Origin of the sequence: Actinomadura alba, assembly GCF_014323705.1 — a bacterium.
In the GTDB taxonomy this organism is placed as follows: Bacteria; Actinomycetota; Actinomycetes; order Streptosporangiales; family Streptosporangiaceae; genus Actinomadura_C; species Actinomadura_C alba.
The window spans coordinates 170,100-227,770 of record NZ_JABVEC010000011.1; the positions used below are offsets into that span (position 1 = coordinate 170,100).

49 protein-coding genes, 2 tRNA genes and 1 pseudogene (1 of these 52 only partly in view) are annotated in these 57,671 nt (G+C 70.3%); 23 read left to right on the plus strand and 29 right to left on the minus strand.

Annotation, left to right across the window (positions count from 1 at the left end; translation table 11 throughout):
- Window positions 1-103: 103 nt before the first annotated feature.
- From HKK74_RS16835 to HKK74_RS16845, 3 genes are all read left to right on the plus strand, one after another.
- On the plus strand, window positions 104-1,114 hold the full coding sequence (locus HKK74_RS16835) for an SGNH/GDSL hydrolase family protein (protein WP_187244161.1): 1,011 nt from the start codon (window positions 104-106) through the stop codon (window positions 1,112-1,114).
- 153 nt (window positions 1,115-1,267) lie between these two features.
- Complete coding sequence (locus HKK74_RS16840) at window positions 1,268-2,488, plus strand: acetyl-CoA C-acetyltransferase (protein WP_187244162.1); 1,221 nt, start codon at window positions 1,268-1,270, stop codon at window positions 2,486-2,488.
- Window positions 2,489-2,649: 161 nt separating this feature from the next.
- Window positions 2,650-2,877 carry a DUF4287 domain-containing protein gene (locus HKK74_RS16845; RefSeq protein WP_187244163.1) on the plus strand — a complete coding sequence of 76 codons (228 nt, stop codon included), beginning with the start codon at window positions 2,650-2,652 and terminating at the stop codon, window positions 2,875-2,877.
- Between the two features lie 113 nt (window positions 2,878-2,990).
- On the opposite strand, the gene HKK74_RS16850 is transcribed toward HKK74_RS16845, so the two are convergent.
- The 11 genes from HKK74_RS16850 to eno all read right to left on the minus strand — a co-directional run bounded on the left by HKK74_RS16850 (window position 2,991) and on the right by eno (window position 13,044).
- Window positions 2,991-3,773, minus strand: coding sequence for a Bax inhibitor-1/YccA family protein (locus HKK74_RS16850; protein WP_187244164.1), 783 nt, complete (start codon window positions 3,771-3,773; stop codon window positions 2,991-2,993).
- A 95-nt stretch (window positions 3,774-3,868) separates the two neighbouring features.
- A tRNA-Leu gene (locus HKK74_RS16855) sits at window positions 3,869-3,942 on the minus strand.
- Window positions 3,943-4,220: 278 nt separating this feature from the next.
- On the minus strand, window positions 4,221-5,906 hold the full coding sequence (locus tag HKK74_RS41440) for a class I SAM-dependent methyltransferase (RefSeq protein WP_312881544.1): 1,686 nt from the start codon (window positions 5,904-5,906) through the stop codon (window positions 4,221-4,223).
- A 395-nt stretch (window positions 5,907-6,301) separates the two neighbouring features.
- Entirely contained in the window at window positions 6,302-7,126 is an 825-nt protein-coding gene (locus HKK74_RS16865; RefSeq protein WP_425544355.1) for a uracil-DNA glycosylase, read from the minus strand.
- A gap of 82 nt (window positions 7,127-7,208) precedes the next feature.
- Complete coding sequence (locus HKK74_RS16870) at window positions 7,209-8,216, minus strand: HAAS signaling domain-containing protein (RefSeq protein WP_187244166.1); 1,008 nt, start codon at window positions 8,214-8,216, stop codon at window positions 7,209-7,211.
- The gene (locus HKK74_RS16875) at window positions 8,213-8,542 is read right to left on the minus strand and encodes a PadR family transcriptional regulator (protein WP_187244167.1); all 330 of its coding nucleotides are present in this window, start codon (window positions 8,540-8,542) and stop codon (window positions 8,213-8,215) included. The genes HKK74_RS16870 and HKK74_RS16875 overlap by 4 nt, the downstream gene beginning before the upstream one ends.
- Before the next feature lie 126 nt (window positions 8,543-8,668).
- The gene (locus tag HKK74_RS16880; RefSeq protein ID WP_187244168.1) at window positions 8,669-9,472 is read right to left on the minus strand and encodes a WecB/TagA/CpsF family glycosyltransferase; all 804 of its coding nucleotides are present in this window, start codon (window positions 9,470-9,472) and stop codon (window positions 8,669-8,671) included.
- Between the two features lie 208 nt (window positions 9,473-9,680).
- On the minus strand, window positions 9,681-10,646 hold the full coding sequence (locus HKK74_RS16885; RefSeq protein WP_312881555.1) for a Ppx/GppA phosphatase family protein: 966 nt from the start codon (window positions 10,644-10,646) through the stop codon (window positions 9,681-9,683).
- A gap of 44 nt (window positions 10,647-10,690) precedes the next feature.
- Window positions 10,691-11,263 (minus strand): DUF501 domain-containing protein, encoded by a 573-nt coding sequence (locus tag HKK74_RS16890; RefSeq protein ID WP_187244170.1) that lies wholly within the window; start codon window positions 11,261-11,263, stop codon window positions 10,691-10,693.
- 53 nt (window positions 11,264-11,316) lie between these two features.
- A complete protein-coding gene (locus HKK74_RS16895; RefSeq protein WP_187244171.1) occupies window positions 11,317-11,751 on the minus strand; it encodes an FtsB family cell division protein in 435 nt (144 codons plus the stop codon).
- Between the two features lie 9 nt (window positions 11,752-11,760).
- Window positions 11,761-13,044, minus strand: a complete 1,284-nt coding sequence (gene eno, locus HKK74_RS16900; protein ID WP_187244172.1) for a phosphopyruvate hydratase — start codon at window positions 13,042-13,044, stop codon at window positions 11,761-11,763.
- A gap of 212 nt (window positions 13,045-13,256) precedes the next feature.
- Here eno and HKK74_RS16905 point away from each other — a divergent pair, with 212 nt between their 5' ends.
- Genes HKK74_RS16905 through HKK74_RS16915 form a run of 3 tightly spaced genes read left to right on the plus strand, consistent with a single transcriptional unit; the run spans window position 13,257 to window position 16,016 of the window.
- Window positions 13,257-14,306, plus strand: a complete 1,050-nt coding sequence (locus HKK74_RS16905; RefSeq protein ID WP_246491643.1) for an ABC transporter substrate-binding protein — start codon at window positions 13,257-13,259, stop codon at window positions 14,304-14,306.
- Entirely contained in the window at window positions 14,303-15,124 is an 822-nt protein-coding gene (locus HKK74_RS16910) for an ABC transporter ATP-binding protein (RefSeq protein WP_187244174.1), read from the plus strand. Before HKK74_RS16905 ends, HKK74_RS16910 begins: the two co-directional genes overlap by 4 nt.
- Window positions 15,114-16,016, plus strand: coding sequence for an ABC transporter permease (locus tag HKK74_RS16915; RefSeq protein ID WP_376771534.1), 903 nt, complete (start codon window positions 15,114-15,116; stop codon window positions 16,014-16,016). The genes HKK74_RS16910 and HKK74_RS16915 overlap by 11 nt, the downstream gene beginning before the upstream one ends.
- Window positions 16,017-16,111: 95 nt before the next feature.
- On the opposite strand, the gene HKK74_RS16920 is transcribed toward HKK74_RS16915, so the two are convergent.
- From HKK74_RS16920 to mfd, 4 genes are read right to left on the minus strand one after another with little or no spacing between them, the layout of a single operon-like run.
- Window positions 16,112-18,469 carry a penicillin-binding protein gene (locus tag HKK74_RS16920; protein WP_187244175.1) on the minus strand — a complete coding sequence of 786 codons (2,358 nt, stop codon included), beginning with the start codon at window positions 18,467-18,469 and terminating at the stop codon, window positions 16,112-16,114.
- Between the two features lie 33 nt (window positions 18,470-18,502).
- Entirely contained in the window at window positions 18,503-19,465 is a 963-nt protein-coding gene (locus HKK74_RS16925) for a nucleoside triphosphate pyrophosphohydrolase (RefSeq protein WP_187244176.1), read from the minus strand.
- Window positions 19,466-19,467: 2 nt separating this feature from the next.
- A complete protein-coding gene (locus HKK74_RS16930; RefSeq protein ID WP_187244177.1) occupies window positions 19,468-20,139 on the minus strand; it encodes a SurA N-terminal domain-containing protein in 672 nt (223 codons plus the stop codon).
- 58 nt (window positions 20,140-20,197) lie between these two features.
- Window positions 20,198-23,740 (minus strand): transcription-repair coupling factor, encoded by a 3,543-nt coding sequence (mfd, locus tag HKK74_RS16935; protein ID WP_187244178.1) that lies wholly within the window; start codon window positions 23,738-23,740, stop codon window positions 20,198-20,200.
- A 324-nt stretch (window positions 23,741-24,064) separates the two neighbouring features.
- Between mfd and HKK74_RS16940 the strand changes: the two genes are divergently transcribed.
- Window positions 24,065-24,880, plus strand: a complete 816-nt coding sequence (locus HKK74_RS16940; protein WP_312881547.1) for a class I SAM-dependent methyltransferase — start codon at window positions 24,065-24,067, stop codon at window positions 24,878-24,880.
- 123 nt (window positions 24,881-25,003) lie between these two features.
- The gene (gene cysC, locus HKK74_RS16945; RefSeq protein ID WP_187244179.1) at window positions 25,004-26,614 is read left to right on the plus strand and encodes an adenylyl-sulfate kinase; all 1,611 of its coding nucleotides are present in this window, start codon (window positions 25,004-25,006) and stop codon (window positions 26,612-26,614) included.
- A gap of 62 nt (window positions 26,615-26,676) precedes the next feature.
- Here cysC and HKK74_RS41445 read toward each other — a convergent pair.
- Window positions 26,677-27,600: pseudogene (locus HKK74_RS41445) on the minus strand (phosphatase PAP2 family protein); the annotation flags it as partial.
- Here HKK74_RS41445 and HKK74_RS16950 point away from each other — a divergent pair.
- The 10 genes from HKK74_RS16950 to HKK74_RS16995 all read left to right on the plus strand — a co-directional run bounded on the left by HKK74_RS16950 (window position 27,584) and on the right by HKK74_RS16995 (window position 41,121).
- Complete coding sequence (locus HKK74_RS16950; RefSeq protein ID WP_187244180.1) at window positions 27,584-28,852, plus strand: hypothetical protein; 1,269 nt, start codon at window positions 27,584-27,586, stop codon at window positions 28,850-28,852. The pseudogene HKK74_RS41445 and the gene HKK74_RS16950 overlap by 17 nt on opposite strands.
- A gap of 108 nt (window positions 28,853-28,960) precedes the next feature.
- Window positions 28,961-30,118 (plus strand): glycoside hydrolase family 26 protein, encoded by a 1,158-nt coding sequence (locus HKK74_RS16955; RefSeq protein ID WP_187244181.1) that lies wholly within the window; start codon window positions 28,961-28,963, stop codon window positions 30,116-30,118.
- Window positions 30,119-30,278: 160 nt separating this feature from the next.
- Window positions 30,279-31,676 carry a hypothetical protein gene (locus HKK74_RS16960; protein WP_312881548.1) on the plus strand — a complete coding sequence of 466 codons (1,398 nt, stop codon included), beginning with the start codon at window positions 30,279-30,281 and terminating at the stop codon, window positions 31,674-31,676.
- Complete coding sequence (locus HKK74_RS16965) at window positions 31,673-32,863, plus strand: phosphotransferase (protein WP_187244182.1); 1,191 nt, start codon at window positions 31,673-31,675, stop codon at window positions 32,861-32,863. The genes HKK74_RS16960 and HKK74_RS16965 overlap by 4 nt, the downstream gene beginning before the upstream one ends.
- The gene (locus HKK74_RS16970) at window positions 32,860-33,729 is read left to right on the plus strand and encodes a sulfotransferase domain-containing protein (protein WP_187244183.1); all 870 of its coding nucleotides are present in this window, start codon (window positions 32,860-32,862) and stop codon (window positions 33,727-33,729) included. Before HKK74_RS16965 ends, HKK74_RS16970 begins: the two co-directional genes overlap by 4 nt.
- Window positions 33,730-33,736: 7 nt before the next feature.
- Window positions 33,737-35,215 (plus strand): GumC domain-containing protein, encoded by a 1,479-nt coding sequence (locus HKK74_RS16975; RefSeq protein WP_187244184.1) that lies wholly within the window; start codon window positions 33,737-33,739, stop codon window positions 35,213-35,215.
- Window positions 35,216-35,317: 102 nt separating this feature from the next.
- Window positions 35,318-37,033, plus strand: a complete 1,716-nt coding sequence (locus HKK74_RS16980) for a tyrosine-protein kinase domain-containing protein (protein ID WP_187244185.1) — start codon at window positions 35,318-35,320, stop codon at window positions 37,031-37,033.
- Between the two features lie 42 nt (window positions 37,034-37,075).
- Window positions 37,076-38,659, plus strand: a complete 1,584-nt coding sequence (locus HKK74_RS16985; RefSeq protein WP_246491645.1) for an oligosaccharide flippase family protein — start codon at window positions 37,076-37,078, stop codon at window positions 38,657-38,659.
- Window positions 38,643-39,959, plus strand: a complete 1,317-nt coding sequence (locus HKK74_RS16990; RefSeq protein WP_187244187.1) for a class I SAM-dependent methyltransferase — start codon at window positions 38,643-38,645, stop codon at window positions 39,957-39,959. Before HKK74_RS16985 ends, HKK74_RS16990 begins: the two co-directional genes overlap by 17 nt.
- 13 nt (window positions 39,960-39,972) lie before the next feature.
- A complete protein-coding gene (locus HKK74_RS16995) occupies window positions 39,973-41,121 on the plus strand; it encodes a glycoside hydrolase family 26 protein (protein ID WP_187244188.1) in 1,149 nt (382 codons plus the stop codon).
- Here the strand turns inward: HKK74_RS16995 and HKK74_RS17000 are convergent.
- From HKK74_RS17000 to HKK74_RS17050, 11 genes are all read right to left on the minus strand, one after another.
- Window positions 41,118-42,116: a glycosyl hydrolase gene (locus tag HKK74_RS17000; RefSeq protein WP_312881549.1), complete on the minus strand. Its 999-nt coding sequence runs from the start codon at window positions 42,114-42,116 to the stop codon at window positions 41,118-41,120. The genes HKK74_RS16995 and HKK74_RS17000 overlap by 4 nt on opposite strands.
- Window positions 42,117-42,133: 17 nt before the next feature.
- Entirely contained in the window at window positions 42,134-43,069 is a 936-nt protein-coding gene (locus HKK74_RS17005; protein ID WP_187244189.1) for a glycosyltransferase family 2 protein, read from the minus strand.
- 25 nt (window positions 43,070-43,094) lie between these two features.
- Complete coding sequence (locus tag HKK74_RS17010; protein ID WP_187244190.1) at window positions 43,095-44,366, minus strand: sulfate adenylyltransferase subunit 1; 1,272 nt, start codon at window positions 44,364-44,366, stop codon at window positions 43,095-43,097.
- A 2-nt stretch (window positions 44,367-44,368) separates the two neighbouring features.
- Window positions 44,369-45,280, minus strand: a complete 912-nt coding sequence (cysD, locus tag HKK74_RS17015) for a sulfate adenylyltransferase subunit CysD (RefSeq protein ID WP_187244191.1) — start codon at window positions 45,278-45,280, stop codon at window positions 44,369-44,371.
- Between the two features lie 85 nt (window positions 45,281-45,365).
- On the minus strand, window positions 45,366-46,241 hold the full coding sequence (locus HKK74_RS17020) for a 3'(2'),5'-bisphosphate nucleotidase CysQ (protein WP_187244192.1): 876 nt from the start codon (window positions 46,239-46,241) through the stop codon (window positions 45,366-45,368).
- A 145-nt stretch (window positions 46,242-46,386) separates the two neighbouring features.
- Window positions 46,387-47,862, minus strand: a complete 1,476-nt coding sequence (locus tag HKK74_RS17025) for a sugar transferase (RefSeq protein WP_187244193.1) — start codon at window positions 47,860-47,862, stop codon at window positions 46,387-46,389.
- A gap of 218 nt (window positions 47,863-48,080) precedes the next feature.
- On the minus strand, window positions 48,081-48,677 hold the full coding sequence (gene pth, locus HKK74_RS17030; protein ID WP_187244194.1) for an aminoacyl-tRNA hydrolase: 597 nt from the start codon (window positions 48,675-48,677) through the stop codon (window positions 48,081-48,083).
- A 145-nt stretch (window positions 48,678-48,822) separates the two neighbouring features.
- Entirely contained in the window at window positions 48,823-49,449 is a 627-nt protein-coding gene (locus tag HKK74_RS17035; RefSeq protein ID WP_187244195.1) for a 50S ribosomal protein L25/general stress protein Ctc, read from the minus strand.
- A 185-nt stretch (window positions 49,450-49,634) separates the two neighbouring features.
- Complete coding sequence (locus HKK74_RS17040) at window positions 49,635-50,612, minus strand: ribose-phosphate diphosphokinase (protein ID WP_187244196.1); 978 nt, start codon at window positions 50,610-50,612, stop codon at window positions 49,635-49,637.
- Window positions 50,613-50,637: 25 nt separating this feature from the next.
- Window positions 50,638-52,071, minus strand: coding sequence for a bifunctional UDP-N-acetylglucosamine diphosphorylase/glucosamine-1-phosphate N-acetyltransferase GlmU (glmU, locus tag HKK74_RS17045; protein ID WP_187244197.1), 1,434 nt, complete (start codon window positions 52,069-52,071; stop codon window positions 50,638-50,640).
- 207 nt (window positions 52,072-52,278) lie between these two features.
- A tRNA-Gln gene (locus HKK74_RS17050) sits at window positions 52,279-52,351 on the minus strand.
- Window positions 52,352-52,685: 334 nt separating this feature from the next.
- Between HKK74_RS17050 and HKK74_RS17055 the strand changes: the two genes are divergently transcribed.
- The 4 genes from HKK74_RS17055 (at window position 52,686) to HKK74_RS17070 (ending at window position 55,434) form a co-directional block, all read left to right on the plus strand.
- On the plus strand, window positions 52,686-53,642 hold the full coding sequence (locus HKK74_RS17055) for an acyl-CoA desaturase (RefSeq protein WP_187244198.1): 957 nt from the start codon (window positions 52,686-52,688) through the stop codon (window positions 53,640-53,642).
- A 185-nt stretch (window positions 53,643-53,827) separates the two neighbouring features.
- Complete coding sequence (locus HKK74_RS17060; RefSeq protein ID WP_187244199.1) at window positions 53,828-54,565, plus strand: TetR/AcrR family transcriptional regulator; 738 nt, start codon at window positions 53,828-53,830, stop codon at window positions 54,563-54,565.
- A gap of 69 nt (window positions 54,566-54,634) precedes the next feature.
- Window positions 54,635-55,114: a hypothetical protein gene (locus HKK74_RS17065; RefSeq protein WP_187244200.1), complete on the plus strand. Its 480-nt coding sequence runs from the start codon at window positions 54,635-54,637 to the stop codon at window positions 55,112-55,114.
- On the plus strand, window positions 55,111-55,434 hold the full coding sequence (locus HKK74_RS17070) for a hypothetical protein (protein ID WP_187244201.1): 324 nt from the start codon (window positions 55,111-55,113) through the stop codon (window positions 55,432-55,434). The genes HKK74_RS17065 and HKK74_RS17070 overlap by 4 nt, the downstream gene beginning before the upstream one ends.
- Window positions 55,435-55,583: 149 nt before the next feature.
- Here the strand turns inward: HKK74_RS17070 and HKK74_RS17075 are convergent, their stop codons facing one another.
- Window positions 55,584-56,381, minus strand: coding sequence for a trans-aconitate 2-methyltransferase (locus HKK74_RS17075; RefSeq protein WP_187244202.1), 798 nt, complete (start codon window positions 56,379-56,381; stop codon window positions 55,584-55,586).
- 74 nt (window positions 56,382-56,455) lie between these two features.
- Between HKK74_RS17075 and HKK74_RS17080 the strand changes: the two genes are divergently transcribed.
- Complete coding sequence (locus tag HKK74_RS17080; RefSeq protein ID WP_187244203.1) at window positions 56,456-56,968, plus strand: MarR family winged helix-turn-helix transcriptional regulator; 513 nt, start codon at window positions 56,456-56,458, stop codon at window positions 56,966-56,968.
- A gap of 29 nt (window positions 56,969-56,997) precedes the next feature.
- On the opposite strand, the gene HKK74_RS17085 is transcribed toward HKK74_RS17080, so the two are convergent.
- Window positions 56,998-57,671: the 3' end of an ABC-F family ATP-binding cassette domain-containing protein gene (locus HKK74_RS17085; protein ID WP_187244204.1), read on the minus strand. 1,144 nt of this gene lie beyond the right edge of the window; 674 of the gene's 1,818 nt are visible here — the last part of the coding sequence; its start codon lies off the right edge, out of view — the gene reads right to left on this strand; the stop codon is at window positions 56,998-57,000.

Consider the following 57,671-nt stretch of genomic DNA (forward strand, 5'->3'; position numbering starts at 1 on the left):
ATTGGACGGCCGGTTCTGTGGTGACCATATGTGATCCTGTGAGTGCTGCCACCGTCAGGGGCGGCGAGAACACCCCGGGGAGTGAGCGGCCGGTGATGAACCGTTGATACGCGCGCTGACGGCTCGTCGCATCGCGACGGCCGCGGCCTACGGAGGCGGCGGGCTCACCGCACTGGGCGGGTTGACCTTCGGGCTACTGGTGATCGAGGCGAAGCTGGCCAGAAGGATCATTCAGGCGACCCCCAACGGGGACCCGCCGGTCGCCGACCGGGTCTACGGCGCGTCGCTGCCGGGTTCCCCCGTCTCCTTCGTCATGATGGGCGATTCCACCGCCGCCGGCCTCGGCGTGCTCGACCCGGGCGAGACACCGGCGGCGCTGCTGGCCACCGGGCTGTCCGCGATCGCCGTGCGGCCCGTCCTGCTGACCACCGTCGCCAGATCAGGGTCACGATCCGAGGCCCTGCCCGACCAGATCGCCGACGCGCTGCGAGCCGCTCCCGACATCGTCGTGATCATGATCGGGGCCAACGACGTCACCGCCCGTGTCTCGCCCGCCGAGTCCGTACGCCATCTGGACGACGCGGTCCGACGACTGCGCGACGAGGGCTGCGAGGTGGTCGTCGGCACCTGCCCCGACCTGGGCTCGGTCAAACCTGTGATGCAACCCCTGCGTTGGGTGGCACAGCGGGCCAGCAGGCAGCTCGCGGCCGCGCAGACCATCGCCGTCGTCGAGCGCGGCGGCCGGTCGGTCTCGCTCGGTGACCTCCTGGGCGGCGAGTTCGCGGCCGACCCGCTCGAGATGTTCAGCGCGGACCGCTACCACCCGTCCGCCAGGGGATACGCCGCGGCCGCGGCGGCGCTCCTGCCCTCGATGGCAGCGGCGCTTGAGCTGGAGCCGGAGGCAGAGACACTGCCGGACGTCCGGCGCGGCGAGGGAGTTCTGCCGGTCTACCTCGCCGCCGCCGAGGCCGCCGAAGAGCCCGGCACCGAGGTCTCGGCCACCCGCGTCGCCGGCCGGGAACGCGGCCCGAGGGGCCGGTGGGCCACGCTGCTGAGACGCCGTCAGCTCGCCCAGCGGACGGGGCCGGAGGACACCGCACCGGCGGCCCCGTGAACCGCCGGACCCGCGCTCTGCAGAAGGTCCGGCCGCGGGCATGGCGGACCCGGCGTGTACGGGAGGCGCGTCACCGGTTAGGTTGCAGATGTACCCACGGGTAACCCAGCCGAGACGACCCGTGGTGCCCAGCCGAGACAAGGAGACCACCCCATGGCCGAGGCCGTCATTGTCGCCACCGCCCGATCACCCATCGGACGCGCGTTCAAGGGATCGCTGAAGGAACTGCGTCCCGACGACATCACCGTCCAGATGGTCCGGGCTGCGCTGGCCAAGGTCCCGCAGCTCGACCCGGCCGACATCGACGACCTGCTGCTCGGCTGCGGCCTCCCCGGTGGCGAGCAGGGCTTCAACATGGCCCGGGTGGTCGCCGTGCTGCTCGGCTACGACAACGTGCCCGGCGCCACGATCACCCGCTACTGCTCGTCGTCTCTGCAGACCACCCGGATGGCCTTCCACGCGATCAAGGCAGGCGAGGCCGACATCATCATCTCGGCCGGCGTCGAGATGGTGAGCCGCTTCGTCAAGGGCAGCAGCGACTCGGGCCAGGACACCCAGAACCCGCTCTTCGCCGACGCCACCGCGCGTACAGCCAAGGTGGCCGAGGGAGGCGCGGACGTCTGGCACGACCCGCGTGGGGACGGGGAGATCCCGGACGTCTACATCGCCATGGGCCAGACCGCGGAGAACGTCGCGGCACTGCGCGGCGTGAGCCGGCAGGCGCAGGACGAGTTCGGCGTCCGGTCGCAGAACCTCGCCGAGAAGGCCCTGGCCAACGGATTCTGGGAGCGGGACATCACCCCGGTCGAGCTGCCCGACGGCTCGACCGTCGCCAAGGACGACGGCCCCCGGGCGGGCACGACGCTCGAGAAGGTGGCGGAGCTGAAGCCGGTGTTCCGCCCGGACGGCACCGTGACCGCCGGTAACTGCTGTCCCCTCAACGACGGCGCTGCCGCTCTTGTGATCATGAGCGACACCAAGGCCGCCGAGCTGGGCATCACGCCACTGGCCCGGGTGGTCTCCACCGGCGTGTCGGCGCTGTCGCCGGAGATCATGGGCCTGGGCCCGGTGGAGGCCTCCCGCAAGGCGCTCGCCAAGGCGGGCATGACCATCGGTGACATCGACCTGGTCGAGATCAATGAGGCGTTCGCCGCTCAGGTCCTGCCCTCGGCCGACGAGCTGGGCGTGGACATCGACCGGCTGAACGTCAACGGCGGCGCCATCGCGGTGGGGCACCCGTTCGGCATGACCGGCGCGCGCATCTCCACGACGCTGATCAACAGCCTGCGTTTCCACGACAAGCAGTTCGGTCTCGAGACCATGTGCGTCGGCGGCGGGCAGGGAATGGCCATGGTCGTGGAGCGCCTCAGCTGACCCAGCGGACGACCTTGTACAGGGGACGAATCGCCGGGTAATGGGTGTGCCCGGTCATAGATGATCTACTCAACGTGACAGAGAGGTCCCCCTTGGGGGCTTGTCTCATCCCACGACCTGTTGCAGAGTCAGCAGAAAGGTACAGCGACCTGGAGGTGCCGATGTCTTTGAACCACTCACCGGAGACGCATAGGAACCTGATCGCACGCATCCCATCAGTCACAGGACGTGACATCACCGAGTGGTTCACCGCCATCGAGAACGGACCCGCCTTCCTCCGCTGTGACGAGCGGTCGAACTGGCTCGCCGACGAGCACGGCATCTCCCACGGCTACGCGACGGCCCTGGTGCGCGAGCACGAGCGGCAGCGCCGTCAGCGCCACTACTGACTTCGCTCTCGGCCCCGACGTCGAGACGCCCTGCACCCGCCGAGGCGGGCGCAGGGCGTCCGTGTTCGTCCGGGGCGTCCGTGTGTCGGGACGCCGGTTCGGTGTGTCGGGCGTCAGTCCCGGCCGGAGAAGTACGACAGGAAGCGCAGCATCTCGAGGTAGATCCACACGAGGCTGAGCGTGAGCCCGAAGGCGCAGTACCAGGCGAACTTCTCCGGAGCGCGGGCGGCGACGCCCTTCTCGACCGCGTCGAAGTCGAGCAGCAGGAAGAAGCAGCCGACGAGGATCGCGACGATGCTGAAGACGTAGGCGATGGGGTTGCCCGGGTCGCGGATGCCGATGCCCTCATCGGCGCCGAAGACCTGGAACAGCAGGTTGACCAGCATCAGCCCGACCAGCGCGAAGCCGGCCGCGATGACGTACCGGGTGAACTTCGGCGTCACCCGGATGATTTTGAAGGCGTGCACGGCCAGCATCGCCCCGAAGGCGAGCGCTGTGCCGATGATCGCCTGGAAGACCACTCCGTTGTAAAGATCGTTGTAGGCGTGGCTGACGATCCCGACGGAGACGCCGTACGCGGCCGCGAAGCCCAGCGCGAGCGGGGCGTTCGCCTTGTTGCCGAATGTCATGATCGCCCAGAACACGATGCCCACGAGCAGTGAGCCGATGGCGACGATCGGCGGCGGGTTCAGCGCCCACGCCACCGCCCCGGCGATCACAAGGGTGCCGAGCATCAGGAAACCGCGAACGACGACGTCGTCCACGGTCATGGGCCGACCGGTCGGTGGCGCGTACGCCGGCGCGTTGTACATGTCCTGCAGTTGCTGCGGGCTCGGGGCCGGTCCCTGCCGCCCGAACGCACCACGCCCGGAGAAGGCGGGGTTCCTGCTCTCCATCACTGCCTCCACGCTTCTGGCTCTCTGACCAGTCTAGACGCCCGACGGGCCCCTTTCGTTCCCCTGTCGCGTGACGGCTGTGCATCGAATTGGCGTGCCCCCGGTCGGACTCGAACCGACACCTTTGGCCCTTTTAGGGGGCCTGCCTCTGCCGTTGGGCTACGGGGGCGCGGCAATCATACCGTTGATACACGAATAGCAAGGCCTCCGGAAAACGAACAGCATTCCATTCTGTATTGGCCGAGCCGGACGGAAACCGCCTCGCCGGGTCAGACCGTTATTCTGCTGAAAACTGGTGAAAACAGGCGAGTTGCTCTGACTAAGCCGCAGGTGGCACCCATGATCACATACCCACGCCCTCGCACCGCCAGCCGTGACGGGCTATTTTTGACCAATGCCCGAAACTAATCTTACGAAAACCGAAACCCGGGTTAGGTAAACAGCGCTTCAACGCCTGTAGACGGCCCTGTGTTCGACCATGGTTTCACCGGCACGCCCTTCACGATCACGGCGTACGGCGTAGATCTCATGAACGCCGATGCGGCCGCTCTCACAGGCCAGCGCCGAGGCGGCCAGATAGAGCAGCCACACCCGGGCCCTGCCGGGAGTGGCCAGCGCACCGCACTCGGCCCAGTGCCGCTGGAGATTCGCGGCCCATGCCCGAAATGTCCGGGCATGGTGCTCTCTGAGCGCGCTGATGCCGCGGATCTCCAATCCGCCCTCTTCGAGCGCCGTGACGATCTCACCCAGCGGCCGCAGTTCGGCGTTCTCGGGGAACATGTAACTGGTGGTGAAGGTCCTGCGCACCGGGTGCGGACCGGGTCGGCGCACCATCTGCTGGACGAGCAGCCGGCCGCCGGGCGCGAGAAGCTCGTAGAGCCGGGGAACGATGGAGCCGGAGTTCAGCAGGTCGGCCTGCTCGGTCCCGGCCAGACCCGCGATGGCGTCGTACTGCCCGTCTCCCACGGCGTGGAGGTCCCCGACCCGGACGTCGACCCGGTCGGCCAGCCCGGCTTGCGACGCCCGCTGCCTGAGATGTTCCGCCTGCCGCTGCGACTGGGCCAGTGTGACGACCCGTACGCCGTGCTCCGCCGCCGCGTACAGGCTGAACGATCCCCACCCACGGCTCAGGTCGAACAACCGCGCTCCCGGCGCCAGGCCCAGCCGCGCCGCCATCGCGGCGTGCGCGAGCCCCTGGGCGTGGTCGAGATCCACCGCGTCGTCCCAGAGCGCACAGCCATAGGCCATGGTGGGCCCGAGCATTCGCTCGAAGAAAACCGGGTCCACCGCGAGAGGGCCGTCGGCGACCTGCCCGCGGCGGCCGACGGGGAACTCCTCCGGCGGGGCCTTGGGTTCGGGCCCCACCGCCCCGAGCATCACCGCCGACCGCACGATCTCACGCTTGTCGTCGCTGCTCAGCCGGATCGGCTGGTCACCGATGCGCATGACCCGCTGTACGGCCCCAAGGGCGGCGAAGACGTCGCCCTCGATATCGAGATCTCCCGCGATATACGCCCGTACCAGGCCGATCTCACCCGGTTTCCACAACAGCCGGCGAAGGGCGCGGCGGTGCCGGATCACGAAGGTGGGGGCGGTGGCCGGGCCGATCACGCTGCCGTCCCAGGCGCGTACCCGGATGGGCAGTTCGCTCCCCCGGGCGTCCTCCGTACCGAGCAGGATCCGGACCAGCAATGGGGCCAGCCGGGAGGCAGCGCCGTCCTGCATTCGGCTTCCTCCCTCCGCCGGCTGGTCCGGACGCCTCCCCGCCGCCGGCTCGAACTCCTGCCGCGGACGCTGCAACGCGCCCAGCGACACGGTCTCCCGGCGGAACGGCAACGCGAGGGTCCAGTCGGCCGCCACGCGGATCTTTCGGTTGAGCGTGGGCATCCGAGACAGATGGTAAGTGCGGTGGAGTAGCCATGCGAAAGGCCCCTTGAGCCTGACGCCGTAGATCTGCGCCACGCCCTGATGCAGGCCCAGGCCGGCGACCGACCCCGCGTACGCGTGCTTGTACGAGCTCATCGGCTTTCCGTGCAGGTCAGCGACCAGGTTGTCGGCCAAGCGCTTGGCCTGGCGGACGGCGTGCTGGGCGTTCGGCGCGCACGGGGAGCCCGGTTTCGTGAGATCGGGCACACGTTGTCACCGGCGGCGAAGGCCTCCGTCACGCCCTCGACGGTGAGCTCCACGGTGGTCTTGATCCGGTTCTTCATGTCGAGCGGTCGTGACCCATGCCCGAGCCGGTACCCGGGTGAGGCCTTTCGACCCGGCGTCCAGCGCGCGATGGCGGGGCCGATTCCGCGAATACCGCCGCTTTCCAGCGAACTCCAGCGAACTCCGGCGTGCGGCGGAGCATCACACCAGATGCGCGAATCCGCTGAGGTGGGCGCGGGCGAGCGCGCCGGGGTCCCTCGGGATCACGGCGAGCCCCGGCATGGGGACCGGCAGGGGCGGGCGCGGGCAGGGCCGGACGGGGGCGCCAAGCGGGACGTACCGCTTGGCCAAGGCCCTGCCCCGCAGCCGAACGCGGATCAGGCCGGCAGCGAGCGGTCTCGTGCGCGGGTGAAGACCGCGTCGAGCATCGCCTCGGTGACCCGGCCGGTGAAGGTGTTCTGCTGACTGGGGTGATAGCAACCCAGCAGGAGCACGCCGCCCGTGGGCGAGGTCAGTTCCACCTCGGCGCCGTGGCCGAACGCGGGTCGCGGCCGGGGCAGATCGAACCCGGCCTCTTTCAGGGCCGGCCAGATGCCCTGCCACGCGAAGCCGCCGAGTGCCACGATCACCCGGACGTCGCGCGCCGTCTCGGCGATCTCTCTGGTCAGCCAGGGCAGGCAGGTCGCGCGTTCGACCGGCGTCGGCTTGTTGTCCGGTGGCGCGCAGCGGACGGTGGCGAGCATGCGGGCGCCGAGCAGCCGCTGGCCGTCGCCCGCGTGGGTGCTCAGCGGGCTCGCGGCCAGCCCGGTCCGGTACAGGGAGGCGAAGAGCCAGTCGCCGGAGCGGTCGCCGGTGAAGATCCGGCCGGTACGGTTTCCGCCGTGGGCCGCGGGCGCCAGGCCGACGATCAGGATGCGCGGAGCCTCATCGCCCCATCCCGCGATCGGGCGGCCCCAGTAGGTCTCGTCGGCGAAGGCCCTGCGGCGTTCGACCGCGACCTTCTCCCGCCATTCGACGAGGCGCGGGCAGGCCCGGCAGACCGACTGCCGGGCGCACAGCTCGCCCAGTGCCGGAGCGCCGGCCGCCAGAGCCCGTACCTCGTCGGGCGTATGTGCCACCGGTGTGCCGGCCGACGCCGGGTCACCCGGCCACCCCGTGCCCGGCGGCACGTACGGCGCGTTGACGGGCTGCACGTTCGTCACGGACCTCGCCTTCCCTCGATCACGGTGCCCGATGATCGGCGACGCGGATGCGGGCCAGGGCGACCGCATGTCAACGATAGGGTCAGCCGCTCGTGCTCGGGCCGGGTGAAGCCGTCTCGCCGGGGGACTCGGTGCCGGAGGCCGGCGTGGTCGGGCGGGGTCCGCCGGACGGGAGCGGCTCTGGAGTGTTGGTCGACGGTACGCACGAGGGGTCGAGTGCGGCCGTGGGGTCCCCGTCCGGGAACGGGTCGCCCTCACCGAGGGGGCGCAGCGGTAGCGGGTAGGAGTTGGCGATCGGTGGGGGTCCGTCGCAAGGCCGCGCTCTCTTCAGCTCGAAACCGTTCGCCTCGTACGGTATCTGCAGCGGGTACCCGTTCTGGTCGTACAGCAGGACGCCTGTGAGAGGCCTGCCCTCCTTGGAGTAAGGCTGGATGTTCGAGATCCCGCTCAGGCGGTCATCGCCGCCCACCTGGGTCACCACGACCTGTGGGCCGGCCTGAGGTCGGGGGTCCGGCCCGGAGACGAGCGGCCAGCTCAGCACGGCGCCGACCGCCACCATGTTCAACACCCCCACACCGGCGCGCAAGGGCTTCGACAGTCCGCGATCGCGGCCTCGCACCCCGAGTACGACCGAGCCGACGGCCAGCGCCAGCAAGATCACATAGTCTTCCGACTCCCACGGGTCGCGAACCGGCTGAGTGAGAGCCCTCCAGCCCAACAGCAGGAGGAAGGCGCGGGCGAGCCACCAGGCCGGCCGCAGCTCCCGCAGGTGATCCCATCCGGCCCGGTAGCCCTTGTTGTTCTCCACCATGTGCGTCAGGCGCGCCCTCAGCCGCCGCAGGGAATGCCGGGCCGTTCCGCGCTCGGCTCGGGTCGAGCCGGCCGCCCCGTAAGCCGCCCGCAGCTCCGCCGCATACGACTCGGGCACGCCGAGCCGGGCGACGAGCGGCTCCGTGGACTCGGCCGCGACCTCGGTCAGGTGCTCTTCCAGATCTTCGAGCAGCTCGTCGCGGTCCGGCTCCGGTACGTCGGCGAGAGCTCCGCGCACCGCCGCGGCGTAATCCTCGATCTCTTGGGCTCGGCTGTTCATCGCTTCTCCACGTCGTCGAGCATGTCGTTCATGGTCTGAGCGAAGGTGCCCCAGGTCTTGGCCGACCGCGCGAGCATGGTGCGGCCGGAGTCGTTGAGGCCGTAGTACTTACGGTGTGGGCCCTCCTCCGAGGGCACGACGTACGAGTTCAGTGCCCCGGCTTTGAAGAGACGGCGCAACGTGCCGTACACCGAGGCGTCGCCGACGTCTTCTAGCCCGGCCTCGCGCAGCCGCCGCACGACGTCATAGCCGTAGCTGTCACTCCGGTCCAGGACCGCCAGCACGGCGAGGTCGAGCACTCCCTTGAGGAGCTGTGTCGTGTCCATGACAGGTACCTCTCCCTATGCGATACACAGTACTACGCAATGCGCAGTACCGCGCAAGAGGTAACAGACGCCCCGAACGAACCGCGGATTCTTCGCCGCCGGTGCCCTGGTCCGGGTCGAACGCCGTCAGCGGTCTCGCGCGTCGTGCCTTCGTCTGCCGCGCCTGACGCGGTGCCGGAGCACGAGGGAGAGGTAGGCGCCGAGCTCGATCGTGTAACGGCGCCACAGCCGGCGCGGCTCCCGGTAGAGACGGTAGAGCCAGCCGATCCGGAGTCTGAGGACCCAGCCCGGGTACCACTCCCGGCGCTCGGCGAGATGCTCGAAGTACGCGCCGCACGTGATGATCACCGGTACCTCGAGCCGGTCCCGATTCTCCGTGACGAAGATCTGCTGCAACGGCGTGCCCAGACCCACGTGCAGGATGTCCGGCTTCGCCTCGTTGATCTCGTCGACGAGGCGGTCGACGTCGGCCGGCGCGATTCGGCCGGACTCGTCCGCCCAGTGCCCGTGCTGGGTACCGGCGATCCGCAGCCCGGGGTACCAGTTCACGAGGTTCTCCGCCGCCGCGTCGGCCGTTCCTGGCGCGTTGCCGAACAGGAAGACCCGCCAGCCCTTCTCGGCCGGCATCCCGAAGAAGTCGTCGGTGAGGTCGTCGTTGGCCATCCGGGCCGGCAGCGGCGTGCCGAAGATCTTGGCCGCGAGCACCACGCCCCAGCCGTCGGCGAGGTTCAGATCGAAGGCGTTCATCAGTTCCCGCAGCGGGGCGTCGTGCTGTGCCGCCATCACGTAGTTGGGGTTGGCGAAGGTGACGGTGAGCTGCCGGCGGCTGAGGACCGCCTCCTCGAGGAAGTCGCGCAGCATGCGGACGTCGGCCTTGCTGACCCCCACCCCCAGCACGTCCACGATCTCGTGCGGCCAGCCCTTGTCCATATGATCCCTCGCCTGTGAGCCTCGCCCCTGCGGACGCCGTCGGCCCGACGGAGCCTATCGAGAGCCGGGTCGCGGTGGCGGCGATGCCGGGAACTCACCGGCGCGGAGCGCGTCACCGGTTCACGGTCGTCGCCCGCCCGTCCGAAGTCAGGCCATCCGTCCGAGGTCAGACCGTCCGTCCCTGAGATCAGACCGCCCGTCCCTGAGATCAGACCAGCGACCAGGCGATCCCATCAAGGATGTCGTGCTCGCTGACGACGACCGCGCCGAAACCGTACTCCCGCATGATCCGGTCGAGGATCAGCGCGCCCGCGCCGATGACGTCGACCCGGCCGGGATGCATGACGCCGATGGCGGCGCGCTCGTCGTGGGTCGAGCGCAGCAGCCGGCGGGTGACCTCGTGCACCTGCGCCGCGGTGATCCGGGACAGATGGATGCGGGCGGGGTCGTACTCGGGCAGGTCGAGCGCCATCCCGGCGACGGTGGTGACCGAGCCGGCCAGCCCGACGAGCGTGCGGGCCTGATCGACCGGGACGACCTCGCGCACGGCGGCCAGTTGGGCGTCGATGTCGGCCACCGCGTCGGCGACCTGTTCGGGCGTGGGCGCACCCTGCGGGCCGATGGCGGCCGGATCGGTCCCGCGCCGCTCGGGGTCGCCGTCGCGCAGATGGCGCTCGGTCATCCGGACGCAGCCGATGTCGATCGATCGCGCCGCCTCGACCGACGAGGTGCCGAGGACGAACTCGGTGGACCCACCGCCGATGTCGACGACCAGGTACGGGCGTGCCGGGCGCAGCTCCACGAGGTCGCGGGTGGCCCCGACGAACGACAGCTGCGCCTCTTCGTCGCCGCTGATCACCTCGGGCACGACCCCGAAGATCTCGACGACCCCGTTGACGAACTCGGCCTGGTTCCGCGCGTCACGGGTCGCGCTGGTGGCCACGACCCGCACCTTCTCGGCCCCGTGGGCATCGATCAGCTTGGCGTAGCCGCGCATGGCCGCGAACGTGCGCTCCAGCGCCTCGGGCGCGAGCATTCCGGTCCGGTCGACGCCCTGGCCCAGCCGGACGATCTCCATCCGGCGCTCGATGTCGGTGAGCCGCCCGTCACCGATGTCGGCGAGCAGCAGGCGCACCGAGTTGGTGCCGCAGTCGATCGCGGCTACACGCGTCACGTTCTCGGCCCGCTGCGCCGCGTCGGGGCGCGCCACCGGCTCGGTCACTGGTCCTCCCGGGCAGCACGATTCTTGACAGCGGGCATGACAGTTCGCAAGCCTTGATCGTAGACGACGTCGCCGCCGCCCGCGCATGGACCGTTCCGCCACCATTCGGGCAGCGCATCGAGCGCCTCCCTGCCGAACGGATTGCTCCCCGGCACCGCCAGCTCGTGCGCTACGAGTGCGTGCAGGCACTTCACCCGCTCGGGCATGCCGCCGGCGCTCTGCGTGCCCGCGGCCAGTGGCTCGACGCCCTCGTGCCGGGCCACCTCGTCGCGCCGGCGCAGATAGTCCTCGTGCGCCGCGGCGTACTCCTCGGCGAGCTCCGCGTCGCTCGCGAGCCGCTCGGTCATCTCCCGCATGAGTCCGCCGGCCTCCAGGGTCCCGATGGCCGAGGCGGCCTTCGGGCAGGTCAGGTAGAACAACGTCGGGAACGGCGTGCCGTCCGGCAGCCGCGGCGCGGTCTCGATCACATCGGGCAGCCCGCACGGACACCGATGGGCGACCGCGCGCACCCCCCGGGGTTCGCGGCCGAGTTGCTCCGCGACGGCCGCCACATCGCTTTCTTCGATCAAGCCGGCTCCCTTTTCCAACCGCCGGTCAACGCGCTTGGGAAGAAGATCACTTCCTAGCGCCGGTCCGCCTCTTCGACGGATCGCCACAAGGTGGCGTACCACGGCGGTGTACGGCCGGCAGTATCTTGCCCACCCTGTTTTCCCGTGGCCCCGTTACCGTCGAGAACGACATAGCACTTCTCCCCTGGCATGCAGTAGTGCAGCCGGCGACGCGCCTCCCGCTTAATGTACGACTCGTCGCCCAGTCGCAGCTTACGAAGGGCCAGTTCTTCGACCTGCTGCTGCGCCACCCGTTCCTGGTGCCGCAGCTCGGCGATCTCACGCCGCTGCGCCACGTACTCGCGGACCGGGTAGGCGAGGCTCAGCGCGATCGCGCACATGACGATGGCCAGGATGGCGGCACGACTCGTGAGATGGCCGCGGGCCTGCGTCCCGGCCGGTCGCTCATCGGCCGGCCGGGATGTCCTCTCGTCCGCACTGCCCGCCATCGCGCGCCGTCAGCCGTCCCAGTGGAAGCGGGGGAACGCCGACGCCCCCGCGTACCGGGCCGCGTCGTCGAGCAGCTCTTCGATGCGGAGCAACTGGTTGTACTTGGCCACCCGGTCGCTGCGGGCCGGCGCACCCGTCTTGATCTGGCCACAATTCGTCGCCACGGCCAGGTCGGCGATCGTGGTGTCCTCGGTCTCGCCGGACCGATGGCTCATCATGCAGCGGTAGCCGCTGGTCTGGGCCAGGGCGACCGCGTCGAGCGTCTCGGTGAGCGTGCCGATCTGGTTGACCTTGACCAGCAGGGCGTTGGCGGTGCCGGTGTCGATGCCGCGTCCCAGCCGCTCGGGGTTGGTGACGAACAGGTCGTCGCCGACGATCTGCACCCGATCGCCGACCGCGTCGGTGAGGGCCTTCCAGCCGTCCCAGTCCTCTTCGGAGAGCGGGTCCTCGATGGACACGAGCGGGTAGGCGCCGATCCATTCGCGGTAGAGCGCGATCATCTCGTCGGCGGTGCGCTTACCGCCCTCGAACTCGTACGCCCCGTCGCTGTAGAACTCGGTGGCCGCGACGTCGAGGGCGAGCGCGATGTCCCGGCCGGGCGTGTAGCCGGCCTTCTTGATCGCCTCGATGATCAGATCGAGTGCCTCGCGGTTGCTCGGCAGGTTCGGCGCGAAACCGCCCTCGTCGCCGAGCCCCGTCGCCAGGCCCTTGCCCTTCAGAACGGACTTCAGCGCGTGGTAGGTCTCAGTGCCCCACCGCAGCGCCTCTTTGAAGCTCGACGCCCCGATCGGAGCGATCATGAACTCCTGGATGTCGACGTTGCTGTCCGCGTGCGCTCCGCCGTTCAGGATGTTCATCATGGGCACCGGCAGCAGGTGCGCGTTGGGACCGCCGACATAGCGGAACAGCGGAAGACCGGCCGAGACGGCGGCGGCCTTGGCGACCGCCAGGCTCACCCCGAGGATCGCGTTGGCGCCGAAGCGCGACTTGTCCGGGGTGCCGTCCAAGTCGATCATCAGCTGGTCGACCAGGCGCTGGTCGTCGGCGTCATAACCGACGATCTTGGGCTCGATGTCGTCGACGACCGCGACGACGGCCTCCTCGACGCCCTTGCCCGCGTAGCGGTCGCCGCCGTCACGCCGCTCGACGGCCTCGAACTGCCCGGTAGAGGCACCGCTCGGAACCGCGGCGCGCGCCTCGGATCCGTCGTCCAGAAGGATCTCCACCTCGACGGTGGGATTGCCGCGGGAATCCAGGATCTCCCGGGCCAGTACGGTGTCGATCGACGACACGAGCGACTCCTAGTGCTCAAAGCTGGGATATTTCGTCCCCCTGAGCGTAGTGCCGCGCACCGAGGCCCGCCCAACTGGCACGCCGAAACGCCCCGCGCCGTGCGTTATCCAACCGTTCCCCCGTCGCGGCTTGACCGGAGGGCGTCGCCTATAGTCCACTAAGCTGGCCAAACAGACTTGATTAGTAGGGAAGACACCAAATGAAGCGCAGGATGAGATTGCGGCAGGTCGCCGCTGCCCTGGCCGTACTGACCGGTGCGGGAGCTCTCACCGCCTGTGGCAGCGACTCGGGTACGGACGGCTCCGGCGGTTCCGGCGGCTCTGAGATCAAGCTGGGCTATTTCCCGAACATCACCCACGCCACCGCGCTCGTGGGCATCCAGAAGGGCTTCTTCACCAAGCAGCTGGGCAGCGGGGTCAAGCTCACGACCGCCACGTTCAACGCCGGCCCTTCCGCGACCGAGGCGCTCTTCTCCGGTGCCATCGACGCGACCTACATCGGCCCGAGCCCGGCCATCAACGCGTGGGCCAAGTCGCACGGCAAGGCCATCAAGATCATCTCTGGGGCGGCGTCCGGTGGCGCCTCGCTCGTCGTCAACCCGTCGATCAAGAGCGTCGAGGACCTCCGGGGCAAGACGATCGCCACGCCGCAGCTCGGCAACACCCAGGACGTGGCCCTGCGCTACTACCTGAAGCAGAAGGGCCTGCGGACAGACAAGAACGGCGGTGGCGACGTCAAGGTCAGGCCGCAGGACAACGCGGTCACGCTGCAGTCCTTCGCCCAGGGCGCCATCGACGGCGCATGGGTCCCCGAGCCGCACGCCTCCCGGCTGGTGCTCGAGAACAAGGGCAAGCGGCTGCTCAACGAGAACGACCTGTGGCCCGGCCGCAAGTTCGTGGTCACGCACCTCATCGTGCGGACGGAGTTCCTCAAGAGCCACCCCGACCTGGTGAAGAAGCTCGTCGCGGGATCGGTCGAGGCCAACGCGTTCATCAACTCCGATCCGGCCGGCGCGAAGAAGTCGGCGAACGCCCAACTCGCGGAGCTGAGCGGCAAGCCGCTCAAGGACGACGTGCTGGAGTCGTCGTTCAAGGAGATCGCCTTCACCGACGACCCGATCGCGTCGTCACTGCACGAAGGCGCCAAGCACGCGCAGGAGATCGGGCTCCTGGAGCCGGTCGACCTCGCCGGCATCTACGACCTCGGCCCTCTGAACGAGGTACTGAAGACTGAGGGGAAGAGCCCCGTGAGCGATTCATGACACCGGCCCCCGATTCCGTCGCGGCCGCCGGCACCGGATCCCGCCACACGGGACGAGGGCTCCGCCTGGACGGGGTCTCCAAGGCGTTCGGCTCCGGCGCCACGGCACTGCTCGCCCTGGACAACGTGTCGCTGAACGTGGCGCCGGGCGAGTTCGTCTGCCTGCTCGGCGCCTCGGGCTGCGGGAAGAGCACGCTGCTCAACCTGGTCGCCGACCTCGACCGGCCCAGTGCGGGCGCGATCGACGTCGGCGGCGCCCGGGTGGCGCTGATGTTCCAGGAACCGGCGCTGTTCCCGTGGCTGACCGTCACCGGCAACATCGAGCTCGCCCTGCGCATGCGCGGGGTACCGCGTCAGGAGCGTCGGCAGCGGGCCGCGCAGCTGCTCGCCTCCGTGCACCTGGGCGGCTTCGAGCGGCGGCGGCCGCACCAGCTGTCCGGCGGCATGCGGCAGCGGGTGGCGCTCGCCCGCGCCCTCGCCCTCACCGTGGACGACGCGGACGCCTCCCGCGGCACCGTACTGCTCATGGACGAGCCGTTCGGCGCGCTCGACGCGATGACCCGCGACCTCCTGCACGACGAGATCGAGCGGATCTGGCGCGAGCGCGATCTCACCGTGCTGTTCGTGACGCACAACGTGCGCGAGGCGGTACGGCTGGGCGACCGGGTCGTCCTGCTGTCCAGTCGCCCGGGCCGGGTCGTCGAGGAGTTCCCCGTGACACTCGACCGCCCTCGGCGAATCGACTCCACCGAGGTCGCGACGCTGTCCGCCGCCATCACCGACCGACTGCGCGAGGAGGTCAGCCGCCATGGCGCCTGAGGCGATGACCACTGAGCCGAGGAAAGACACCGAGGACCTCGCGCCGGCGGTGAACCGGGAGCTCGCGGGGCTCGACGCCCTCGAGCTGACGGTGCGCTCGCGCCGCAATCCGATCGCCCGCCTCTGGTCGGCGGCCTGGCCGGTGCTGGCGGCGGTCGGGATCGCGCTGGCCCTCTGGCAGCTGGTCGTCCTGAGCGGGTGGAAGGAGTCGTGGGTCCTGCCGGGGCCCGCCGACGTGCTGCCCGAGCTCTGGAACTCGGTGACGAGCGGCTCCTTCTGGGGTGCCGTCGGCCTGACCATGCAGCGCGCCGTCATCGGCTTCGCCGTGTCGGTACTCGTCGGCACGGTCCTCGGGCTGGCGGTGTCCAGGTTCGGCGTGCTCCGCCGGGCGTTCGGATCCCTGATCACCGGCCTGCAGACCATGCCGTCCATCGCGTGGTTCCCGCTCGCCATCCTGCTGTTCCAGCTGAGCGAGAGCGCGATCCTGTTCGTGGTGGTGCTGGGGGCGGCGCCGTCCATCGCGAACGGTCTCATCGCGGGCGTGGACTATCTGCCGCCGATCCTGCTGCGGGCCGGGAAGGTCATGGGCCTTCGCGGGTTGTCGCAGTACCGGCATCTGATCCTGCCGGCGTCGCTGCCCGCCTTCGTGGCCGGGCTCAAGCAGGGCTGGGCGTTCGCCTGGCGCAGCCTGATGGCCGGTGAGCTGCTCGTGCAGATCGGGACCACGTCGTCGGTGGGCCGGCTGCTCTCGGACTCCCGGGAGCTCAGCGACACGGCGGCGATGATCTCGGTCATGCTCGTCATCCTGGTCATCGGCATCGTCATCGACCAGCTCTTCGGCCTGGCCGACCGTACCCTGCGCAACCGGTGGGGCCTGAACGCCGCCGACTGAACGCCACCACCGACCGAACCGCACCGACCGAACGGCACCGACTGACCCCCGCACCCCGGCCGCGATCGGCGGCGGTACGGCCCGACGCCGCCGGATCAGCCGGGGAACGGGGGGAAGGTCGGCTCGGGCCCGGGATCGGGCTCGCCGCCGGGCCCAGGATCGCGTTCGGGCTTGCCCTTGCTGACGTAGAGGGTGACCACGGTGCCCGGCTCGACCGTCGAACGCGGGCCCGGCGCCATGTCGGCGATCGTGCCGGCCTTGTACTTCTCCGAGGTCACCGGCTTCGGCCCCATCCGGACCTTGAACCCGGCCGCCTCCAGCCGCTTGATCGCCTCGGCCGGCTTGAGCCCGCGCACATCCGGGACCTGGACGGCGTCCTCGCCGGAGCCCTTCCTGAAGTACTGCGACGGCGGCCGGTGGAACCCCCGGGCGGGCCGGCCCTTCAGAGCCTCGACCATGGTGTCGCGCCAGATCGGCGCGGGAATGGTCGCGCCGTAGACCGGGCCGTAGCAGCGGCCGTCCATGCACAGGCCGTCCATCGGGTGGGCGTAGCCGCCCCGCGGGTCGCCGACCCAGACCGCCGCGGCCAGATCCGGCGTGTAGCCCGCGAACCAGGCGGCCGAGAAGTTGTCCACGGTGCCGGTCTTGCCGCCGGCGGGCCGGCCGATGGCCATGCCGCGCGCCGTGCCGTCGGTGAGCACGCCGCGCAGCACATGGTTGACGGCGTCGGCGACGCCCTGGCGCATGACCTGCTTGCAGTCGGCTTTCGGTACCTCCAGCACCCGCCCGGACGCGTCCGTCATCTTTTTGATCGCTATCGGCTCGCAGTACCGGCCGCGTGCGCCGAAGGCCGCGTAGGCCGCCGCCATGCGCACGGGTGAGACCGTGTTGAAGCCGAGGGTGAACGACGGGAACTGCTCGAGGGCCGCGCCGCTCGCCTGCCGCATGCCGAGCCGCTCCGCCATCTCGGCGGTGTCGCAGAGCCCGACCTTCTTCTGCAGGGCGAGGAAGTACGTGTTCACCGAGTGGTGGGTACCGGTGAGCAGCGAGAAGCTCCGGCCGCCCTCGCCGTCGGCGGAGTTGCGCAGCATCTTGGTGTCGCCGACCCGCTCGCCCTCGCAGTTGCGGTAACCCGTGGGCTGGAACCGGCGCGGCGCCATCAGCCGCTCGCCGAACGGCATGTTCTCCTCGAGCGCCGCGGCGAGGGTGAACACCTTGAAGGTCGAGCCGGCCTGCATGCCGATGCTTGCGCCGTGGGAGGCGTCAGCGGCGAAGTTGATCCAGGTCTTGCCACGCTCCTTGTCCGGCCCGAGCCGGCGGTCCACGGCCATGCCCTTGATCTCACCGGTGCCCGGCTCGATGAGCGCCTCGGCCGCCGCCTTGCCCGCCGAGTTCTTCACCGGGACCCTGCGGTCGAGCGCGCGCTGCGCGGCCCGCTGCACCTTCCAGTCCAGGGTGGTGCGGATGGTGAGGCCTCCGGTCTGCAGCAGCCTGCGCCGATCCTCGACCGTCGCCCCGAACACCGGGTTCCCGAGCATCTCCCGCTGCACGTAGTCGCAGAAGAACGGTGCCTTGCTCGTCACGCATCCGTTCTCGGTTCGCTTGACCCGCAGTCCCAGCGACCGCCGCTTGGCGGCGTCGGTCTCGGTCCGCCCGACCCAGCCGAGCTCGGCGAGCCGGGACAGCACGACGTCGCGCCGCGCACGCGCCGCCTTGGGATGCAGCCGGGGGTTGTAGGCGTGCGGGTAGCGGACCAGCCCGGCGAGCGTGGCGGCCTCATGGAGGTGGAGCCTGGCGGCACCCTTGGAGAAGTAGTGCCGGGCCGCCGCCTCGATGCCGTACGCCCCGTCGCCGAAGTAGGCGATGTTGAGGTAGCTCTGCAGGATCTGGTCCTTCGACATCTGCCGTTCCAGCGCGACGGCGTAGCGCAGCTCCCGCACCTTGCGGCCGGGCGTGACCTCCAGCGCCGCCTGCCGCTGCTGGTCGGTGTCGGCCATCGCGAACAGCAGGTTCTTGACGTACTGCTGGGTGATGCCCGAGCCGCCCTGCGTGACCTTGCCCGCCTGGGCGTTCTGGACGAGGGCGCGCAGCGTGCCCTGTGAGTCGAGCGCGCCGTGCTCGTAGAAGCGGCTGTCCTCGACCGCCAGTACGGCCTGCCGCACGATCGGCGCGACCTGGTCGAGCCGTACCTCCACCCGGTTCTCGAAGAAGAACGTCGCCAGGGTGGAGCCGTCGGCGGCGAGGATCCTCGATCGCTGGGGAAGCGGCGGAGGACGCAGATCGCTCGGCATGCTCTGGAACCAGCGGGCGCCATCGCGCGCGCCGACGCCCGTCGTGCAGGCCAGCGGGAGCACCATGAGCGCGACCAGGACGCCGGCCACAGAGCCCATGCCCGCCAGGCGGCTCAGGGCGCCCAGCGCCGCTCCGGCACGTGCCTCCCCGTGTGACACCACGGGGCAAGCCTAGAACGGGGAGATCTCGCCGCCCTAACGATCCTGTTCCCACTCTTGGACACGGTCACGGAAACGCCTGGCGATGTCGCGCAGCTCGGCCTCCGCGTCGCGCCCCTCGCCGCGGGCCCTCGCGACCAGCGCGAACAGTTCGGCGCCGATGCCCTCGCCGAGCCCCGCGTACAGGTCCTCGGGTGCCCCGGCCCGGTCGGCGCGCCGCTGCAGCTGGGCCGACAGCGACAGCGCGGGCTGGCCCATGGGGACCCCGTCGAGGATCGAGTGGTCCTCGCTCTTCTCCGCCCGCTCGGCCGCCTTGATCTGCTCCCAGTTGGCATTGACCTCGTCGGCGTCCGCCACGGTGACATCGCCGAACACGTGCGGGTGACGGCGCACGAGCTTGTCGACGATGCCGGCCGCCACGTCGTCGATCGTGAAGCCGGTGTCGTCGGAGCGCTCCGAGGCCACGACCGAGTGGAAGGCCACCTGCATCAGCACGTCGCCTAGCTCTTCGCGCAGCGCGTGCAGATCCCCGCTCTCGACCGTGTCGAGGACCTCATAGGACTCCTCGAGCAGGTACGGCACGAGCGACTCGTGCGTCTGCTCGCGGTCCCACGGACACTCGCGGCGCAGCGTGTCCATCACCGTCACCAGGTCGAGCAGCCGGGCGCCCGGCAGGTCGTAGGAGGCGTGCAGCACCTCCATGTCCACGACCTCGGCGCCGCCCGACACGACGAGCGTGCCGATCTCGCGAAGCAGCCGCTCGTCGCCGTCGGGGGCCGCGACCCAGACGACCGTGCCGGACCGCGCGGCCTCGATGAGGGCGCGCGGGTCGGGCTCGGCGACCTCGACCCGTACCCCCGCCTCACGCAGGTAGGGCAGCTGCGGGTGATCGTCGGAACCCACGAGCACCCGGGAGGCCGACCGCAGGGTCTGCCAGGCCGGCCAGGTCAGTGCGCCCGGGGCGACCCGGTGGGTGGTGGCGAGCATGACCAGGGACATGGTCAGCCGATGTCCGAACCGTTTTTGGACAGCGTGTGGACGGCCGGGGTCATCCCCGCCCGCCGCGGGTCGTACGACCCGTAGCGGGGGTTGATCTTGATCTTAAGCGTCCCGGCCGCGCGCAGGTAGGTCTCCTGCAACCGGCGCAGGGCCTGCTCCTGCTGTTGCTGGTCGACCGTGGCCTGGGCGTCCACCGCCACGCCCTGCTGCTGGGCGACGGTGCGGACGATGATGTTCGAACGCACGAAGTCACGGCTGTAGCGGACCGGCAGGGAGCCCGCGAGGAGGCTCGCGTTGATGGCCCGCTCGCCGCCATTACGGGCGATCAGCTCGTCGATCTGCCCGCGGCCGACCGTGATGCCCTTCTCCCGGGCCACCTGGTCCCACACCCGTATCTCGATGAGCTGGAAGAGCGCGCTGCGGACCGGCGAATCGGGGTCGAAGGGGACCTGCTGGCCCTGCTGCTGCAACTGCTGCTGGAGCTGCGCGGCGTCGGGGTTACCGGCGTACTCTCGCCGCCAGTCCTCGACGACCGACTCGAGCTGCGAGATCGTGATGCGCTGGTCGCCGACGGTCGCGGCGGCGCCCAGCTTCACCGGCTGGCAGGCGGTCAGCGTGCCGGCGGCCAGCACGGCCGCGGCGACGACGACCGCCTTGAAGGATGTACGGAACACGAGCTTCCAATCACGTCCGTGAGATCACAGTTCGGCACGATCACCGGTGGGAATGAGTCTAGTTTCCCGAAGTGACCGGTTCGAGCAGGAGCGCTTCCACGAGGTCGGTGCACCACGCCAGCAGTTCCTGGTCGCGGAGCGGGCGGCCGCCGAGCGGGGCCGTCTTGGGGGCCGGCACCAGCAGGGTCCGCTGAGCCGGCTTGAGCAGGCTCTTCGGATACAGCCGCTGCAACCGTACCTGCTTGGAGTCCGGCAGCTCGACCGGCGCGAACTTGATGTGGTTGCCCTGGAGGGTCACGTCGGTGAGCCCGGCCCGGCGCGCCTTCGCCCGGAACCTCGCCACCTCGAGCAGGTTCAGCACGGCCACCGGCAGCGGCCCGAACCTGTCCTTCAGCTCCTCGTGCACCGCGGTGATCTCATCGGCCGACTCGATGCCGGCGATGCGCCGGTAGGCCTCCAGCCGCAGCCGCTCGCCCGGCACGTACTCGTGCGGCACATGCGCGTCGATCGGCAGCTCGACCTTCACCTCGGCCGTCTCGGCCGGGCCCTCGTGGCGCAGCTCCCGGACCGCCTCGCCCACCATCCGGACGTAGAGGTCGAAGCCGACGCCCGCGACGTGGCCGGACTGCTCGGCGCCGAGGATGTTGCCGGCGCCGCGGATCTCCAGGTCCTTCATCGCGACGAACATCCCGGCGCCCATCTCCGTGTGCTGCGCGATGGTCGCCAGCCGCTCGTGCGCGGTCTCGGTCAGCGGCACCTCGGGCGGGTAGAGGAAATAGGCGTAGGCCCGCTCACGACCTCGGCCGACCCGCCCGCGCAACTGGTGCAGCTGCGAGAGGCCGTACGTGTCCGCACGGTCGACGATCAGCGTGTTGGCGTTGGGGATGTCCAGGCCGCTCTCGACGATCGTCGTGGCGACGAGAACGTCGTAGTTCTTCTCCCAGAAGTCCACCATGACCTGCTCGAGCTGCTGCTCGTTCATCTGGCCGTGCGCCGTCGCGATGCGCGCCTCGGGCACCAGCTCGCGCAGCGTCTGCGCGACCCGGTCGATCGACCGGACCCGGTTGTGCACGAAGAACACCTGGCCCTCGCGGAGCAGCTCGCGCCGGATGGCCGCGGCGATCTGCTTCTCGTCGTAGGGACCGACGAACGTGAGTACGGGATGGCGCTCCTCGGGCGGCGTCAGGATCGTCGACATCTCGCGGATGCCGGTCAGGCCCATCTCGAGCGTCCGCGGGATCGGGGTGGCCGACATGGCCAGCACGTCCACCTGCGTCCGCAGCCGCTTGAGCTCCTCCTTGTGCTCGACGCCGAACCGCTGCTCCTCGTCGATGATGACCAGGCCGAGCGACTTGAACCTGCTCTGCGACGACAGCAGCCGATGCGTGCCGATCACGACGTCGACGATGCCCTCGGCCGCGCCGCGCAGGGTCTCGGCGACCTCGGCGTCGGTCTGGAACCGCGACACCGGCTTGACCACGACCGGGAAGGCGTTGAACCGCTCGCTGAACGTCGACATGTGCTGCTGTACGAGCAGCGTCGTCGGCACGAGCACCGCCACCTGCTTGCCGTCCTGCGCGGCCTTGAACGCGGCCCGGACGGCGATCTCGGTCTTGCCGTACCCGACGTCGCCGCAGATCAGCCGGTCCATCGGGACCGGCTTCTCCATGTCGCGCTTGACCTCTTCGATCGCGCCGAGCTGGTCGGGCGTCTCGACGTAGGGGAAGGCGTCCTCGAGCTCGCGCTGCCACGGCGTGTCAGGGCCGAACGCGATGCCGGGCGACGCCATCCGGGCCGAGTAGAGCCGGATCAGCTCGCCGGCGATCTGCTTGACCGCCTTGCGCGCGCGCCCCTTGGCCTTCTGCCAGTCGGCGCCGCCGAGCCGGTGCAGCGACGGCGACTCGCCGCCCACGTAGCGGGTGATCTCCTCGAGCTGGTCGGTCGGCACGAAGAGCCGGTCGCCCTTGGCGTACTCGATGATCAGATACTCCCGGGTGGCGCCCTGCACGGTGCGGCTGACCATCTCGACGTAGCGGCCGACGCCGTGCTGCTCGTGCACCACGTAGTCGCCGGTGCGCAGCTGCAACGGGTCGATCCCGCCACGCCGGCGCGACGGCATCCGCCGCATGTCCTTGGTGGACGACCGCTGACCGGACAGGTCGGTCTCGGTGAGCACCGCCAGCCTGACCGCGTCCCAGACGAACCCGTTCTCCAGCCGTCCGGTGGCGACGTGCACGATCGACGCCTCGGGCGGGCCTGGCAGGTCGGCGAGCCGCGCGCCGAGCCCCTCCTCGCGGACGACCTCGGCGAGCCGCTCGGCCGGGCCGTGCCCCTCGGTGAGCAGCACGACGTGCCACCCGTCGTGGATCCACCGCTTGACGTCGTCCATCACCTTCGTGGTGTCGCCGCGGTAGGCCTCGGCCGCGTGCGCCCCGATGACGGCCACGAGGTCGCTGGACTCTTCGGTGGCCTGCTCCTCGTCCGCGGGCCCGAACGGCGTGACGCTCCACCACGGCAGGTCGAGCTCGGCGGCTCGGTCGCGGATCTCCGCCAGGTCCTTGTACGCCGCCGCGCCGAGGTCGATCGGCGCCTCGCCGCCGGCCGCCGCGTTGACCCACGACGCCTCCAGGAACTCCTGGCTGGTCCGTACGAGCTCGACCGCGCGGGTCCGGAGCCGCTCGGGGTCGCAGGCGAGGACGTAGGAGCCCTTCGGCAACAGGTCGAGCAGCAGCTCCATGTGGTCGGCGAGTACGGGAGAGAAGGCCTCCATGCCCTCGACGGTGTCGCCGTCGGCGAGCCGGCCGAGGATGTCCACCAGCGAAGGGTGCTCCTCGGCGAGCCGCTTGGCGCGTTCGCGTACCTCTGGGGTGAGCAGGAGCTCGCGGCAGGGCGGTGCCCACAGGCCCTCCTGCGCGACCTCGAGCGACCGCTGGTCGGCGGCCTTGAAGTAACGGACCTCCTCGACCGTGTCGCCCCAGAACTCCACCCGCAGCGGGTGCTCCTCGGTGGGCGGGAACACGTCGAGGATGCCCCCGCGCACGGCGATCTCACCGCGCTTCTCGACCAGGTCGACCCGGTGGTAGCCGGCGTCGACCAGCCGCTTCACCACGTCGTCGAGCCCGGTCTCGTCGCCCGTGCGCAGCCGTACCGGCTCGAGCTCGCCGAGGCCGGACACGATCGGCTGCAGCACGGCGCGCACCGGCGTGACGACGACCCGCAGCGGTCCCGCGGCGGGGTCGGACGGGTCGGGGTTGGCGAGCCGGCGCAGTACGGCGAGGCGTTGCCCGACGGTGTCGGAGCGCGGCGACAGCCGCTCGTGCGGCAGTGTCTCCCAGGCCGGGAAGTGCGCGACCGCGGCCGGGTCGAGCAGGCTGGTGAGCGCGGCGGTCAGATCCTCCGCCTCGCGGCCGGTCGCGGTGACGGCGATCACGGTGCCGTCGGTACCGCCGATCTCGGCCGCGAGCGCGGCGGCCAGGACCGGCCGCAGGGACGTCGGCGCGACGAGGTCATATGTGGGGGCGGCCCCGGCGCGCGCCGCGTCCAGGGCACGCCGCAGGGCGGGGTCGGAGCGGGTGAGATCAAGGAGTCCGGAAAGCGTCATTTCTGCCAGGGTATTCCTGCCGAGGTCAGGCGGGGCGGCGCGCCGTCGGCGCAGCCCGGACCGCCTGGGAACCGGATGGGCCGGGGATCGGCACCAGCCTACGCCGCCCGGCCACGGCCCCGGTCTCCGTATGGGCCTCCGGGCAAGTCTCCGGGCAAGTCGCCGGGCAAGTCGCCGGGCAAGTCGCCGTGCACGTCGCCCGCGGGTCGCTCCGCACATCGCCCCACGTGACCCCGCGCACATCGCGCACGGGCCCGGCCACAGACACGTCAAGGAGGCGCAAATGACGGACACTCCGCTGTCATCTGGCTACGCTGCGATACCGTGACCGATCTGCGTACGCCGCCGGTCAACGACGGCGAGTCAACCGGGCCCCGCCACCCGACCCGGCTGTTCTCACAGCGCGCCCGCGAATACGCCTACCACAAGCCCCTGCAGCGCATTCAGGTGCTCGAGGCGGGCTGCGGCTGGGGGAACGGCCTCGATCTCGGGGAGAAGGAGCGGCACGTCACCGGCGTCGACGTCGACACGCCTGCCGTTCGCGCGCACACCAGCGGCCGGGCCGACCTCGACGCCTGGCACCTCGGTGACCTGCGCACCGTGCCCATGCCACCGCGCATGTACGACATCGTGCACGCGCACTTCCTCATCGACCGGGTCGCACACGCCGAGCTCGTGCTCGACCGGTTCGTCGCCGCGTTGAAGCCCGGCGGGCTGCTGCTCATGCGGTTCCGCGACCGCGACACCGCCTTCGGCTTCGTCGACCGCGTGCTGCCGCGCTGGCTGCGCGCGCTGGCGTGGCAGGTGCTGTCCCGGCGCGCCGGCGACGTCCCGGGCCCCGGTGCCCGTCCGGACGCGGCGGACGCCCCGCTCGGCCCTGACGGCACGCCCCCGCCCGCGGTGTACGAGACCATCGCCTCGCTCAGCGGCATGCAGTGGTACTGCGTGATGCGCGGTCTGATGATCGCTGAGGAGTACACCTCGCTCGACACCGTGGCCGCCTTCGGCCGCTGGAGCCACTTCGTCAACGGCCTCTGCCGGGCGGTCGCGGGCATGTCCCGAGGGCGGCTGACCGCCGAGCACAGCGAGATCACACTGGTCATCCGCAAGCCCGAGAACCGGCTCGCCCGCGTCATCTGACATCTCCCGGGATCACGGTGTTCGGGGTGAGACCTCCCATTGTGTTCCCTGGATGTGCGCCAGGGCCTGACCAGCATTAACGTGTGGAAGGTTGGACCTGTGCTGAGCTGAGCGGAGAGTCATGTGACCGCCGAACACAACTTTTCCGACCTGCCGACGTGGGCGCCCGACTTCGCCGAGCTGGCGGACCTCGAGCTGCTGCTGTCCGGGGCCTTCGCTCCCCTGACCGGTTTCCTCGGCTCGATCGACACCGCCGCGGTCATCGCGGGCGGCCGGCTGGCCGACGGCACGCCATGGCCGGTCCCGATCGTGTTGACGGTGCCCGAGGAGCTCACCAAGGAAGAGCGGCTCATCCTGCAGGACCCCGAGGGGCTTCCGCTGGCCGTCCTGCGCGTCACCGAGGCGTGGCACGACGCCGCGACGGGCACGCACCGGCTCGCGGGCCCGGTCAAGGCGCTCCGCGATCCCGCGCACGGGCCCTTCCGCGGCCTGCGCCGCCGGCCCGCCGACCTCGCGTTCACCGACGACGGCGCGTCCGCCCCGGCCGTGGAGACCGCGACGGTCCCCGGAGCGCCGGCCACGGCGTGTCCGGTGCTGGCGGTGGCCACCCGTGAACCCCTGCACCGCCGCCAACTGGGCCAGCTCAAGCAGGTCACCGAGAAGCTCACCGCCGGGGTGGGCCTGCGGCCGCCGAACGGCATCGACGGCGTGCGGGTCCTCGTCCTGGCGCTCATGTCCGACGAGCACGAAGACGCGCTCGTGCGCGCGCTGCTGGCCGTGCGCCGCGAACTGCCGGAGGGCGCGCTCATCGTGCCGGTGCCGCTGACCAGACGTACGGATCCCGTTCGCGACCTCCGCCTGCGCTCCCATGTGGCGGAGGCGTACGGCGCCACGCACCTGTTCGGCGACCCGGCCGAGGTGGACGAGGCGGCGGGCGCCCTGGCGGCGAACGGGCTCGGCGCCGAGACGTACGGCACCGCCATCCCGCTGATCGTGCCCGAGCCCTGGGCCTACGACGCCGACGTCGAGGTCTGGCGGCCGGTCGCCAAGATCGAAGCCGACCACGCCAGAGTCGAGCTGACCCGGACCGACGTCGACGAGATGCTCGACCGGGGCGACCCGATCCCCGAGTGGTTCACCCCGCCGGCCGTCGCGACCGAGTTGGCCGCCGCCCGGCCGCCGCGCCACCGCCGGGGCGTCACGGTCTTCTTCACCGGCCTGTCCGGTTCGGGCAAGTCGACGATCGCACGCGGGCTCACCGACGCCCTCATCGAGCGGACCTCCCGCACGGTGAGCCTGCTCGACGGTGATGTCGTGCGCCGGTTGCTGTCCGCCGGGCTGACCTTCTCGAAGACCGACCGTGACCTCAACGTCCGCCGGATCGGCTACGTCGCCGCCGAGGTGACCCGCCATGGCGGCGTGGCCGTCTGTGCGCCGATCGCCCCCTATGCCGCGACCCGCGCGCAGGTACGCCGGATGGTGTCCGCCACCGGCGACTTCCTGCTGATCCACGTGGCCACGCCGCTGGCGGAGTGCGAGCGCCGCGATCGCAAGGGTCTCTACGCCAAGGCGCGCGCGGGACTCGTTCCCGAGTTCACCGGGATCTCCGACCCCTACGAGGAGCCGGACGACGCCGATCTGGTGCTCGACACCTCCGCCTGCACGCCGGAGGAGGCCGTCACCGCGGTGCTCGAGTTGCTGACCGCCGGAGGCTGGGTCCGCTCCGCGTCCTGATCCGGGCCCTGGCCGGTTCCGGCCGGGAGCAGGGCCCGGCCCGCGAAGACGGCGACGCCGAGCAGCATGACTCCTACGGCCCAGCCCCCAAGGACATCGGTCACCCAGTGCTTGTTGAGATAGGTCCGGCTGTAGCCCTCGACGAACGCCAGCGTGGCGATCAGCGCCCAGCCGAGACCTTGCCAGCGGCGGCCGGCGCGAGTGTAGGCCAACACCAGGAAGACCACCGACCCGTAGATGACGACGGTGCGCACGCAGCCCCCGGACGGGTAGGTGCCGAGGGTGGTCGGGGGGTGGCCACGGTCGACGATCTTCGCCAGCCCCGCCTGTGCGTACTTCTGCACGACGATCACAGACCCGATCAGGACGGGCGGAACCCAGCGGCGGCTCGGCGCCAGGAGCATAAGGCCGACCGCTGCCACCACTCCGAACCCGCGAGTCTGCGGAATGTTCCCCACCTGACCGACGACATTCATCACGTGCGCCCAGTTCGGCTCGTGAATCCGTTCGACCCAATGGAAGACCGGCCAGTCCACCGGGCCCTCGATCAATGCCAGTGCCTCGCCCAGGGCGAGGCCCGCGGCCGTCGACAGGAAGATGCCTGCACCGAAGAACAACACGAAGCCGCCGACCGGGCCGAGCGTGGCGACCGCCTGCGCCCTCGCCTCGCCGAGCGGGCGGGTCCAGGAGGCGAGCCGCCCGCCACGGTCAGCCGGTCGGCCGAAGCACAGGGCGAAAAACAGGAAGACCAATGGTGCGCCCAGCACCCCGGCCAGAATGCCCACGATCATCCGCAGAGTGTCGCACGAGGACCTGGCCCATGGCGATTGAGTGACATTAAGGCGGTGTTTCCCCAAAGCCGCGCGGGGGAGCGCGCATGACATCTCGATCACGCAAACACGCGTTCTACACAGTCGGATATGTGCCATCATCATGAACTCTTGCCAGTCGCCCCTTAAGGAAACACACATGCGCCGACGTCTCATCGCGGTGGCGACCGCAGCTCTAGTCAGCACCCTGAGCGTGATCCCGGCCGCGAACGCGGACCTGAAGCAGTCCGCGGTGGTCTCGGCCAACCCGTCCAACTCCACCCCCCACGTCCTCGACGGCACCGTACGGGCGATCGCGGTCGTCGGCACCAAGGTCGTCGTAGGCGGCAACTTCGAGAAGGTGCGCGAAGCGGGCACGGGCAAGCCCGAGATCGCGCGTCACAACATCTTCGCCTTCGACGCGGCGACCGGGAAGGTCGACGCGACCTTCAAGCCGAAGCTCGACGGCACCGTCTACGCCCTGCAGCCGGGACCGTCCAACACCGTCTACGCCGGCGGCTCGTTCGCCTTCGTCAACGGCGTCGGGCTCGGGGCCCTCGCCCAGCTCAAGGTTCCCGCGGGCACGGCCGTCACCACCTTCAAGCCGAGGGTCGGCGGTGGCCTGGTGTTCACGATGGTCCGGCGCAACGCCAACATCTACATCGGCGGCAAGTTCACCAAGGTGGCCACCAAGCCCCGCACGATGCTCGCCCGGGTCAACGCCACGACCGGGGCCGTCGACGACAACTTCAACCTGGCCGTGAGCACGCCGCGACAGGGTGAGCTAAAGGTCTTCAACCTCGCGGTGAACCCGCAGGACACCCGGCTGCTCATCAACGGCACGTTCACCAAGGTGGCCGGCCAGCGCCGCTACCAGATCGCGATGATCGACACCACCAAGAAGCCGGTCGCGCTGACCACCTGGGCGACCGAGCGTTACGCCACCCCCTGCAACATCAACGCCTTCGACACCTACATGCGCGGCATGGACTTCGCTCCCGACGGCTCGTACTTCGTGGTGGTCACCACGGGCGGCCCCGGCGGCACCACGCAGCTGTGCGACACCGCGGCCCGCTGGGAGACGGCCAAGACCGGTTCCGGCCAGCAGCCCACCTGGGTCAACTACACCGGCGGCGACACGCTGCTGTCGGTGTCGGTCACTGGGGCGGCGGTCTACGTCGGAGGTCACCAGCGCTGGCAGGACAACCCGCAGGGCCGCGACTTTGCCGGACCAGGCGCGGTGTCCCGGCCGGGCATCGCCGCCCTCGAACCGCTCAAGGGCAAGGCGCTGGCCTGGAACCCGACCCGCACGCGCGGACACGGCGTCGAGGCGCTCGTGGCCACGCCGACCGGGCTGTGGGTCGGTAGTGACACCGACCAGCTCGGCAAGGAGTACCACGGCAGGGTCGGGTTCTTCCCGCTCCCCTGAGCCGCAGCCGACGAGGTGGCCACCGAGTTCACTCGGTGGCCACTGGCGTTTCACCAGATTGTCGATCCGAGTGGCCTAGCCGACGCGGCAAAACTATGATTCACCGCCATGACTGCCCCAAAGAACCCCCGCCGGCCGGTACCGGGAAGACCCCGCCGGTCGGCGCCGAAGAGCCGCACATGGCTATGGGCAGGCATCGCCGCGGCGGGCGCGCTGGCCTGTGCAGTGGCCATCGGTGTCGCCGTCATCGACACCGGCTCGCCGACCGCGGCCGCGGGGCCGATCCGCTCCGGCCAGTCCGAGTCGAGCCCGGGCAGCGGCACCCCCGCCGGGAAGCCGCGCAAGTGCACGGTCTCGGCGCTGCTCGTGCCCTCGTGCGGCGCCTGGTGGGGGGTGACGCCGGGCGCCTTCAGCGGACAGCGGCCGCAGCCGGCGCTCAACACCTTCGAACGGCGTACCGGCCGCACCGTCGACATCTTCCACTACTTCCACAAGGGCAAGAAGCTCTTCCCTACCCCCGCCGAGATCGCCATCGCCCGGGAACCGGGCAAGAACCGCAAGCTGCTGCTGAACTGGAAGCCCGACGACGGCGAGTCGTGGGCGAAGGTGGCGAACGGCTCGATGGACGCGCACATCGACCGGTTGTCCGCGCACATCAAGGCCAACTACCGTGAGCGCTTCTGGCTCGTCCTGCACCACGAGCCCGAGGAGGAGGTACGGCTGCAGCCGGGCTCCGGCTACACGCCCGCCGACTACAGCAAGATGTTCCGCCGCGTCGTACAGCGATTCCGCAAGAACGGCGTGAAGAACGTGCTCTTCACGGTCGCCTACCGCGGCTACTCGAACTGGACCGTCAAACCCTGGTTCATGCAGCTCTACCCCGGTGCCGACGTGGTCGACTGGGTGGCGTTCGACCCCTACGTCAAGGGCCCGCAGACACCGGACTTCGCTTCGCTCATCGACAAGGCGGCACCGCTCGAACACGACCAGGGCTATCCGGGCTTCTACTCCTGGTCGCAGACCCGGATGCCGGGTAAGCCACTGATGATCGCCGAGTGGGGGATCCTGAACGAGAAGACCACTCCCGCCGAACGGGTCGCGTTCTTCCGCAGCGTCGGCGAGCAGATCAAGAACTATCCCCGGCTCAAGGCGCTGGTGTACTTCGAGGCGCCGCACGGCGGCCTGGGCGACTCGCAGGTGCACACCGACCCGGCCACGCTGCGCGCCTTCCGCTGGCTGGGCCGGCGGCCGCACTTCAACCCCTGATCAGAGGCGCCGCGCCCGGCCGGGTCTCCGCCGCACCCGGCCGGGTGCAGTGCCCGAGGGCGGTCCTCCGGCCGTCGGCGGTACAGTTCGCCCGGCGGGCGGGCTTGGCCGCCTCACGGCACGGACCAGACCTTCGCGGCGCAGAGACGGAATCCGGATTGTGACTCTCACGACACCCGCGATCGCCGAACCCACCCGGGAGAACGGCCCGGCCACCGCGGCGACACGGCACGAGGGGTCGCGCCGGCCACGCGCGGGCTGGCCGCTGGCCGTCGTGTTCCTCGGCTTTCCGTTGTGGTGGGTCCTCGGCCTGGGCGCGTTCATCTTCATGATCATGGCAGTGCCCATGGCGGTGTTCCTCTACCGCCGGCGCGCCACTCTGGTGGTCCCCCGGGGCTTTGGCGCCTGGCTGCTGTTCCTCGTCTGGGCCCTGCTTGGAGTGGCGGTCCTGTGGGCCGACGCCCCGGGGGCCGTCACGGGCGGCGGGTTCAGCCGGGTGCTCGTCTTCGGCTGGCGGATGACCTGGTACCTCTCGTGCACGATCGCCCTGCTGTACGTCGGCAATCTGCGTGAGGACGAGCTGCCCAGCGACCGGATCGGCCGGCTGCTCGGCTACATGTTCGTCGTCACCACCGCGGGCGGCCTGCTCGGGTCGTTCTTCCCACAGTTGCAGCTCACCTCGCTGATGGAGATCATCCTGCCGCAGGGACTCGCCACCAACGACTTCCTGCATGACGCGATCCATCCGAAGACCGCCACGATGGAGACCATCACCGGCGTCGTGCAGGCCCGCCCGATGGCCCCCTTCGCCTACGCCAACACCTGGGGCGCCGCCTACGCGTTCTTCCTGCCTTACTTCGGCATCACCTGGATCGTGCGAGGGAACAAGTGGCGGCGGCTGGCGGCCGGTCCGATCCTGCTGGTCTCGCTGTGGCCGGTGGTCTACTCCCTCGACCGCGGGCTGTGGGTCGCGCTCGGGCTCATGGCGGCGTTCGTCATGCTCAAGATGATCCTCTGGCGCGGTGGCAGGGCCATCGCGTGGACCCTGGTCGTCCTCGCGGTCGGCGGCGTGGTCTTCGCCGTGTCCCCGCTGCCCGGCTTGATCGAGAAACGGCTGGACAACCCGCACAGCAACAACCGCCGGTACCTGCTCACCGAGCAGACCATCCGCAGCACGCTGACCGGTTCGCCGGTCGTCGGGTTCGGGACCACCCGCAACGTGCAGGGCAACCTCGTGACGCTCGGCGGCGGCAGCCGCCCCGACTGCAAGGCATGCGGGGCACCGCCGCTGGGCACCCAGGGCCATCTGTGGTTGTTGATCTTTGCGAACGGTCTCGTCGGAGCCGCCGCGTTCCTGTTCTTCTTCGCCATACGATTTGTACGACATTGGCGGGATAGATCGGCCTATGGGATGGCCGGGTGTTGCGCGTTGCTGTCCTTCGGACTGTTCGCACTCATTTATGACCTGGTGGAGGTACCGCTGTACACCGTCATGATCGCGGTCGCGCTGATGTGGCGGGCCCAGCGCGACACCCTCAAGGCACGGGTGCGGCGATGACCGCGGAAGACTGGCTGGAGACGGTGGCGGTGCTGTGGCCCGGCGCGCGGGTCGATGTCGTGGGCCACGACGCGGCGGACGCCCGGCCCGGTCAACGGGAGTTCGCGTTCCTGCCGGACGCCGAACGCCCGCGGTTGCTGCTGCCGAGCAGCCCGCGCGCGGCCGCCACCGCGCTCCGCCGCTACAGCCATGATCTGACGATCCCGCAGCGGGTGTCGCGGAGCCTGGCCGCCACCGCCATGCGCACCGGCCTGCCGCAGCGGACACTGCGCGACCGGCTCCGGGTGGTCGAGGACGGCCGGAGCGGAAGCATCGAGGACCGGCTCGGCGGCATTCTGGGTGAACCGGTGGTCGTGAGCGTGGGCCTGGGCACTGCGCGGGCCAACCGCAAGCCGATCCTGCACGTGTTGAGCCGTACGGGGCGTCCGCTGGCATTCGTCAAGGTGGGCGACACCGGCACCGCCCGCGACCTGGTCGCCCAGGAGGCCGCGGCACTGGAGTTCCTCTCGAACACCGGGCTGGAGAGCGTCGCCGTCCCGCGGGTGCTGCACCACGGGCCCTGGAACGAATTGACGCTGCTGGTGCTCTCGCCCCTGCCCACGAGCGCCCGCGGCTGGCGGCCCCGCCGCAACGTGCCCGTCGCCGCCATGCGCGAGCTCTTCGCCGTCGCCGGAGTGGCGAGCGGCACGCTTGCCGGCAGCCGGTTCTGGACGCGTCTACGCGACGTCCCCGCGCGGGTGTCGGACGCCGAGGAGGCCGGCCGGCTGAACTCCGTGATCGACCGGGTCGGCCGTGCGTACGGCGATCAGCCCCTGCGGTTCGGTGCCTGGCACGGCGACTGGACGCCGTGGAACATGGCGTGGCACCGCGGCAAGGTACAACTCTGGGACTGGGAACGGTTCGCCCGCGACGTGCCGGCCGGTTTCGATCTGCTGCACTGCAACCTGCAAGAGGCGATGCGTACGGCACCCGGCCGGCCCTATGCCACCTGGCCGGTCGGCGGTATCCGCTCGCTGACCGAGTTCGGTGTGACCGGTCGCGCCGCGGCGGCGACGCTTGAGCTCTACTTCGTGGAGCTGTGCTGCCGGTACCTGCTCGCCGCCCAAGGCCCCACAGGCGCGCCCCTGCGCGACCAGGCCGACCGGTTGCTCTCGCTGCTCCAGATCAACGCCGGGAGAAGTGCATGATCACACGACGTGACGCGCCGCAGTGGGTGAAGGAAGCCGGGCGTGCGGCCAGCCGCAACGCCGGCCGGCTGACCTCGGGAGCGCGGATGCTGCCCGACTTCCTCCTGGTCGGTACGCAGCGGGGCGGCACCACCTCGCTCTTCCGGGCGCTGGCCGAGCACCCCGGCGTCGTGACGCCGAACTTCCACAAGGGCGTTCATTACTTCGACGTCATGTATCACCGCGGGCAGAGCTGGTACCAAGGGCACTTCCCGGTCCGGGCGGTGGCCCGGCGGCGGGCGGGCGACGGCACCGGCGCACCACTGGCCTTCGAGTCGGCCGGCTACTACATGCACCATCCGCTCGCACCCGGCCGCATCGCCCGTGATCTACCAGGGGTACGGCTCCTCACGATCCTGCGCGACCCCGTCGAGCGCGCGTACTCCGCCCACAAGCACGAACTGGCCCGTGGCTTCGAGACCGAACCCTTCGAGCGGGCGCTGGAGCTCGAGTCCGAACGACTCACGGGCGAGGTGGACCGGATCCGAGCCGAGCCCGGCTACCTCAGCCACAGCCACAGGCACCACTCATACGTCGATCGCGGCCAGTACGTCGAGCAACTCGAGGCGATCTTCCGGCTGTTCCCGCGAGAGCGGGTGCTCGTCATCTTCGCCGAGGACTTCTTCAGCGAACCCGAGACCTGTTACGACCGGGTCGTGGACTTCCTCGGGCTGGCCCACTGGCGCCCCGCCTCGTTCGAACGGCACAACGCCCGGCCCCGTTCTCCGATGCCCGAAGATCTCCGCAACAGCCTCACCGAGCACTTCCGGCCGTACGACGAAAGGCTCGCCGCGCTGCTCGGCGAAGTGCCGGCCTGGCGACGGTGAGCGGAGGATGACCGATCGCGCCGACACGCAAGTGCCCGCCGCCCCGAAGGCGGGCCCGGACGCCGTGCCGCTCGGTCGCTACAAAGCGTTCCTCCTGCGCAACGGAGCGATCGTCGCCGTGGCACTCGTCCTCGGCGTCTCGGCCGGAGCCCTGCGCACCGCCTTCTCCGATCGGACCTACACCACCCGGGTCGACATCTTCGCCCCGGCCGTCGCACTGCACTCCGGTGCGAGCCTGACCGCGATCCTTCCACCGTCGCCCGCTCCGGACGAGGACCGGCCGCCGCGCGAGTCGACCATGGACACCGAGGCCCGGCTGGCGTTGTCCGAGAAGGCGATCGCGCCGCTCGCCAAGGTGCGCGGCTTCCCGGACGACCGCGAGGCGTTGAGAGAGCGCGTAACCATCACCGTGCCGCCCTACACCCGCGTGCTCACCATCGAGGTCCGTGCCGGCGAGCCGAAGGCGGCGCGCGACGGCGCGCGCACGCTGGCGCGGAGTTACCTGGCCGTGCGCAGAGAGATCGTCGCCGGTATCCAGGCGCGGAACCGTCAGGCGGTCCAGCAGAACCTGAGTTTGCTCCGGGCCGAACTGCGCGCCATCAACGGAAAGCCCACCAACATCGCGAGGCTGACCGCCCGTAGCCGGGAACAGCTCATCCTGAAGCAGATCGGCGTGATGCAGAGGCAGCTGGCGCAGACCGAGGACAGGACACTGCTGTCCGGCGAGGTCATGAACAGCCCACAGGTGCCCCTGCGGGCCGACGACAGCCGCGGCGACGTGGCGCTGACCACGGGGCTGGGTGTCGGCCTGCTCACGGGCCTTCTGCTCGGCCTGGTCCAGGACCGGCGGCCGCGGCGCATCCGGACCGCCGCCGACCTCCGGCGGGCGGTCACCCTGCCCGTGCTCGCCGAGGTCAGCGACGGCCCGGACGGACTGCGCGACGCCTGCCGGAGACTTCGCAACGTCATCCGCGAGGAACAGGCGGCCACCGTCCTGCTCATCGGGGTGGCCGAGGCGCCCGCCGAGCGCGTGGCGCGCACGCTGGCGGCGGTGTGCGTCCAAGCCGACCTGTCGACCGCTCTCCTGCTGGTCGGCGCCGACCACGACCGGGTGGCCGGCGATGACACGGGGACGGGCGACGACACCGGCGGACGCGACGTGGGCGGCTCGCCGGCACCCGGCCGGCCCGGCGAGATCGAGGGCGTCATCATGCACGCGATCGCGTCCGGCGGAGACCGGCAGCTCTCGGCGGCCGTGCGCAAGGCGAGGCGGGACGCCGATCTCGTCATCATCACGGGGGCCGCGCTGCACAGCTCGGACACGGCCACGTTCGCGACGATCTGCGACCTCACGTTCCTCACGGTCGAACTCGGTCGCGTCTCCGCCGACGAGCTCATCTCGAGCACCGCCTATCTGGCGTACACCGCCGCTCCGGCCCGGGGACTCGTGCTGATCGCGTCTGAAGACGCGCGGAGGCGGCCGTGATCCGGAACCGACCGGGCCCGACGGCGGGCCCACTCCGGATAACCTGCTTGGAAGCAAATGGCCCTTACGGTTTCACCGTCGAGCACCCAGAGGGGACCTAACGTGGCGGTCGACCAGTCGGCGGAGGCACCGGGCCAGCTGGCCACCCTGTTGGCGCGGCACCGTGGGCTCATCGCGTTCATCGGCGCTCTCGGACTCTTGGCCGGGGTGGTGGTGGGCTACCTGATGCCGGCGTCCTACACCGCCACGGCGACCGTTCTGGTGACCCCGCTGGAGGGCAACCCCTACTCGCCGGTGGGCCGTGGCGACGACATCGTCAATCTCGGTACCGAGGCCCAGTTGGTCGGCACTGACGCCGTGGCCAGGCTGGCCCGTGGCCGGCTGCGCACCGGCGACCCGCGGGCGCTGCGCAGCAAGGTGTCGGTGGAGAACCCGCCCAACACCCAGGTACTCGACATCTCCTTCAGCGGCTCGAGCGCCGAGAAGGCCCGGGCCGGCGCTCAGGCATTCGCGGAGTCCTACCTCGAATACCGCAGGCAGCGCACGCAGAGCATCCTGGACGGCAAACTGGAGAAGCTGCGAGAGCAGCACAAGCGCGTGAGCCAGGAGATGCAGGCGGCGACCGCGAAGCTGCCCGCCTCGTCGGGCTCTCAGCGCACGTTCCTCAACCAGCGCATCCTCGCCTACACCAATCAGCTCGGCATCATCGATGAGCAGTCCAACGACATCGCGAGCACCACGGTCAACGCGGGGCAGGTCATCACGCCCGCGATCCGGCCGGGCAGTACCGGACGCATCACCGGCACGGTGCTGGGTGCCCTCGGCGGGTTGGTCGCCGCGCTGCTGCTCGGAGCCGGGATCGCGGTGGTCCGCGATCGTCTGGAACGCCGGGTCGCAGACGCGGACGCGCTGGAACGGCTGGGCCTGCGGGTGCTGTCGGTGATCCCGCCGCTCGAAGAGCCCGCAGAGGCGCTGGCGCTCGTCGACGCTCCCAAGAGCGAGGTCGGCGATGCCTACCGGCGGCTCCGCGCGGCCACCGTCGCGGCGTTGTCGGAGACTCCGGTCACCGTGATGGTGACCAGCGCGACCCCCCGCCGTACGGCCATGCTGACCAGCTCAAACCTGGCTCTCGCCCTTTCCTACGCCGGATCCGCCACGATCATGATCGACGCGGGAACGACGGGGATCGATTCGGCCGCCCTGTTCGGCTTGCGCAGCCCGAAGGGTCTGTCCGACACGCTCCTCGACGGTGTCGACCCCGCCACGCTGCTCGTGCACGGCGCGGCTCAGCTGCGGCTCCTGCCGCGCGGCAGCCACGCCGAGGAGTCCTCACAGCGGTTCAGCGGTCCCCGCATGCGCGACGCGGCGGCGGTCCTGCGCGAACGCGCCGACTTCGTCATCATCAACGGTCCGAGCCTGCACGACGCCGACGCGCAAGCGCTCTGCACTCTCGCCGACGCCGTCGTCCTCGTCGTGACGCCCGGCGTGACGACGCGCGACGACGTCGCCCAGGCGCGCACCGAGGTTCAGCGAGCCGGTAAGACCGTCATCGGCGCCGTGGTGGAGAGCCTCGAGATGGACCGCGTCCATCTGGCCGAAATGCGCCGCAATCCGGCGACCCGGCGTGACGCACGGACCGGGCAGTCCAGGCGTGGCGCCCCGGCGAGCTTCGGCGCTCCCGGCCAGCACCGGTCCGCCGATCCGCTCCTCGACCTGCCCGGAAGCCCGCACGTGCCGGGTCCGGCCGAAGCCGAGGAGATCCCCGGCGAGCCGCCCTCGGAGTGGGCGACCCGCCGGCCGTCCGAGCCCGGCGCGTAGGGGAACGACCGTCACATGAGCTCCACACGCATGGAGCCCAACATGAACCGCCTCGCCCGGGGTGGAGCGCTCAACCTGGTGGGCGCGGTGTCCGCGGGTGTGCTGGGCCTGGCCCTGGTCGTCATCGTGGCGCGCGTCTACTCTCCACAGGTCGCGGGGGCCTTCTTCGCCGCCACGTCGCTGTTCATCATCCTGAGCGCCGTGTCGGGCCTCGGCTCAGACGCGGGGCTGGTGCGGTGGCTGCCCCGGCACCTGGCGCTCGGCGACCCGGCGGCGGCCCGGCGCACGGTTCCGATCGCGCTGATTCCGGTGCTGGCGGTCGCCGGTGTCTCCGCCGTCGCGCTGGCGGCGGCCGCTCCGTGGGCCGCCGCGCTGATCGACAGCGGCCATGCCGTGGAGCTGACGGCCATGCTGCGCGTCCTCGCGGTCTTCCTTCCGATCGCGGCGTTGCACGACGGGCTCCTCGCGGCCACCCGGGGGCATGCGACCATGCGCCCCACCGTGCTCATCGAGAGGATTTTCCGGCAGGCCGCCCAGGTCACGGGAGTCGCCATCGCGCCGCTCGTCTCCGACCGTCCCGCCGCGCTGGCCCTGGCCTGGGCGCTCCCCTACCTGCCTGGCACGATCGCGGCCGCCGTCTGGTATCGCCGACTTGCCGTGCGTTCCATCCGGCACGCCGCGCCGGCCGCGCCCACCGACGCCGAGGCCGCTCCCGAGCCCGCCGACCGGGGGCCGATCCGGGAATTCTGGTCCTACACGGCGCCGCGCGCGGTCGCACAGATCTTCCAGACCGCGCTGCAGCGCGCCGACATCGTGCTCATCGCGGCTCTCGGCTCCGCACGCGACGCCGCCGTCTACACCGCCGCGACCAGGTTCATCGTGGTGGGACAGCTCGGTACCCAGGCCATCCAGCAGGTACTGCAGCCGGCGGTCAGCAGGCTGCTGACGCTCTCCGATCACGCGGCCGCGGGGCGCGTCTTCGCGGTCAGCACGGTATGGACCGTCGCCCTCACCTGGCCGGTACACCTGGCGGTCGCCACGGCCGCTCCCGCCTACCTGACGTTCTTCGGCGGCGATTACCCCCAGTCCGGGCAGGCCGCCACCGTCATCCTCGCCCTCACCATGCTGCTCGCCACGGCGAGCGGACCCGTCGATGTGATGCTGCTCATGGCCGGACGCAGTGGGCTGAGCCTGGTGAACAACGCCGCCGCGCTGGCGGTCAACCTCACCCTCAACCTGCTGCTGATCCCCCACCACGGCGTCGTTGGCGCGGCCATCGCGTGGGCCGCCGCCCTCGTCACCCGCAACCTGCTGCCACTGGTCCAAGTACGCCGGGTCCTCGGCATGAGCCCGATGAGCGCCGGGCTGCTGTGGGCCGCCGGCTCGGCCGTACTGAGCTTCGCCGTGCTCCCGCTGCTCGCCAGGGCCGGCCTGGGCACCGGGCTCGGCGCGGTGTGCGTCGGCCTGGTGCCCGGCGCCGTACTCTACGCCGTCCTCCTCTGGGTCGCCCGGCACCGGCTCTCCCTGACCGCCTTCGGCTCGCTGCTGCCCGGCAGGGCCGTGGCCATACCCTCCGCTACGTCCGACGCCGTTCCGAAGAGGAGTCTCCATGTCCACGGTTCGTAACCAGGTGCGCCGCAAGTCGCGCACGGCTCTGCGCAAGGCCGGGCTGGTCCCCAGCGGGCCCGTGTACGGGCGGATCGCGGACAAGGGGCGTGCGCTGCCGGTCCCCCCGAAGGCCCGGATCCTGCTCTCGACGGCGATCCTGCGCCGGCCGTGGCGGATCTCCGTCCCGCTGGACCGGCTCCTGCTCGGTGCGCAGGGAGGGTGGACGGCTCGGGGCTTCGCCGAGCGAACAGGCGATCTGCTGTGGCCGTCGACACCGCTGCTCGACGGCCCGCACATCGCGTTGCTGCGTCGGGCGTCCGACGGCGAGCCGACCGACGAGGAACTGCTGGACAGCCCGTACGGCCGTCTCGCGCAACGGTGCATCGACGCCGGCGGCGACTACTTCGGTGCGACCGACGACGCGGGCGTGGTGGCCTCGGCTCGCGCCTTCATCAGCCGATCGCGAGGTCACGACGTCCCCGGGGACCGGCGTCCCCAGCAGAGCACGTCGCTCGACCCGGTGCTCGTCGCTCCGGTCCGCAACTCCTCGTACTACCAGGTCCTCGACGGCCATCACCGGCTCGCGCTCGCCGCGCACCGGGGCGAGACGACCGCCCGGGTCGTCGCCAAGTGGGCACCGGTCACCACCCCGCTGCAGGACCTGCTCCTCAAAATGAGCTGGCTCGACGGGACCAAGGAGCTGTACCAGCCCATCGACGCACCGGAGCTGCGCGACTCCTGGACGACCGTACGCCGCTGCACAGACCGGCGGGACAAGATGCTGGCCTTTCTCCGCGAGCGCGGCATCGGGGCCCCGGCGACGTACCTGGACGTGGCGAGCTGCTACGGGTGGTTCGTCGACCAGCTGCGACACGCCGGCTTCACGGCCGGCGGCATCGAACGCGACCCGCTCGCCGTGCCGCTCGGGCGGGCCGTCTACGGGCTGCCCGAAGGAGTGATCGGCACCGGCGACTGCGTCGAGCTGCTCGGCACCTCGGATCGCCGCTGGGACGTGGTCTCCTGCTTCAGCCTGCTGCACCACTTCGTGCTCGGGCGCGGCTCGGTCGGCCACGAGGAGCTCATCAGGCTGCTCGACGGCGTCACCGGGCAGGTGCTCTTCTTCGACACCGGCCAGGAGAACGAAACCTGGTTCAAGAGCTCCCTGCGCGGCTGGAACCCGGAGAGCATCGCCGGCTTCCTGCGGGCCAACACCTCCTTCGATGAGATCGTCGATCTCGGCCCCGACGACGACGCGCGGCCTCCGTACGCCGACAACTACGGGCGTCACCTGTTCGCCTGTGTGCGTTCCCGCCCGTAGTCGCATGCGGGCCATGAGCACCGCCGGACGGCGATCCGCCGCCGCGGCACTCGTCGTCGCCGTCATCGCTTCGGCCCTGCCGGCCGGCGACACGGTCCGCGCCGCGGCGGCCGGAACGCCGGTGCCCGATGAGCGGCACCGCGTCATCCTCGGCGCCGTGGGCAACTCCCGCGCCGAGACGATCGCACGCGAGCGCGAGACCGGCCGGCGGATCCAGGGCATCCGGGCCTTCAAGCGCTGGAACGAACCGCTGATCGGCGCCGACCAGCGATGGGCGAGACGCACCCGTCACACGGTCTTCCTGTCGGTGAAGTCGCGACTGCGCGACGGTTCGCTGCTGCGCTGGCGGGACATCGCGGACGCCGCGCCCGGCAGCCCTCTGGACGCCGACCTGCGCCGGCAGGCCAGGGAGCTCAAGAGCTTCGGGGACACTATCTATCTGGTCTTCAACCATGAGCCGGACGCCAAGACGTCCCGGCCGATGGGAGAGCCCGCGGATTTCGTGGCCGCCTGGCGGCGGGTCGTCGCCACCCACCGCGAGGCCGGGGTCACCAACGCGCGGTACGTGTGGACCATGACCGATCAGGCCTTCCAGCAGCGATACGCCGGGCGCTACTACCCCGGTGACCGCTATGTCGACGGAATAGCCGTGGACGCCTACAACTGGTACGACTGCCGCGGGGGCCGGGGCCGATGGACCAGCCTGGCCGACCTCATCGAGCCGCACCGGCGGTTCGGTCTCGAGCATCCCGGCAAGGACCTCATGGTCCTGGAATGGGGTTCGGTCGAGGACCATGCCCGGCCCGGGCGCAAGGCCGAGTGGATTCGCGACGCCGCCGCGTTGTTCGACCGTCCGGCATATCGCGCCTACCGCGCCGTGGCGCATTGGGACGACCGCCACACCGGCCCGCCGTCCGGGCAACCATGCCGGTTCGACTACCGCACGTCGCCGTCCGCGATGCTCGCCTGGCGGGCGATGGCCGCGCATCCCGCATTCCAGGCCGGAGCCCCGCGGCCGGCAGCTCGGCGGCGGCCGGTGGCGATGGGCCTGACCGTCCTGATCGGGTCGGGCATGGCCGCCGGCCTCCTCTTGGCGAGGCTGCGGGCCAAGCGGCGCCACAAAGCGGCCGGCTCACCGCCGCCGCGGCCGAACCACCGCTAGGTGCTCGTGACCGGCAGGTTGCGGGGGTTGAAGTAGGGGGTGGTGGCGAGTTCCCGCAGCGCCGACGTCGCCGCCTGGTCGCCGCCGAGCGAGTACCGCTGGCCGGCCGTCCTGCCGGTCTTGTCGGAGTCGTAATAGATCACGGCCTTGATTTGCGGGTTCTGCAGGGTCTGGGCCGCCTTGCGCAGCCACTCGGCGCGTCGGGCGGCATAGGACCGCGGCACCCCGAACTCGCCGACCATGACGGGCTTGGGACGGGCCTTGGCCCACTCCATGAAGGCCCCTATCGACTCGGCCACGTTCCGGTAGTCCGAGCCGCTGCCCGGGTAAGCGTCCGCGCACAGCCAGTCGACCTGCTCGTCACCGGGGTAGTAGTCGGCCGCGTCACCGTCGGCGGCGAAGCCCGCGGCGGTCGGGCACCAGACCCAGGCGACGTTGTCCACCTGCTCCTGCAGGAAGAGCGCCCGGATGCGCTTCCAGGCGGAGACGTAGTCGGCGGCCGAGTTGACCCTCGATCTGAGCGCGCTGCGGTCCATTTCGGGCTGCCAGCGAACGAAGACCGGCTTACCGGTCGCCTTGATCGCACGAGCCCTTTCGCGGATCACCTGGTCCTCGCCTCCGGACACGATCGCCCGGGTGTCGGTGCCGTCCCAGGTGAGCAGCAGATAGCGGTTGCTGTTCATGACGGCCGTGTCCGACTCGCGCGGAAAGGGCTGCTCCCACTCCCGGAAGGCGTGCACCACATCCAGCTCCCGGCCGAGACTCGCCTCGAATCCGGTCACTGCTCGGAGTTCGCCGGGCTTTCCACGGTAGAACCTCGACGGTTCGACGAAGGCGCCGAAGTACGCGCCCTGCGCCGGAGGCGTGGGAGCGACACCGGGCAGCACCGTGGATTTGATCCGGGGTGGGTCGGCCTCGCTGTCGGCACAGCCCACGAGAAGCAGGGCCGCCACCGCCGCGATCATCCCTGTCGCCGCGCACGTACGCGCCTTCACATTCTCCTCCGCTCGGGTCAGATGCCGCGGCCACGAGCGTGGAGTGCCAACAGCACACGTTCGCCGGAGACGAGCCCGGACGCCACCGCCAGCGCGAACGGCACCCGTTGTTCCTTCCAGTTGGTCCGGAACGCGCGGCCCGCCCAGCGCGCCGCCTCCCGCCGCCGCCCGGCACAGGCGTGGCCGAAAGCGATCTGCGCATAGACCCGGGCCCCGCCGACCGGTGATCGTGCGATCTCGGGGTACCGGTCGAGGAACCACTGAAGGGCCGCGATTTTCGTTTCCCAGGCTTGGGCATAGTAGGACGTTCTGCCCCACAGCACCTGTACGTACGGATGATCCACATTAACGATCGGGTGACGCCGGGCGGCGCGCAACGCCAGATCCCAGTCCTCGCCCTGGCTTCCCGGGATCTCCTCGTCGACCATCCCCATCTCCATGAGCGCCGCTCGCCGGACGACGTACGTCGAGGAGTGCACCATGACCATGCGGGACCGGACGAGCTGGTCGTAGGTCACCTGCTCGGTCTCGGCGAGCCGCGGGATCCGCCGGCCGTCGAAGTCGACGAGGATGCCACAGCTGACCAGCTCGGCTCCGGCGTTCGCGGTGAGCGCGTCGACCTGGGCGGCCAGCTTGCCCGGCAGCCAGACGTCATCGTCATCGCAGAAGGCCACCAGGTCGGTGTCGAGCGCGAGGATCCCGCTGTTACGGGCGCCCGCCAGCCCGGGCGAGCGGGTGTTGGCGATGACCCGCACCCTGTCGCCGGCCAGGCTCTGGTTCGGTTCGGCACGATCGTAGACGACGATCGCCTGCAGTTCGCCGTCGTACTCCTGGGCCAGCACGGCTTCGAGCGCCTTGCGGAGCAGCTCCGGTCGGTTGTGCGTCGGCAGAACGACCCCTACGGAGGGCCGGACGCCGGGCGGAGGGGTCGGAAGATCTCTGGGGGTGTCCATGACCACCTCTGTCGTTGGGCGTCGGTCATCCGCCGTCGAGGATCATCCCGGCACCGACGGTCGCGTTCGTGGCCTCGTCGATGAGGATGAACCCTCCCGTCAGCCGGTTACGACCGTAGTCGTCGACGAAGAGCGGCTGGGTCACGCGCAGGGCGACCCGCCCGATCTCGTTGAGCTTCAGCGCCTGCGCGTTGTCGTCGCGGTGCAGCGTGTTCACATCGAGCCGGTACTGCAGGCCGGTGACCAGGGTCCGGGCCGTACGGGTGGTGTGCTTGATCACCAGCTTGGTACGAGGGGTCAGCGTCCGCTCGTCGTTCATCCAGCAGACCATCGCGTCGAGGTCCTGGACCACCCGGGGCCGGTTGTTCGGCCGAGCGATCATGTCGCCCCTGGAGATGTCGATGTCGTCGGCCAGCCGCAGCGTGACCGACATCGGCGGGAACGCCTCTGCGACCGGACCGCCGTCCGGCCCGTCGATCGAGGTGATCGTCGTGGTCAGCCCGGACGGCAGGTGCACGACCTCGTCCCCCGGCTTGAGCACGCCGCCCGCGACCTGCCCCGCGTAGCCCCGGTAGTCGTGCAGGGCCGGGTCGGTGGACTTGTGCGGCCGGATGACGTACTGCACCGGGAAGCGCACGTCGATGAGGTTGCGGTCCGAGGCGATGTGCACGTTCTCGAGGTGGTGCAGCAGCGACGGACCGTCGTACCACGGCATGTTCACCGACCGGTCGACCACGTTGTCGCCGTGCAACGCCGAGATGGGGATGAAGGTCAGGTCGCCGACCTCGAGCTTGGCGGCGAACGCGGTGAACTCGTTGTGGATCCGGTCGAACACCGCCTGGTCGTAGTCGACCAGGTCCATCTTGTTCACCGCGAGCACGAGGTGCGGAACCCTCAGCAACGTGGTGAGGAACGCGTGCCGCCGCGACTGCTCCAGCAGCCCCTTGCGGGCGTCGACCAGGATGATCGCCAGATCGGCCGTGGAGGCGCCGGTGACCATGTTCCGCGTGTACTGGATGTGGCCCGGGGTGTCGGCGATGATGAACTTGCGCTTCGGCGTCGCGAAGTACCGGTAGGCGACGTCGATCGTGATGCCCTGTTCGCGCTCGGCGCGCAGCCCGTCGGTCAGCAGAGCAAGGTTGGTGTAGTCCTCGCCCCGGTCGGCGCTGGTGCGCTCGACCGCCTCGAGCTGGTCCTCGAAGATGGACTTGGAGTCGTACAGCAACCGGCCGATGAGGGTGGACTTACCGTCATCGACCGAGCCGGCGGTGGCGAACCGCAGAATGTCCATGGACATGACTAGAAGTAACCTTCCTTCTTGCGGTCTTCCATGGCCGCCTCGCTGGCACGGTCGTCGGCGCGGGTCTGGCCGCGCTCGGTGATCCGGGTGGCCGCGATCTCCTCGATCACCTCGTCGAGCGTCGACGCGGTGGACTTCACGGCACCGGTGCAGCTCATGTCGCCCACCGTGCGATAGCGCACCACCGCCTCGAACGCCGGCTCGTCGTCGCCGCGGTTGGCGTACGGGCTGTCCGCGAGGAGCATGCCGTCGCGTTCGAAGACCATGCGCTGGTGCGCGAAGTAGATCGGCGGGATCTCCAGCTCCTCGGTCCGGATGTAGTCCCAGATGTCGAGTTCCGTCCAGTTCGACAGCGGGAAGACCCGGACGTGCTCACCCCGGCGGATCCGCGTGTTGTAGAGGTTCCACAGCTCGGGCCGCTGGTTCTTCGGGTCCCACTGGCCGAAGTCGTCACGGAAGGACACCACGCGCTCCTTGGAGCGGGCCTTCTCCTCGTCCCTCCTGGCCCCGCCGAACGCCGCCGTGAACTCGTGCTCCTCGAGCGCGTCGAGCAGCGGCACCGTCTGCAGGCGGTTGCGGCTGGCCCGCCGCCCGCTCTCCTCGACCACACGACCTCTGTCGATCGCCTCCTGCACCGACGCCACGACCAGCCGTACGCCCAGCTCAGCGACCCGGCGGTCCCGGTAGTCGATCACTTCCGGAAAGTTGTGGCCGGTGTCCACGTGCATCACCGGGAACGGAATCGGCGCGGGCCGGAACGCCTTCTCGGCCAGGCGCAGCATCACGATGCTGTCCTTGCCGCCCGAGAACAGGAGCACGGGATGTTCGAACTCGGCGGCCACCTCACGCATGATGTGGATCGACTCGGCCTCCAGGACAGCGAACTGGGACAGCAGGTAGTCACTGCGCATGGGACAGAGCCCTCTCTCCTCGTGATGTGGCGGCCTGGTTCGGGCAGGTGGAAGAGTACATGGATGTCAAAACCGCCGGCGTCCGTCAAACATTGCCGGGCGCGGTCGCCTGACCACCGCCCTCTACCTCCCGGATCCCGGCGAGCAGCATCGGCGCCAACTCCGGGTGGCAGACCAGGATATCCGGGAGTGTGGGGTCCTGCCTGTTGTAGACGAGCTCGGCGCCGTTGACCCTGGACGCGTGGGCTCCGGCGGCCAGCGCCACGGCCACCGGGGCCGCCGAGTCCCATTCGTACTGGCCGCCCGCGTGAACGTACGCGTCGACCTCGCCGACGAGCACCGCGGAGATCTTCGCGCCGGCGGAACCGATGGGGACGATCTCGGCGGTCACGCCCCGCGCCTCCAGGTAGTCCTGAAGCCCGGACATGAACCGTGGCGGGCGGCTCCGGCTCACCGTCACCCGGATATGACCGACGTCGGGCAGATCGCGGATGACGAGCGGCGAGCGCGCCGACGTGCTCTCGTCGACGACCTCCGCTCCGCCGGAAACGGTCGCGAGCGTCCTGCCCAAGCCCGGCAGCGCCACGGCGCCCGCGACGAGAAAGTTCTTCGTCCACAGCGCCACGTGCACGGCCCAGTCGTCGCGGCCCTCCTCGCCGAACTCACGGGTGCCGTCGAGCGGATCGATGATCCAGACCCGCTCGGCACCCGGTCGCGTCGGGTCGGAGCGGCCCTCGGGCCCCTCCTCGCTCAGGACCGCGTCTTTCGGCCGGTACCTGGCCAGAGCCGACATCAGGTACTCGTGCGACGCCCGGTCACCGGCGTCCTTCAGCGCGCGGGGATCGGCGAACCCCATGTCGTCTCGCAGGTCGAGCAGTAGCCGGCCCGCCGAACGGGCCAGCTCAGCGGCGAGCGCATGATCGTCCGCCGCGACCGGGCCGTCTTCCGAGAGCTTCGTCATTCCCGTGCCTTCGTCGTCGAGCGGCGGCGCCGCTGGGTCCCTCGACCTGATCACATCCGGCCGCGCGGCCCCGCGAATCCGGGGTCGTGAGACGAGTCTCACACGACCTGACGTCTCGGAACCCCGGCGCTACGGCCGCACCGGCTCAGTACGCACCGGACCCGTGCGCCACCGCGGACCAGGTCTTCCACAGGATCTGCAGGTCAAGCGCGAGGGACCAGTTCTCGACATAGCGTAGATCGAGCCGTACGGATTCCTCCCAGGAGAGATCCGCTCGTCCGCTGACCTGCCAGAGACCGGTCATGCCCGGCTTGACGACGAGGCGCCGCCGGACGTCGTCGCCGTACTTCGCGACCTCGTCGGGCAGCGGCGGCCGCGGCCCCACCATGGACATGTCGCCCCGCAGCACGTTGATGAGCTGCGGCAGCTCGTCGATGGAGTAGCGGCGCAACCAGGCTCCGATCGGCGTCACCCGCGGGTCACTCTTGATCTTGAAGAGCACCCCGTCGTCGTGCTCGTTCTGCGCGATCAGCTCGGCCTTGCGCTTCTCGGCGTCGGGCACCATCGTGCGGAACTTCAGGAGGGTGAACTCTCTGCCGTCCTTGCCCACCCGCGTCTGCCGGAACAGCGCGGGGCCGTCACTGTTGACGCGGATCGCCACCGCGACCGCGCCGAACAGCGGACCGAGCAGGAGCAGGGCCAGCAGCGCGGCCGCCCGGTCGAACAGGCTCTTGGCCAGCTGCCGGCCGCCGCTCAGCTCGGGGTGCTCCACATGCAGCAGTGGCAGGCCGGCCACCGGGCGAATGCTGGTCCGCGGGCCCGCCACGTCCATCAGCGCCGGGGCGACCACCAGGTCGGTGTCGTTCTTCTCCAGTTGCCAGGCCAGGCGGCGCAGGGCCACCCCATCGAGCTCGGGACAGGCGAGCACCGCAACCGTGTCGGCGCGCGTGGAATCGACGACCAGCGCGGCCTCGACGAAGTCGCCCATGACCGGTACGCCCTCGACCTCACGCGTCTCATGGTCACCGGCGCCGATGACCTCCGGGAGGCAGACCGCGACGACGTCCATGCCGTGGTAGCGCTCGCGGCGCAACTGACGCACGAGTTCCGCCACTGCGCCCTGGTGCCCCATCGCGACGACGCGGCGCATGCAGGTGCCGGCGTTGCGCAGCCGGTGCAGGTGCTTGCGCAGCAGGAAGCGGCCGAAGAGGTTCAGGACGGTCGCGAGCGGCAGCGCCAGCACCACATAGCCGCGGGCCAGCTCGGTCTTGGTGGCATAGGACAGGATGGCCAGCGAGGCGGTACAGGTGAAACCGGCCTGCAGAACGCGGCGGAACTCCTCCGACCCCACGCCGATGAGGCGCCGCTCGTGCGCCCGGAACATCACCAGCGTCGCCAGCCACAGGACCGGCAGCGAGGCGGTCACCACGACGTACCGGGTGCTGTACGCCGTCGGCGCGCCGAATCGAACGATGAAGGCGATGAAACCCGCCGCGAGCACACTCAGGAAGTCGACCCCGAACGCGGCGCGGACATACCAGTTCGGCCACGAGGTCGCCTGCTCTCGCCGATGCCCGGCCGGAACGGCGGAATCAGCCAGAACCCGATCGACCACAGTCATACGCGCATCACGCCCCGCCACACCGACTACTCGACACCCGGACGTCACGAAGACGCCTCAAGGCCACGGTTGGTTCACCTAACGCACAAACCTCATGTGGCGAGAATCTTACGGCCGCTTCACACTCGGCGAGCGCCGTTCGTCAAGACACCTGTCCGGCCAGGAGCGGGGCCGGGCGTGCACAGCGACGCGAGGCGACGATGTGACCAAGGTCACAGTCAGCGGGCGCCGTGGAAGGCGTTCTGGGCGTCGGCCAGGCCCAGCCCGATGAGCGCCTCGACCGCGTCCGCGGCATGCTCTACCTGCAGCTCGAGTTCTTTACGCTCGGTCGCTGAGAAGTCACGGAGCACGAACACGGCGGGGTCCATCCGGCCGGGCGGGCGCCCCACCCCGAAGCGGGTACGGAGGTAGCCGCGGTCACCCAGCGAGCCGGTGATGGAGCGCAGCCCGTTGTGACCGTTGTCTCCGCCGCCCCGCTTCAACCGGATCGAGCCGTACGGGATGTCGAGCTCGTCGTGCACCACGACGATCCGGTCGAGCGGCACCTTGTAGAAGTCGCGCAGCGCCGCCACCGGGCCACCGGACACGTTCATGAAGGATCGCGGCTTGGCCAGCACCACGCGCGTCCCGGCGCCCTCCGGGCCGGGAACGTCGAGCCGCCCCTCGACGACGTCGGCGCGCGCCTTGTGCGACTTGAACCGGCCGCCGACGCGGCGGGCCAGCGCGTCGACCACCATGAAGCCGGCGTTGTGCCGATTCCCCGCGTACGCCGGGCCGGGATTGCCCAGCCCGACGATCAGCCATGGGGTGTTCATGGGCTCGCTCCGCTCGCCGCCTCAGGGCGCCCCGCGGGCGCCGCCTCAGGGCGCCCCGCAGGCGCCGTCACGACGAGAACGCCCCGGCCTTGGGGGACGGGGCGTTCTCGATATCTCCTGTTCACCGATCGTGGATCGGTGTGCGTCACTCGGTGGACTCGGCGCCCGCTTCGGCGGTCTCGGCCTCGGCCTCGGGGGCCTCGCCACTGATCTCGGCCTCGACCTGGTCGGCGGTCTTCTCCGCCACGACGTGCAGGATCAGCAACTCCTCGTCGGCGGCGAGGGCGACGCCGCGCGGCAGCTTCAGGTCCTTCGCCAGGACTGTGGCACCGACCTTGAAGCCCGCGACGTCGACCTCGACGGCCTGCGGGATCTGGGTGGCCTCGGCCTCGACCTCGATCTGCACCATCTGCTGGTCGAGCATGCCGCCGGGCGCGATGTCACCGGTCACCTGCACCGGGATCTCGACGTTGACCTTCTCGCCCAGCTTCACCAGCAGCAGGTCGATGTGCTCGAGGAAACCCTTGATCGGGTCGCGCTGCACGTCCTTGGGCAGCGCGAGCTCCTCGCCACCGTCGAGACCCTGCACGCGGAGCAGCACGTTCGGGGTCTTCAGGGCCCGCATGAGGTCATGGCCGGGAAGTGAGATGTGCTGTGGGTCGGTGCCGTGACCATAGAGGACGGCGGGCACCTTGCCGGCCCGGCGGGTGCGCCGGGCGGCACCCTTACCGAACTCGGTGCGCGGCTCGGCGGCGATGCGTACCTCGGACACGGCGAAAACTCCTCGTCAAAAAATGAAGCTGGTCGGTGCCGACTCGATACTCGATGCTCGTATCTGCGTCGAAAATCGTCGGGGCGCGCCCTGCGGCGTACGGGACCGTACAGCACAGCGTGGGGCGCACGCAGTCCCAAGAGTCTAGCCGATATGCGGCCCGCAAACCGCATCAGGGCCAGTGATCAGGACTGCCCGCCGAAGAGGCTGGTCACTGAACCGTCGCTGAACACTTCGTTGATCGCCCGGGCGAGCAGCGGCGCGATGGACAGCACCGTCAGCTTGTCGAACTGCTTCTCCTCGGGGATCGGCAGAGTGTTCGTGAGCACGACCTCGGAGATCCGGGAGTTCTTGAGCCGGTCCACGGCCGGGCCCGACAGCACACCGTGCGTGGCGGTCGCCACGACCTTGGCCGCTCCCTGGTCGAACAGCGCGTCGGCCGCCTTCACGATCGTGCCACCGGTGTCGATCATGTCGTCCACGATCACGCAGGTACGGCCCTTGACCTCACCCACGACCTCGAAGACCCGGACCTCGTTGGCCACCTCGGGATCACGCCGCTTGTGGATGATCGCCAGCGGGCAGCCCAGCCGGTCGGTCCACCGCTCGGCGACGCGCACCCGCCCCGCGTCCGGCGCCACCACGGTCACCTGGGCGGGGTCGAGCTTGCTCTCGACGTGGGTGGCCAGGATGTCGAGCGCGAAGAGATGGTCGACCGGCCCGTCGAAGAACCCCTGGATCTGCGCCGTGTGCAGGTCGACGGTGATCAGCCGGTCCGCCCCCGCGGTCTTGAACAGGTCGGCCATGAGCCGCGCCGAGATCGGCTCACGGCCGCGGTGCTTCTTGTCCTGGCGGGCGTAGCCGAAGAACGGCGCCACGACAGTGATCGTCTTGGCGGACGCGCGCTTGAGCGCGTCGACCATGATCAACTGCTCCATGATCCAGTGGTTGATCGGCGCCGTGTGGCTCTGCATCACGAAAGCGTCGCTCCCGCGCACCGACTCCAGGAACCGGACGAAGGTCTCACCGTTGGCGAAGTCGTAGGCCGCCGTCGGCGTCGGCTCGACCTCGAGGTTGTGCGCCAACTCCTCGGCCAGCTCGGGGTACGCCCGGCCGGAGAAGAGCATCAGTTTCTTCTCGCCGGCCGCCTTGTTGGCACTCACGTTCTACTCCCACCCTTGCTGGACTTCATGACTCGCCGGCGGACGCTTCCCTGGCCCGGCGTGCCGCCTCGGCGGCCGGGGTCCCAGCGCGTTTGCGCTCGACCCACCCCTCAATATTGCGCTGCCGGCCCCGTGCGACGGCCATCGCCCCTGGTGGGACGTTGCTCACGATCACCGAACCGGCGGCCGTGTAGGCGCCGTCGCCGATCTCGACCGGAGCGACGATCATGTTGTCGCTGCCGACCTTCACGTGGTCGCCCACGGTGCTCCGGTGCTTCTCCACACCGTCGTAGTTGACGAAGACACAGGCGGCGCCGATGTTGGAGCCCTTGCCGATGTCGGCGTCGCCGACGTAGGTGAGATGAGGCACCTTGGAACCTTCCCCCACGACGGCGTTCTTTATCTCGACGTAGGTGCCGACCTTGGCGCCGCGGCGCAGCCTGGCGCCGGGCCGCAGGTAGGCGAAGGGCCCGACGCCGACCTCCGGGCCGATCTCGGCGCGGTCGCAGACGGCGTTGACGACGGTGGCGTCCTCACCGACGACGGTGTCGGTGAGGGTGGCGCCCGGGCCGATCTCGGCGCCCGCCCCGAGGTGGGTACGGCCGCGCAGCCGGGTGTCCGGGTGGAGGACGACGTCCGGCTCGGCCGTCACGTCGACGTCGACCCAGGTGGTCTGCGGGTCGATCACGGTTACACCGGCGCGCATGTGCCGCTCGAGCAGGCGGTCGTTGAGCTGCCTGGTGGCCTGGGCGAGCTGGACCTTGTCGTTGACGCCCTGCGTCTCGATCCAGTCCGCGGCCTTGTGGGCGCCGGCCCGGTGACCGTCGCCGCGCAGGATGGCGATGACGTCGGTGAGATACTCCTCACCTTTGGCGTTGTCGGTGGTCACCCGGGTGAGGGCGGCCCCGAGGAGCTCGCCGTCGAAGGCGTACATGCCGACGTTGATCTCGTTGATCGCCAGCTGCGCCTCGTCGGCGTCCTTGTGCTCGACGATCGCGCGGACGCTGCCGTCGGCTGCACGGACGATGCGGCCGTACCCGGTCGCGTCCGGGATGTCGGTGCTCAGGATCGTCGCCGCGTTGCCCTCCTGCTCGTGCACGCGGACGAGCTCTCTGAGGGTCTCACCGCGCAGCAGCGGGTGGTCGCCGTTGGTGACCACGACGGTCCCGGCGAGTGCCCCTACCTGCTCGAAGGCCATGCGCACGGCGTGACCGGTGCCGCCCTGCCGGTCCTGGACCACCGGCTGGGCGTCCGGAGCCGTGTCCTTGAGATGGGCGATGACCTGCTCGCGGCGGTGACCGACCACGACGATCAGGCTCTGCGGTTCGAGCTCGCGGGCCGCGGTCAGCACGTGACCGAGCATGCTGCGGCCGCACAGCTCGTGCAGGACCTTGGAGGTGCGGGACTTCATCCGGGTGCCCTCACCGGCGGCGAGGACGATTACAGCAGCCGGGCTCACTTGAGGAGACTCCTCGGCGTCGCGGACGGGACAGTCGGGCTGCGCCGGAGGCGCCAGATGGCCGACGACCTGCGTGAACACCAGTAGCGACAGGCCGCTGCCCGCCCGACCATCGAAGGATACCGTTCGTCCCGACGCTGTCACTCCGACAGGTTGCGTTCGCCCGCACGACCGCCGGGGGCGGTGGGTGCGGCGGACACCGATGCGCTCCGCCGCCAGGAGTCGAACCTGGAGTCTTCTGGACCAAAACCAGCTGCGTTGCCAATTACGCTACGGCGGATCGAGTGCACATCTCTTCTATAAGGAAGAGCTTCAATCAAGGATCACGATACCGGCCCGGGCAGGTGCGCCGACAACCCAATTGAGCCGTGTCCTTCCGCGATCGGGTGCCCACCCGCCCGTCCCGGCGCCAGGCCGTCCCGGCCGGGAGACCGGCCGGTGAATCGAGGGTGCGTCGCCGGGTAAGAGTCATGAGACCAATTCGTTATAAATGCCACGCCATAGCAGACGTGGGTCACGTTCACACCGAGTTCAGCCAAGCGAGGTTGGCTTACTTACGCAAGCGTAGGTTACGTTGGCGTAGGTAAGGCCAACCTCAGAGAGAGCGGTATCTCATGACCGAAGCTCCCATCCTCGATCGGCCGCGCAAAGAACCCCGTCCCGAGATCGAGCCGGAGCCGACAGGCACCCTCGAGCGCGTCCTCACCGGGGTGTTCACCGCCGTCCCGTTCCTGGCGCTTCTCGCCGCCGTACCCCTGGCCTGGGGCTGGGGTCTGCTCGGCTGGAGCGACGTCGTGATCGGCACCGCGTTCTACTTCATCACGGCGGGCGGCATCACGGTGGGCTTCCACCGGTATTTCACGCACGGATCCTTCAAGGCCGTACGCCCGCTGCGCATCGCGCTGGGGCTGGCAGGCAGCCTCGCCATCCAGGGGCCGGTGATCACGTGGGTGTCCGACCACCGCCGGCATCACAAGTACTCCGACAAGGAGGCCGACCCGCACTCGCCGTGGCGGTTCGGCTCGGACTGGAAGGCCCTGACCAAGGGCCTGTTCTGGGCGCACTACGGCTGGCTCTTCGACCCCGAGCGCACCTCTCACGAGCGGTTCTCCCCGGACCTGCTGGCCGACAAGGACGTCAGGCGGATCGACGCCGCGTTCCCCGCGCTGGTCTTCGCCTCGTTCTTCCTGCCCGCCGCGCTCGGCGGCCTCGTCACGATGTCCTGGCAGGGCGCGCTGACGGCGTTCTTCTGGGCCTCCTTCGTGCGGATCTCGATGGTCCACCACGTGACCTGGTCGATCAACTCGATCTGCCACACGTTCGGCGTCAAGGACTTCGAGGTCCGCGACAAGTCCCGCAACGTATGGTGGCTGGCGATCCTGTCGCTGGGCGAGTCCTGGCACAACCTGCACCACTCCGACCCGACGTGCGCGCGGCACGGCGTGCTGAAGGGTCAGGTGGACATCAGCGCCCGCATCATCTGGGTGTTCGAGAAGCTCGGCTGGGCGTACGACGTCCGCTGGCCGAACCCGGACCGGCTGGCGACCAGGCGTGCGACCCGCGAGGCCTGATCTCCCGTCTCTCTCCCCGGCCTGCGCGGGCCGGGGACGGTCACCGGCCGGCCCCGCGACTTGCTCATCGCCGGCCGGCTACGGCGAGTGCGGCCGGACATGCGGGATGATCTCCTCTTTCCCGTGAAAGGCGGACCATCATAGATTCCGTGACTGAACCAGCACCTCGGTCCCGCAGGAAGCGCATGACCGGGAAGGAGCGGCGCGAACAGCTGCTCGACATAGGCCGGGGACTGTTCGCCGAGCGCGGCTTCGACGGCACGTCCGTGGAGGAGATCGCCGCCAAGGCGGGCGTGTCCAAGCCAGTGGTGTACGAGCACTTCGGCGGTAAAGAGGGCCTGTACGCGGTGGTGGTCGACCGCGAGATGGAGCGGCTGCTCGCGTCGGTGACCAGGGCGCTCACCGACGGCGTCCACTACCGGGACAAGCTGGAGCAGGCCGCCCTCGCGTTGCTCGAGTACATCGAAGAGTGCAGCGACGGGTTCCGCATCCTGGTTCGGGATTCACACGGCGCCGCGGGCACCGGGAGCTTCGCCAGCCTCTTGAGTGAGATCGCCCACCGGGTCGAGCACATTCTCGGCCGGGAGTTCGATCACCATGGCTATGACGACAAGTTCGCGCCGATGTACGCGCAGATGATCGTCGGCATGGTCGCGTTCACCGGCCAGTGGTGGCTCGAGGCCCGCAAGCCCAAGCGCGAAGAGGTCGCCGCCCACCTGGTGAACCTGGCGTGGAACGGTCTCTCGAGGCTGGAGCCCAAGCCCTACCTCGACCCCAAGCGGCGCCGCAAGGAGCGCGAGAAGCTGGAGAAGAGGGCCGAGAAGGCGGCCGCCAAGGCCGAGCGCCGGGGCAGGAAGAGCGATGACGAGGCGCCCGAGCCGGGCTGGGCGCCCCAACAGGCCGAGAGCCCGGGCCCGGCCTGAGCCGACCGCCGGGAAAGTGTCCGGAGCCGACCCTAGAATTCGAACACAAGTTCGAACGAAGGGTGAGTGATGAACAATCCGGCCTGGACCCCCGCCCCGATCCCCGCCCCGACCGCCCGCTCGGTCGCACCTGTGCTCGACTGGGCCGAGATCAAGCGCTTCGCCGACGCCCTCGCCGCCGTCGACCGCGACGCGGTGCCCGAAGATCCGGTCGGCCGGGCGATCCATTTAGCCGTCGCCGAGCTGCACCGGTCCGGAGTCAGCGAACCGGCCAATGAGCGCCTCACCGAGCTGCTGGCGCCGCTCCACCTGGCGCTCGCCGCCCTGAGCGACGCGTATGTCGGCCGGGCGGCCCCGCCGGCACTGGTCGGGCTGGTGCTCCGCGTCGACGACGCCAAGTCACTCCTGGAGACGCCGGACCTGGGCGTCGTCGCGACCGAGGAGCTGGCCGGCCGGCTCCGCAGGCTGTACGCGGGGATCATCGCGCTTCGCGGCGCTTCGTCGCGGCTGCACCGGGCGTGGCGCGCGGCAGATGGGGCCGGGCGGTGACCGCCGGGCACGGCCCCGCGCACGAGCGCCGGTCCGGTACGGGTCCTTCGGCCCCGCAGGATGCCGGGCCCGGCCGGTCCCCCGGCGGCACGCGGGCCCGGGCGGGCGATGACACGGTGGCCGACGACTGCGCCATGGACTTTCTCAGCGAGCTCGACGACGTCCTCTGGATTCTCGAGGACACCACCAGCCGCGTCCCTGAGGTCGCCTTCCGGCACGCCGCCGACAAGGCCGGGCACGTGCGCGAACTTCGCCGGCTCCTTCACCGGGCACACGTCGTGCTGGTGGCCTGGGAGCGCGAACTCGAGGCCGGCGACTGACCGTTCCGGGCGGCGGCCGAAGACCCGACCGGTCGCCGCCCGGCCCACGCGGGCCGCCACCGGAGCGCCGCACCACGAGCTCACCCGGCGCGGATCACACGGCGCGCCACGGGGCCACCCGGCGTGGGCCACCCGGCGCGCATGCGGGATCACCCGGCGCGCTGCGCCACGACGAAGATCCGGGTGAACGGGAAGACCGTCCCGTACGGCCGCCGGGGATAGGCGTCCCGGAGCAGGGCGGCGTACTCACTGAGGAAAGCGGCGCCGTCCGCCGCGTCCAGCGTGCTGAGCACCGGGCGAAGGGCGGTTCCCTTGACCCACTCCAGCACCGGATCGTCGCCCCGCAGCACCTGGGCGTAGGTCGTCTCCCAGGCGTCCACCCGGCATCCGTGCCCGGCGAGCAGTTCGAGGTATTCGCCGGGCGTCCCGACCGGCTGCCATCGCAGCACGTCGGCCAGCCGATCCCGCCACCGTGGCGCGCGGCAGAGCTCCCGCAGGAGCGTGTGGCTGGGGGCGGCGAAGTTCCCCGGCACCTGAAAGGCCAGCCAGCCCTGAGGGGGCAGGGCCTTCGCCCACCGCGCCAGAACGTCACGGTGCGCGGGCACCCAGTGCAGCGCGGCATTGGAAACGATCACGTCGGGCGGCCGGTCGGCGTCGGGCGCCCAGTCCGCCAGATCGCCGACCGTGAAGCGCAGCCGGGCACCGGAGTGCTCCCGCGCGGCCGCGATCATCTGAGTCGAGCTGTCGATCCCTTCGACGCTCGCCGCGGGCCAGCGTCTCGCCAGCGACGCGGTGAGCTCACCCGGTCCACAGCCGAGATCCACCACGCTCCCCGGATCCGCCGCGCCCACTCTGCTCAGCAGTTCGAAGAACGGTCTGCTCCGCTCGTCGCCGAAGAGCCCGTACTGCTGCGGGTCCCACGGGTCGCCATGCGCCTGTCCCGGCATCGCGCAGCGTCCTCTCGCCGTTATCGTGATGCCGTCACATTATCTCGATGTCGAGACAGGTAGGCTGATCAACCGTGGAGGACGAGGTCGACCGGCTGGTCACGGCGTGGGCGGTGGAGCGTCCCGATCTCGATATCGAGCCGCTGCACGTTCTCAGCCGGGTGTCCCGGCTCGCACGGCATCTGGACCGCGCCAGGCGCGCGGTGTTCGTCGCGCACGACCTGGAGTCGTGGGAGTTCGACGTCCTGACCGCGCTGCGCCGCGCCGGGCGGCCGTACCAGCTGAGCCCCGGCCGGCTGCTTCGCGCCACGCTCGTCACCTCGGGCACCATGACCAACCGGATCGACCGGCTCGCCGCCGCCGGACTCGTGGAGCGCCATCCGGACCCACAGGACAAGCGCGGCGTGCAGGTGCGGCTCACCGAGGCCGGCCGGCTCCGCGTCGACGCGGCGTTCGCCGACCTGCTGGACCGGGAACGCGACCTGCTCGGCGGTCTCAGCGCCGCCGAGCAGCGACAGCTGGCCCGGCTGCTGCGCACGCTGATCGTCCCGTTCGACGAGAGCACCGATCCCGACCCGCTTGCATAGGCCGCGCGAGGGCTCATCGGCCACCACCCCTAGGCGTCGAGGTCGGCGGCGAGGAGCAGCCACTGCTCCTCGGTCTCCTCGCGTTCGGCCTGCACGGACTTCAGCTCCGCGTTGAGCTTCAGCAGCTTCTCGTAGTCCGTGGCGTGCTCGGCGAGCTCCTCGTGGAGTTCACGCTCGCGCCGGACGAGCTTGTCGAGCCTGCGCTCCAGCCGGTCGAGCTCCTTGCGGGCCTTCCAGTCCTGGCCGCCCCCTCGGGCCCCGCCGCCGGTTCCGCCGCTCGAGGAGTTCGCCGCGCCGCCGGGTGCACCGCCCGCGGCGGCCGGGCCGGCCTGGGCGCGCACGGCGGCCCCCTGCGCGGGACCGCTGGAGCGACGGCGTTCGAGATATTCGTCCACGCCGCCCGGCAGCATCCGCAGTGTGCCGTCGCCCAGCAGCGCGACCACGTGATCGGTGATCCGCTCCAGGAAGTACCGGTCGTGACTGACCACGATCAACGTGCCGGGCCAGCCGTCGAGCAGGTCCTCCAGCTCGGTGAGCGTCTCGATGTCGAGGTCGTTGGTCGGTTCGTCGAGCAGCAGCACGTTGGGCTCGGCCATGAGCAGCCGCAGCATCTGCAGGCGGCGGCGCTCGCCACCGGAAAGATCACCGACCGGTGTCCACTGGGCGTCGCCGCGGAAGCCGAGCCGTTCCAGCAGCTGTCCCG

What these genes read in the sequence shown, in the direction of transcription:
- HKK74_RS16925 (WP_187244176.1), bottom strand. Translation starts at nt 19,465, where the DNA reads ATGTCCCTGGTCATGCTCGCCACCACCCACCGGGTCGCCCCGGGCGCA.
- HKK74_RS16990 (WP_187244187.1), top strand. Translation starts at nt 38,643, where the DNA reads ATGTCCACGGTTCGTAACCAGGTGCGCCGCAAGTCGCGCACGGCTCTG.
- HKK74_RS16950 (WP_187244180.1), top strand. Translation starts at nt 27,584, where the DNA reads ATGCGCCGACGTCTCATCGCGGTGGCGACCGCAGCTCTAGTCAGCACC.
- HKK74_RS16845 (WP_187244163.1), top strand. Translation starts at nt 2,650, where the DNA reads ATGTCTTTGAACCACTCACCGGAGACGCATAGGAACCTGATCGCACGC.
- pth (WP_187244194.1), bottom strand. Translation starts at nt 48,677, where the DNA reads ATGAACACCCCATGGCTGATCGTCGGGCTGGGCAATCCCGGCCCGGCG.
- HKK74_RS16880 (WP_187244168.1), bottom strand. Translation starts at nt 9,472, where the DNA reads ATGGACAAGGGCTGGCCGCACGAGATCGTGGACGTGCTGGGGGTGGGG.
- HKK74_RS17075 (WP_187244202.1), bottom strand. Translation starts at nt 56,381, where the DNA reads ATGCCGGGACAGGCGCATGGCGACCCGTGGGACCCGCAGCAGTACGGG.
- HKK74_RS17010 (WP_187244190.1), bottom strand. Translation starts at nt 44,366, where the DNA reads ATGTCCATGGACATTCTGCGGTTCGCCACCGCCGGCTCGGTCGATGAC.
- HKK74_RS16895 (WP_187244171.1), bottom strand. Translation starts at nt 11,751, where the DNA reads ATGGCGGGCAGTGCGGACGAGAGGACATCCCGGCCGGCCGATGAGCGA.
- HKK74_RS17020 (WP_187244192.1), bottom strand. Translation starts at nt 46,241, where the DNA reads ATGACGAAGCTCTCGGAAGACGGCCCGGTCGCGGCGGACGATCATGCG.
- HKK74_RS16850 (WP_187244164.1), bottom strand. Translation starts at nt 3,773, where the DNA reads ATGGAGAGCAGGAACCCCGCCTTCTCCGGGCGTGGTGCGTTCGGGCGG.
- HKK74_RS16905 (WP_246491643.1), top strand. Translation starts at nt 13,257, where the DNA reads ATGAGATTGCGGCAGGTCGCCGCTGCCCTGGCCGTACTGACCGGTGCG.
- HKK74_RS17005 (WP_187244189.1), bottom strand. Translation starts at nt 43,069, where the DNA reads ATGGACACCCCCAGAGATCTTCCGACCCCTCCGCCCGGCGTCCGGCCC.
- HKK74_RS16970 (WP_187244183.1), top strand. Translation starts at nt 32,860, where the DNA reads ATGATCACACGACGTGACGCGCCGCAGTGGGTGAAGGAAGCCGGGCGT.
- HKK74_RS17060 (WP_187244199.1), top strand. Translation starts at nt 53,828, where the DNA reads ATGACCGGGAAGGAGCGGCGCGAACAGCTGCTCGACATAGGCCGGGGA.
- HKK74_RS16975 (WP_187244184.1), top strand. Translation starts at nt 33,737, where the DNA reads ATGACCGATCGCGCCGACACGCAAGTGCCCGCCGCCCCGAAGGCGGGC.
- HKK74_RS16965 (WP_187244182.1), top strand. Translation starts at nt 31,673, where the DNA reads ATGACCGCGGAAGACTGGCTGGAGACGGTGGCGGTGCTGTGGCCCGGC.
- HKK74_RS17025 (WP_187244193.1), bottom strand. Translation starts at nt 47,862, where the DNA reads ATGACTGTGGTCGATCGGGTTCTGGCTGATTCCGCCGTTCCGGCCGGG.
- HKK74_RS16910 (WP_187244174.1), top strand. Translation starts at nt 14,303, where the DNA reads ATGACACCGGCCCCCGATTCCGTCGCGGCCGCCGGCACCGGATCCCGC.
- cysD (WP_187244191.1), bottom strand. Translation starts at nt 45,280, where the DNA reads ATGCGCAGTGACTACCTGCTGTCCCAGTTCGCTGTCCTGGAGGCCGAG.
- HKK74_RS16840 (WP_187244162.1), top strand. Translation starts at nt 1,268, where the DNA reads ATGGCCGAGGCCGTCATTGTCGCCACCGCCCGATCACCCATCGGACGC.
- HKK74_RS16875 (WP_187244167.1), bottom strand. Translation starts at nt 8,542, where the DNA reads ATGGACACGACACAGCTCCTCAAGGGAGTGCTCGACCTCGCCGTGCTG.
- HKK74_RS17055 (WP_187244198.1), top strand. Translation starts at nt 52,686, where the DNA reads ATGACCGAAGCTCCCATCCTCGATCGGCCGCGCAAAGAACCCCGTCCC.
- mfd (WP_187244178.1), bottom strand. Translation starts at nt 23,740, where the DNA reads ATGACGCTTTCCGGACTCCTTGATCTCACCCGCTCCGACCCCGCCCTG.
- HKK74_RS17065 (WP_187244200.1), top strand. Translation starts at nt 54,635, where the DNA reads ATGAACAATCCGGCCTGGACCCCCGCCCCGATCCCCGCCCCGACCGCC.
- HKK74_RS16995 (WP_187244188.1), top strand. Translation starts at nt 39,973, where the DNA reads ATGAGCACCGCCGGACGGCGATCCGCCGCCGCGGCACTCGTCGTCGCC.
- HKK74_RS16915 (WP_376771534.1), top strand. Translation starts at nt 15,114, where the DNA reads ATGGCGCCTGAGGCGATGACCACTGAGCCGAGGAAAGACACCGAGGAC.
- HKK74_RS16955 (WP_187244181.1), top strand. Translation starts at nt 28,961, where the DNA reads ATGACTGCCCCAAAGAACCCCCGCCGGCCGGTACCGGGAAGACCCCGC.
- HKK74_RS16870 (WP_187244166.1), bottom strand. Translation starts at nt 8,216, where the DNA reads ATGAACAGCCGAGCCCAAGAGATCGAGGATTACGCCGCGGCGGTGCGC.
- HKK74_RS16985 (WP_246491645.1), top strand. Translation starts at nt 37,076, where the DNA reads ATGAACCGCCTCGCCCGGGGTGGAGCGCTCAACCTGGTGGGCGCGGTG.